Origin of the sequence: Corynebacterium sp. c8Ua_99 (assembly GCF_039907185.1) — a bacterium.
GTDB classification, from domain to species: domain Bacteria; phylum Actinomycetota; class Actinomycetes; order Mycobacteriales; family Mycobacteriaceae; genus Corynebacterium; species Corynebacterium jeikeium_D.
The window spans coordinates 57,082-114,752 of record NZ_JASBOG010000004.1; the positions used below are offsets into that span (position 1 = coordinate 57,082).

Annotated in this window: 50 protein-coding genes and 1 riboswitch (2 of these 51 only partly in view); of the genes, 27 read left to right on the top strand and 23 right to left on the bottom strand. The window is 60.2% G+C overall.

Annotation, left to right across the window (positions count from 1 at the left end; translation table 11 throughout):
- Window positions 1-377: the end of a phosphate acetyltransferase gene (gene pta, locus QKE19_RS03615; RefSeq protein WP_224783755.1), read on the top strand. It extends 949 nt beyond the left edge of the window; only the last 377 of its 1,326 coding nucleotides appear in the window; its start codon lies off the left edge, out of view; the stop codon is at window positions 375-377.
- A gap of 5 nt (window positions 378-382) precedes the next feature.
- The gene (locus tag QKE19_RS03620; protein ID WP_049193781.1) at window positions 383-1,579 is read left to right on the top strand and encodes an acetate kinase; all 1,197 of its coding nucleotides are present in this window, start codon (window positions 383-385) and stop codon (window positions 1,577-1,579) included.
- Between the two features lie 244 nt (window positions 1,580-1,823).
- On the opposite strand, the gene QKE19_RS03625 is transcribed toward QKE19_RS03620, so the two are convergent.
- The 4 genes from QKE19_RS03625 to QKE19_RS03640 form a co-directional block, all read right to left on the bottom strand.
- On the bottom strand, window positions 1,824-2,675 hold the full coding sequence (locus QKE19_RS03625; RefSeq protein ID WP_016421524.1) for a L,D-transpeptidase: 852 nt from the start codon (window positions 2,673-2,675) through the stop codon (window positions 1,824-1,826).
- A gap of 113 nt (window positions 2,676-2,788) precedes the next feature.
- Window positions 2,789-5,254 (bottom strand): tetratricopeptide repeat protein, encoded by a 2,466-nt coding sequence (locus tag QKE19_RS03630; protein ID WP_347890385.1) that lies wholly within the window; start codon window positions 5,252-5,254, stop codon window positions 2,789-2,791.
- Window positions 5,251-6,330, bottom strand: a complete 1,080-nt coding sequence (locus QKE19_RS03635; protein WP_347890386.1) for a glutamate ABC transporter substrate-binding protein — start codon at window positions 6,328-6,330, stop codon at window positions 5,251-5,253. The genes QKE19_RS03630 and QKE19_RS03635 overlap by 4 nt, the downstream gene beginning before the upstream one ends.
- A complete protein-coding gene (locus tag QKE19_RS03640; protein WP_070858960.1) occupies window positions 6,327-7,943 on the bottom strand; it encodes a hypothetical protein in 1,617 nt (538 codons plus the stop codon). The genes QKE19_RS03635 and QKE19_RS03640 overlap by 4 nt, the downstream gene beginning before the upstream one ends.
- A gap of 135 nt (window positions 7,944-8,078) precedes the next feature.
- Between QKE19_RS03640 and QKE19_RS03645 the strand changes: the two genes are divergently transcribed.
- Window positions 8,079-8,582 carry an NUDIX hydrolase gene (locus QKE19_RS03645; protein ID WP_070858961.1) on the top strand — a complete coding sequence of 168 codons (504 nt, stop codon included), beginning with the start codon at window positions 8,079-8,081 and terminating at the stop codon, window positions 8,580-8,582.
- A gap of 115 nt (window positions 8,583-8,697) precedes the next feature.
- On the opposite strand, the gene QKE19_RS03650 is transcribed toward QKE19_RS03645, so the two are convergent.
- The 3 genes from QKE19_RS03650 to QKE19_RS03660 all read right to left on the bottom strand — a co-directional run bounded on the left by QKE19_RS03650 (window position 8,698) and on the right by QKE19_RS03660 (window position 10,662).
- Window positions 8,698-9,015, bottom strand: a complete 318-nt coding sequence (locus tag QKE19_RS03650; protein ID WP_172620224.1) for a hypothetical protein — start codon at window positions 9,013-9,015, stop codon at window positions 8,698-8,700.
- 42 nt (window positions 9,016-9,057) lie between these two features.
- A complete protein-coding gene (locus tag QKE19_RS03655) occupies window positions 9,058-9,621 on the bottom strand; it encodes a MarR family winged helix-turn-helix transcriptional regulator (protein WP_016421518.1) in 564 nt (187 codons plus the stop codon).
- A 243-nt stretch (window positions 9,622-9,864) separates the two neighbouring features.
- Window positions 9,865-10,662, bottom strand: coding sequence for an exodeoxyribonuclease III (locus QKE19_RS03660; protein WP_347890388.1), 798 nt, complete (start codon window positions 10,660-10,662; stop codon window positions 9,865-9,867).
- 121 nt (window positions 10,663-10,783) lie between these two features.
- Here QKE19_RS03660 and QKE19_RS03665 point away from each other — a divergent pair, with 121 nt between their 5' ends.
- Window positions 10,784-11,611, top strand: coding sequence for an RDD family protein (locus tag QKE19_RS03665; RefSeq protein WP_347890389.1), 828 nt, complete (start codon window positions 10,784-10,786; stop codon window positions 11,609-11,611).
- Window positions 11,612-11,658: 47 nt separating this feature from the next.
- On the opposite strand, the gene QKE19_RS03670 is transcribed toward QKE19_RS03665, so the two are convergent.
- Window positions 11,659-12,777: a GNAT family N-acetyltransferase gene (locus QKE19_RS03670; protein ID WP_347890390.1), complete on the bottom strand. Its 1,119-nt coding sequence runs from the start codon at window positions 12,775-12,777 to the stop codon at window positions 11,659-11,661.
- A gap of 3 nt (window positions 12,778-12,780) precedes the next feature.
- Window positions 12,781-13,362 (bottom strand): peptide deformylase, encoded by a 582-nt coding sequence (locus tag QKE19_RS03675; protein ID WP_069358948.1) that lies wholly within the window; start codon window positions 13,360-13,362, stop codon window positions 12,781-12,783.
- A 198-nt stretch (window positions 13,363-13,560) separates the two neighbouring features.
- Between QKE19_RS03675 and QKE19_RS03680 the strand changes: the two genes are divergently transcribed.
- From QKE19_RS03680 to QKE19_RS03695, 4 genes are all read left to right on the top strand, one after another.
- Window positions 13,561-13,905 (top strand): DUF3263 domain-containing protein, encoded by a 345-nt coding sequence (locus tag QKE19_RS03680; RefSeq protein ID WP_239392993.1) that lies wholly within the window; start codon window positions 13,561-13,563, stop codon window positions 13,903-13,905.
- 42 nt (window positions 13,906-13,947) lie between these two features.
- A complete protein-coding gene (locus QKE19_RS03685; RefSeq protein ID WP_239392994.1) occupies window positions 13,948-14,874 on the top strand; it encodes a LytR C-terminal domain-containing protein in 927 nt (308 codons plus the stop codon).
- 224 nt (window positions 14,875-15,098) lie between these two features.
- Window positions 15,099-15,656, top strand: a complete 558-nt coding sequence (locus QKE19_RS03690; protein ID WP_070549995.1) for a hypothetical protein — start codon at window positions 15,099-15,101, stop codon at window positions 15,654-15,656.
- Window positions 15,657-15,673: 17 nt separating this feature from the next.
- Entirely contained in the window at window positions 15,674-16,897 is a 1,224-nt protein-coding gene (locus QKE19_RS03695; RefSeq protein WP_149420812.1) for a glutamate--cysteine ligase, read from the top strand.
- A gap of 122 nt (window positions 16,898-17,019) precedes the next feature.
- Here the strand turns inward: QKE19_RS03695 and QKE19_RS03700 are convergent, their stop codons facing one another.
- From QKE19_RS03700 to QKE19_RS03725, 6 genes are read right to left on the bottom strand one after another with little or no spacing between them, the layout of a single operon-like run.
- A complete protein-coding gene (locus tag QKE19_RS03700) occupies window positions 17,020-17,370 on the bottom strand; it encodes a monovalent cation/H(+) antiporter subunit G (RefSeq protein ID WP_016421509.1) in 351 nt (116 codons plus the stop codon).
- Window positions 17,367-17,777, bottom strand: coding sequence for a monovalent cation/H+ antiporter complex subunit F (locus QKE19_RS03705; protein WP_347890392.1), 411 nt, complete (start codon window positions 17,775-17,777; stop codon window positions 17,367-17,369). Before QKE19_RS03705 ends, QKE19_RS03700 begins: the two co-directional genes overlap by 4 nt.
- Window positions 17,774-18,391 carry a Na+/H+ antiporter subunit E gene (locus QKE19_RS03710; RefSeq protein ID WP_347890393.1) on the bottom strand — a complete coding sequence of 206 codons (618 nt, stop codon included), beginning with the start codon at window positions 18,389-18,391 and terminating at the stop codon, window positions 17,774-17,776. The genes QKE19_RS03705 and QKE19_RS03710 overlap by 4 nt, the downstream gene beginning before the upstream one ends.
- Window positions 18,388-20,094 carry a Na+/H+ antiporter subunit D gene (locus QKE19_RS03715; protein ID WP_347890394.1) on the bottom strand — a complete coding sequence of 569 codons (1,707 nt, stop codon included), beginning with the start codon at window positions 20,092-20,094 and terminating at the stop codon, window positions 18,388-18,390. The genes QKE19_RS03710 and QKE19_RS03715 overlap by 4 nt, the downstream gene beginning before the upstream one ends.
- Window positions 20,084-20,599, bottom strand: a complete 516-nt coding sequence (locus QKE19_RS03720; protein WP_126108204.1) for a Na(+)/H(+) antiporter subunit C — start codon at window positions 20,597-20,599, stop codon at window positions 20,084-20,086. Before QKE19_RS03720 ends, QKE19_RS03715 begins: the two co-directional genes overlap by 11 nt.
- Window positions 20,596-23,772 (bottom strand): Na+/H+ antiporter subunit A, encoded by a 3,177-nt coding sequence (locus tag QKE19_RS03725; protein WP_347890396.1) that lies wholly within the window; start codon window positions 23,770-23,772, stop codon window positions 20,596-20,598. Before QKE19_RS03725 ends, QKE19_RS03720 begins: the two co-directional genes overlap by 4 nt.
- Before the next feature lie 288 nt (window positions 23,773-24,060).
- Between QKE19_RS03725 and QKE19_RS03730 the strand changes: the two genes are divergently transcribed.
- Together QKE19_RS03730 and QKE19_RS03735 are read left to right on the top strand one after the other, a co-directional pair.
- Window positions 24,061-24,870, top strand: a complete 810-nt coding sequence (locus QKE19_RS03730; protein ID WP_035006260.1) for a metal ABC transporter ATP-binding protein — start codon at window positions 24,061-24,063, stop codon at window positions 24,868-24,870.
- On the top strand, window positions 24,867-26,633 hold the full coding sequence (locus tag QKE19_RS03735; RefSeq protein ID WP_222865187.1) for an iron chelate uptake ABC transporter family permease subunit: 1,767 nt from the start codon (window positions 24,867-24,869) through the stop codon (window positions 26,631-26,633). The genes QKE19_RS03730 and QKE19_RS03735 overlap by 4 nt, the downstream gene beginning before the upstream one ends.
- Window positions 26,634-26,716: 83 nt before the next feature.
- On the opposite strand, the gene QKE19_RS03740 is transcribed toward QKE19_RS03735, so the two are convergent.
- A complete protein-coding gene (locus QKE19_RS03740) occupies window positions 26,717-27,271 on the bottom strand; it encodes a hypothetical protein (RefSeq protein WP_048731724.1) in 555 nt (184 codons plus the stop codon).
- Window positions 27,272-27,510: 239 nt separating this feature from the next.
- Window positions 27,511-28,896: a dipeptidase gene (locus tag QKE19_RS03745; RefSeq protein WP_070601052.1), complete on the bottom strand. Its 1,386-nt coding sequence runs from the start codon at window positions 28,894-28,896 to the stop codon at window positions 27,511-27,513.
- A gap of 378 nt (window positions 28,897-29,274) precedes the next feature.
- On the opposite strand from QKE19_RS03745, the gene groL reads away from it, so the two are divergent.
- A complete protein-coding gene (gene groL, locus QKE19_RS03750; RefSeq protein ID WP_347890399.1) occupies window positions 29,275-30,900 on the top strand; it encodes a chaperonin GroEL in 1,626 nt (541 codons plus the stop codon).
- Between the two features lie 344 nt (window positions 30,901-31,244).
- Here the strand turns inward: groL and QKE19_RS03755 are convergent, their stop codons facing one another.
- The gene (locus QKE19_RS03755) at window positions 31,245-31,721 is read right to left on the bottom strand and encodes a DIP1984 family protein (RefSeq protein WP_049190643.1); all 477 of its coding nucleotides are present in this window, start codon (window positions 31,719-31,721) and stop codon (window positions 31,245-31,247) included.
- Window positions 31,722-31,876: 155 nt separating this feature from the next.
- Here QKE19_RS03755 and ppk2 point away from each other — a divergent pair, with 155 nt between their 5' ends.
- The gene (ppk2, locus tag QKE19_RS03760; protein WP_005510168.1) at window positions 31,877-32,776 is read left to right on the top strand and encodes a polyphosphate kinase 2; all 900 of its coding nucleotides are present in this window, start codon (window positions 31,877-31,879) and stop codon (window positions 32,774-32,776) included.
- Between the two features lie 264 nt (window positions 32,777-33,040).
- On the opposite strand, the gene QKE19_RS03765 is transcribed toward ppk2, so the two are convergent.
- Window positions 33,041-34,162: a Dyp-type peroxidase gene (locus tag QKE19_RS03765; RefSeq protein ID WP_070595433.1), complete on the bottom strand. Its 1,122-nt coding sequence runs from the start codon at window positions 34,160-34,162 to the stop codon at window positions 33,041-33,043.
- Window positions 34,163-34,369: 207 nt separating this feature from the next.
- Window positions 34,370-34,552, top strand: a riboswitch (cobalamin riboswitch).
- Window positions 34,553-34,590: 38 nt separating this feature from the next.
- Here QKE19_RS03765 and metE point away from each other — a divergent pair.
- Window positions 34,591-36,900, top strand: coding sequence for a 5-methyltetrahydropteroyltriglutamate--homocysteine S-methyltransferase (gene metE, locus QKE19_RS03770; protein WP_347890402.1), 2,310 nt, complete (start codon window positions 34,591-34,593; stop codon window positions 36,898-36,900).
- A gap of 276 nt (window positions 36,901-37,176) precedes the next feature.
- Here metE and QKE19_RS03775 read toward each other — a convergent pair whose 3' ends face one another.
- The 4 genes from QKE19_RS03775 to QKE19_RS03790 all read right to left on the bottom strand — a co-directional run bounded on the left by QKE19_RS03775 (window position 37,177) and on the right by QKE19_RS03790 (window position 43,119).
- Window positions 37,177-41,223 carry a Pls/PosA family non-ribosomal peptide synthetase gene (locus tag QKE19_RS03775; RefSeq protein WP_347890404.1) on the bottom strand — a complete coding sequence of 1,349 codons (4,047 nt, stop codon included), beginning with the start codon at window positions 41,221-41,223 and terminating at the stop codon, window positions 37,177-37,179.
- Window positions 41,220-42,038 carry a MarR family winged helix-turn-helix transcriptional regulator gene (locus QKE19_RS03780; protein ID WP_347890406.1) on the bottom strand — a complete coding sequence of 273 codons (819 nt, stop codon included), beginning with the start codon at window positions 42,036-42,038 and terminating at the stop codon, window positions 41,220-41,222. Before QKE19_RS03780 ends, QKE19_RS03775 begins: the two co-directional genes overlap by 4 nt.
- 157 nt (window positions 42,039-42,195) lie before the next feature.
- Window positions 42,196-42,492 (bottom strand): rhodanese-like domain-containing protein, encoded by a 297-nt coding sequence (locus QKE19_RS03785; protein ID WP_016421494.1) that lies wholly within the window; start codon window positions 42,490-42,492, stop codon window positions 42,196-42,198.
- Between the two features lie 153 nt (window positions 42,493-42,645).
- Entirely contained in the window at window positions 42,646-43,119 is a 474-nt protein-coding gene (locus QKE19_RS03790) for an inorganic diphosphatase (RefSeq protein WP_005510088.1), read from the bottom strand.
- Between the two features lie 124 nt (window positions 43,120-43,243).
- On the opposite strand from QKE19_RS03790, the gene dacB reads away from it, so the two are divergent.
- The 14 genes from dacB to panD form a co-directional block, all read left to right on the top strand.
- Window positions 43,244-44,728 (top strand): D-alanyl-D-alanine carboxypeptidase/D-alanyl-D-alanine-endopeptidase, encoded by a 1,485-nt coding sequence (gene dacB / locus QKE19_RS03795; RefSeq protein ID WP_241482445.1) that lies wholly within the window; start codon window positions 43,244-43,246, stop codon window positions 44,726-44,728.
- 48 nt (window positions 44,729-44,776) lie between these two features.
- On the top strand, window positions 44,777-46,057 hold the full coding sequence (locus QKE19_RS03800) for an amidase family protein (protein WP_347890409.1): 1,281 nt from the start codon (window positions 44,777-44,779) through the stop codon (window positions 46,055-46,057).
- Window positions 46,041-47,123: a tRNA lysidine(34) synthetase TilS gene (tilS, locus tag QKE19_RS03805; protein ID WP_347890442.1), complete on the top strand. Its 1,083-nt coding sequence runs from the start codon at window positions 46,041-46,043 to the stop codon at window positions 47,121-47,123. The genes QKE19_RS03800 and tilS overlap by 17 nt, the downstream gene beginning before the upstream one ends.
- Before the next feature lie 121 nt (window positions 47,124-47,244).
- Complete coding sequence (hpt, locus tag QKE19_RS03810; protein ID WP_005510094.1) at window positions 47,245-47,829, top strand: hypoxanthine phosphoribosyltransferase; 585 nt, start codon at window positions 47,245-47,247, stop codon at window positions 47,827-47,829.
- Between the two features lie 269 nt (window positions 47,830-48,098).
- Window positions 48,099-50,777 carry an ATP-dependent zinc metalloprotease FtsH gene (gene ftsH / locus QKE19_RS03815; RefSeq protein WP_347890412.1) on the top strand — a complete coding sequence of 893 codons (2,679 nt, stop codon included), beginning with the start codon at window positions 48,099-48,101 and terminating at the stop codon, window positions 50,775-50,777.
- 9 nt (window positions 50,778-50,786) lie between these two features.
- Entirely contained in the window at window positions 50,787-51,362 is a 576-nt protein-coding gene (folE, locus tag QKE19_RS03820; RefSeq protein WP_049181131.1) for a GTP cyclohydrolase I FolE, read from the top strand.
- Between the two features lie 86 nt (window positions 51,363-51,448).
- Window positions 51,449-52,402 (top strand): dihydropteroate synthase, encoded by a 954-nt coding sequence (gene folP, locus QKE19_RS03825; RefSeq protein ID WP_347890444.1) that lies wholly within the window; start codon window positions 51,449-51,451, stop codon window positions 52,400-52,402.
- A 5-nt stretch (window positions 52,403-52,407) separates the two neighbouring features.
- Window positions 52,408-52,812 carry a dihydroneopterin aldolase gene (gene folB, locus QKE19_RS03830; protein WP_016421486.1) on the top strand — a complete coding sequence of 135 codons (405 nt, stop codon included), beginning with the start codon at window positions 52,408-52,410 and terminating at the stop codon, window positions 52,810-52,812.
- Complete coding sequence (gene folK, locus QKE19_RS03835) at window positions 52,809-53,321, top strand: 2-amino-4-hydroxy-6-hydroxymethyldihydropteridine diphosphokinase (RefSeq protein ID WP_347890414.1); 513 nt, start codon at window positions 52,809-52,811, stop codon at window positions 53,319-53,321. The genes folB and folK overlap by 4 nt, the downstream gene beginning before the upstream one ends.
- Window positions 53,322-53,323: 2 nt before the next feature.
- Window positions 53,324-53,830 carry a DUF3180 domain-containing protein gene (locus QKE19_RS03840; RefSeq protein WP_101739115.1) on the top strand — a complete coding sequence of 169 codons (507 nt, stop codon included), beginning with the start codon at window positions 53,324-53,326 and terminating at the stop codon, window positions 53,828-53,830.
- Window positions 53,827-55,086, top strand: coding sequence for a DUF6779 domain-containing protein (locus tag QKE19_RS03845; RefSeq protein ID WP_347890416.1), 1,260 nt, complete (start codon window positions 53,827-53,829; stop codon window positions 55,084-55,086). The genes QKE19_RS03840 and QKE19_RS03845 overlap by 4 nt, the downstream gene beginning before the upstream one ends.
- A 64-nt stretch (window positions 55,087-55,150) precedes the next feature.
- On the top strand, window positions 55,151-56,071 hold the full coding sequence (locus QKE19_RS03850; RefSeq protein WP_347890418.1) for a prephenate dehydrogenase/arogenate dehydrogenase family protein: 921 nt from the start codon (window positions 55,151-55,153) through the stop codon (window positions 56,069-56,071).
- A 97-nt stretch (window positions 56,072-56,168) separates the two neighbouring features.
- The gene (gene panC / locus QKE19_RS03855) at window positions 56,169-57,287 is read left to right on the top strand and encodes a pantoate--beta-alanine ligase (RefSeq protein ID WP_070601075.1); all 1,119 of its coding nucleotides are present in this window, start codon (window positions 56,169-56,171) and stop codon (window positions 57,285-57,287) included.
- 137 nt (window positions 57,288-57,424) lie between these two features.
- Window positions 57,425-57,671: the 5' portion of an aspartate 1-decarboxylase gene (gene panD, locus QKE19_RS03860; RefSeq protein ID WP_016421480.1), read on the top strand. The gene runs 176 nt beyond the window's last position; the window shows 247 of its 423 coding nt (coding positions 1-247); its start codon is at window positions 57,425-57,427; the stop codon falls past the right edge of the window.

The window sequence follows — 57,671 nt, forward strand, 5'->3', positions numbered from 1 at the left end:
TGAGCTACTCCACTGGGGCATCCGGCACAGGTGAGGATGTTGATCGTGTGAAGGCGGGTCTGGCCAAGGCCAAGGAGCTGGCTCCGGACCTCGCTGTCGATGGTCCGCTGCAGTTCGATGCCGCTATTGACCCGTCTGTGGCTGCGAAGAAGATGCCGGATTCCTCCGTTGCGGGTAAGGCAACTGTTTTCGTGTTCCCGGATTTGGACGCCGGTAACATCGGGTACAAGATTGCCCAGCGCTGTGGTGGTGCGTTGGCAATCGGCCCGATTCTGCAGGGCTTGAACAAGCCGGTCAACGACCTCTCCCGTGGCGCCACGGTGCCGGACATCATCAACACGGTTGCAATTACCGCTATTCAGGCTGGAGGAAACTAATTATTATGTCCCGTCACGTACTTGTTTTGAACTCCGGTTCCTCCTCTATCAAGTTTCAGCTGGTAGATCCGGAGAAGGACTCAACGCAGCCGCCGTATGTCTCCGGTCTGGTGGAGCGCATTGGTGAAGAAGACGGCATTATTAATCTGAAGTTCTCCGGACAGAAGATTGAAATCACCGAGCCTATCGCTGACCACGCCAGTGGCCTTGACCGCGCGTTCGAACTGATGGATGAGCACGGTGTTGGTCCGGAGTCGGTGGATATTGCCGCCGTCGGTCACCGCGTCGTTCACGGTGGTCGCCTGTTCTCTGGACCGGAGCTGATTACCGACGAGATCGTCGGCATGATCCGCGACCTTATTCCGCTGGCGCCGCTGCACAACCCGGCCAATATCGTAGGTATCGAAGAGTCTCGCAAGCTGCTTCCCGACGTGCCGCACGTCGCCGTCTTCGACACTGGTTTCTTCCACACCATGCCGCCAGCTGCTGCTCTGTACCCGCTCAATGCAGAGGTCGCATCGAAGTTTGATATCCGTCGTTACGGCTTCCACGGCACCTCGCATGAGTTTGTTTCCAAGCAGGTGCCGGACCTTCTGAATAAGCCGGCAGAGGAAATCAACCAGATTACGCTGCACCTGGGTAACGGTGCGTCGTGTGCGGCTATCCGAGGTGGCCAGGCGGTGGATACCTCGATGGGGCTGACTCCGCTGGCTGGTCTGATGATGGGCACTCGTACCGGTGACATTGACCCGGGCGTCATCTTCCACCTCTACCGCAACGGCATGAGCATCGATGAGATCGACAATCTGTGCAACCGCCAGTCCGGTTTGAAGGGCGTCTCTGGTGTCAATGACTTCCGAGTCCTGCAGGAGCGCATGGATGACCACGACCCGGATGCTTGGGCTGCATACCAGATGTATGTTCACCAGCTGCGCCGCTACATCGGCTCGTACATGCTGATTCTCGGTCGCCTCGATGCCATCACCTTCACCGCCGGTGTCGGTGAGAACCACGTCGGTATCCGCCGTGATTCGATGGCTGAGCTTGAGAACTTCGGTATCAAAATTGATGACGAGCTCAACTCCCAGCCGAATGACGGCCCACGTCTGATTTCGGCGGATGACTCGAAGGTCAAGGTCTTCGTGGTACCGACCAATGAGGAACTGGCCATTGCCCGCTACGCAATGAGCTTCGTGGACTAGTTCTTTGGACCGGAACCCTGACGAGTAGGCAGGGGCTCCTGTAACCCTCCGTAATCGACGGCTGCTAGATGCCCCATCTGTTGAATCGGCAGCTGTAACTCAACAAAAATGAGCTCGCTCCCACTGCCTTCCAAACTGGAAGAACCTAGTGGGGCGAGCTCATTTTTCACCGCCGGGGCGACTGCGCCTATGCCTCAACAGGCTCAGTCACCCGGTCATCGTTTCAACGCATCAGCGCAGCTAACTACCAGATGTAGACGCCGTCGCCGACCTGCAGGGTATCGAAGTACTTCACAGCATCATCGTGGTTCAGGTGGATGCAGCCGTGGGACATCTGATTAACAGAGCCCTCGTGGAAAGCTTCGCCGTCGTTGGTGAAGTACACCGAGAACGGCATCGGACCGTTGTAAGGACGGGACCACTCATCGCGGACCTTGCGGGTAACGCTCAGGTGGCCGCGGGTGGTTTCGTAACCCGGCATACCGGAGGACATTGGCACCGGACCGTAGGTGATGTTGCCATTTTCCTGCAGCCAGGTCTTCTGGTTAGCCAGGTCAACGCATGCGCGGGCGCTCGGCGGGCACGGGTTGTTTGGCTCTGGGCGTGGTTCAGGGCGTGGCTTCTGCTCTGGCTGTGGAGCAGGGGCAGGCGCCGGCTCAGGCTGCGACGGCTCGTCCTGGCCCCCCAGCAAACCGAAAATCTCGTTGACGACGCGGGTGGCTTCGGCCTTCTGTGCAGCTGGCAACGGCAGGCTGTCGATGGCGTTCAGCAGCTGAGTTTTGACCTTGTCCGCCACCTGCTTGTTGTTTTCAGCGAACTTGAAGTTTTCATTAATCAGAGCGACGACCGAATCCGGCAGCTTCACCGAAGAGGAATCCAGTACCTCAGAGAGCTCAGGGGCAAGGTCGCCCGAATTCAGAGTCGAGATCTCCGGCAGCTTGAGGTCCCGAACACTCTGGCTAAGCGACTGCAGGTCTGGAGAAACCGGCAGGGCAACGGCAGTGCCGGCCCCAATACCAAAGGCGGTGGTGAGGGCTGCAGCGCTGATGATGACGCGCTTAGCGCTGCGGAGAGAGGATTTCGAAGAGGCAAACATAGAGGATATCTTAAACCACGAAAGGCAATTCTCTCTTTATTCACCAATTCTGGGGTGGCGCTCAGGCCCACAACAGCATGTTTGACCAGGTTCGGTAAGGAGCTGTTAGAGAGCTAACGCCAAGTCCGTGGCCGAATGAGATTTGCGATATCCACCAAGTTGTAGCGGTGTCGCGGAAACTGCGAAGAGCGTGCCAGCATCCGTAAGTCTTTTTCCAATCCTTCACGCAGGCCGGCCACGGTAAAGGGCGCATCGAAAAGACCATTGGAGCTAGCTGCATGGTCGAGGTTCGAGCTGCGCAACCAGTTCAGCGCGGACGCCATCACGGCGATGCGCAGCTGTGGCATGCGCGGTTCATTCGTCGGCAGCTCCACCAGACGACGCGCAGCACGGCGAATTCTCGATTCAGTTAACTCGGAGGGCATCCCTGAGGTGAGCATCAGAATCGTCGTCAAACGTGCCATGCGATGGTGACGGGAGTTACCGGGTACGCGGTCAAGCTGGGAGATAGCCATTTCGTGTTGGCGCTCAGAGGCCAGCTGACGAGCTAGCCCGAAGGCGGAGGATACCGTCGTCGGGTTGGCCGCCCACACGACGGCGTAGAGACGCAGGGTGTTGAAACGAATCGTCTGAGGCGACAGGGACTCGCTGGCCCAGGCGGGGGAGAAGATCTCGGGCGTATCGGCAGCGACATTATCCAGCGCGCTGCTCAAGTTCGCGGCGGCGCGGGCGACAGCGGGCTCGAGGAGAGATGCGTTGGCGATGCCCAAGCGCTGTTGAATCAACTCGAGAGTCGCTGCCAGCGCCAACTTCGGGGCGGGCTCGCCGGGCAGCATCGTCAGCACGTGGTGGAACGAGGCGAGGGCATCGTTGAATTGGTCGAGAAGCAAATAAGTCACGCCCTCGTACCAGTGGTAACGCCAATCGCGCTGCAAACGTTCAGAGACATCGCGGAGGCTGTCGCGGGCCTCATCAATTAATCCGAGGTCCAGTTTCGCACGCACGATGCCCAGTGGAATTTCCACGGAAGAGCCATACTCGGGTTCGGACAGCGCATTGGTCAGTGTTTCGATAAGTTCGTTGGGCTCTGTAAACGACGAGGCACTCAAGATGCGCGCACCCGGATCTGTCGGGTTAATCAGTGGTACAGGCAGCGCGAAGGTCACTTCTTGCGGAGTGATTTCCACGCCGCGGGTGATGCCGTCGACAAGCTGATCGGTGCGGAACACCAGGTGCTTGGTGCCGTACGTGGAACGCTGCGGCGAGAAATTCGACACCGCCTGCGGGAATTGCACGCCGTCGCGCACCGCCAGAATCTCGCGCAATACGCCGATGAGCTGCACACTCATCTCTTCGGCAGAACCGAAGCGAGCCTCCGGGTTCTCGTGGCAAGCGCGTAGTAGGAAGCGGTAGAGCGAGTAAAAACGGCGGAATAGAGGCTCTTCGACAGGTGAGGGTAGCCCCGGGTCGTAGACGCCGTTGGTCGCCGGCAACTTCAGAATCAGCGAGGCCAGCGTGCGGCCGACTGTGTAGATATCGCTGGCAATCGTCGGTCCCGTCGTGGCAATCTCCGGCGCCTGGAAACCGGGCGTGCCGTAGATATGGCCGTAGGCGCCGATGCCGGTGACCGCGCCAACGTCGATAAGCGTGACGTGGTCTTCGCTGAGCAGCACGTTGTCCGGCTTCAAATCGTTGTAGACAACGCCGCGCGAGTGCAGGTAATCCAGCGCGGGGAGCAGCTCCAGGATGTAGCCAATCGCTAGGTCACAGGGCATGACGCCGTCTGGGTAGCTCCGTCGCTGCTTGCGTAACGACGGGCCGCCGACGTACTCCATCACAATGAAGCCGGTGGCGCTGTTGGCGTCCGTCTCATCGATGAAGTTGATAATCTTCACAATTCCCGGATGCGAGATTTCCGCGAGGAACTCGCGTTCCGCCTGGACTACGGCGAAATCCTTCTCGTTTTTCGCTGCCATCATGCCCTTGAGCACGACCCAACGATCCGAGACATTGTGGTCAATCGCCAGGTAAATCCAGCCGAGCCCGCCGTGGGCAATTGGGCCTACGATCTCGTACTGATCCGCCACGATATCGCCGGCTTTCAGGCTCGGCGCCGGCTTATTCGTCGCTCGAATCTTCTCATCACTCATTACTGCATCGCGCGGATCCTGCGTTGTGATGTACGGCAGGTGCACCATGCCGTCGGCGACAGTGCGTCCGCGGTGTGCATTCGATCGCCTCCGGCGGAAGTCCTCCAACGCTTTCCGGTGCGAGGCCATCGACGGATCTGGCGTCTGGGCGCCGGGTTGGGTCGTCGCGCTTGACGACGAGCCCCCGCGCCCCAACAATTCGGCGATATCGAACTCTTCGTCATCGTCATCATCGTCCGCAAAAGGGTCGAAGGCGACAGCGGCAGTGCCGGGCTCTTGTTCGTTGTCTTCATCGGCGAATGGGTCGAAGGCGACGGCCTGAGTGGCAGCTGCCTCTGCCTCTGCGTGAGCATCCTCCTGGGGCTCCGGCGTGTACTGGGGATGCTGGGCTTGCTGGGCATGCTCGGAGTACTGGTTTTCGTCGCTCATCGGTTATCCACCTCGCCTTCTGGAGCAGCTTCCGGTGTGGGGGAGATTCCAAGTATGTCTTCGTCGTCGCTGTACTGTGGCGATGGCTGTGTACCGTTTGGCAGGAAGGGGCCGAACCAAGTGTCGTAGAGGGACTGCCAGGTGCCGTCGCTCGCCATACGCTCCAGGGTCGCGTTGATTTGGCGAACTAGGCCTGGGTTCCCCTTGGATACACCGGCCGCGTAGCTTTCCTCGTTCAAGCCCCGCTGGACAATGGCGGTGGCCGGATCTTGGTCGTTGATACCAGCGAGAATGGTGTCATCGGCAACGACAATCTCTGCCTGGCTGTTTTGAAGTGAAATGAGGCAGTCCGACCAGTTACCGACCAACAGCAGCGTATTGTTCGGCGAGAGCCGTCGAATCAAATCCTCGGTAGTGGATCCCCGGGAAACGCAGATGCGACCGTCCTCGACGTCCTCGGGGGAAGCATCGCCACCCGGCGAAGAGACTAGAACTCCAGCTCGTGCTGTCAAATACGGTGTGGAGAACAGCACCCTTTCGCGCCGGGCATCGGTGACCGTCATAGTGCGCAAAACGACATCGACAGTGCCGTCTTCGAGTGCGGCAGTGCGTTCGTTGCTGTCGACGAACCGAAACTCGACAGCATCGGGATTGTCAAAGATGTCCCGGGCAATCTCTTGTGCCAGGGATACTTCAAACCCCGAGAGCTCTCCAGTGCTGAAGTCGCGGAAGCTGAGCAGGTTCAATGATTGGTCAACACCAACGATGATGCGGCCGCGCTGGTAAATCTCCGGGATTCGCTCTTCCGGTGTTTGGTCATCGGGGGCGAGTGTGGACAGATCTGGGGTGTTGGGTTCTGCCGCAGGCTTCCTCGAGGAGGCTTTGTCGTAGAACGCGCCCGGTGGCAGGGGGAAGTCACCGGTGGCCTCCAGGATTGTGCGCGAGTAGGGATCGTCGGCAAGCGAATCGGTCGCGCAGGCACTGACGGTGAGCCCGGCGATGGCGAGTGCACCAAGGACGGCCCTGCGCCGCCAACCGGCGAGACTGTGGAGCGACGGGGAGAACGAAACAATCATAGGTACTCCAGAAGCCGGTGTCGGAAGCCGAAAACAACCAGAACTGCCGCGATGACGGTCAGCGTAACCGTGGCGAGGGACAGTGCCGCGATAGCGCGACGGGATTGGTCGAGGTTCTCACGGGCGGTCAGGCGGGACTCGGCGATGGAATTCTGTAGCGACTCATCGACCTGGTTGAACGCAGTCGCCGACGAGCTGGCATTATCCACATCGGTCGCGATGCGAACCGCACCGGCGTAGTCGCCTGAACTCAAGTGCTCCATCATCAGGTTGTGGCCGGACTCCCAGCTGTAGATACCGTGGATGGCGGCTCTGACATCGTCGTCCGGCGCGTTGGCGTCCACTCTTTCCAGCTCGCCGACCAGGGTGCGCACCGACTGCGAGAAGGACTCCGCATCCGCGGGCTGACGGCGCACTAAGCCGAGGGTTTCGCTGGCGCGTAGCTGCTGGGCATCAATGCGTACTTGGGTTAGGGCATGAACGTCCGGACGCTGCTCTCCGAAGAGGGAGTTAGACTGCCACGGCTGAGTGGTGGCGATTCCCACACCGACAAGTGCGATGGCCATCAGCATGGTTGCACCAAACAGGCCGACGTTGAATAGTCGACCGGTGCGGCGAGTCAGCCACCACTGTGTGATTAGCAGCATCAAAATTGCCGCTGCCAGGCCTGACATCGGGAAAAGAGGTGGTTTCGATAGTTCGCGCTGCTCCTCATTGGTGGTGGTACTGGTGCGTTCGTAGAGCGATTTTGCAGCTGGCAGAATCTGGACCTGCATCAAGTTTGAGGCAGAGGCGAGGTACGCGACACTGACGGGGTTGCCCTGGCGCGCATTCGCGCGAGCTGTCTCGACCATGCCGGTGTAGACCGGCAACAGTCGCTGTACAGTCGCGACATCCTTCATCTCTGGATCATCGACGTTTTCAATGCCCGTAGCTGCGCGGGTAGCGGACATGGATGCTTGTGCGATGACATCGTCGAAGTTGCTGACCAAGTCCTGGCTGCTGTTGAGCGTGCCGCGGGAAAAAGCGGTGTTGGCCGACGCATCGGCAATCGTCAGCGAGGCATAGAGATTCTGCGAGGCATTGGCCATCGGCTCGCTCAGCTGCGAAATGCGGGTGAGCTGCTGCTGGCGTTGCGAGGTTGTTTGCCACATGGATAGGCCGGCGGCCAGGATTGCGACGATGAGGATGAGGGCGACTATGGTCAATCGGCCCGGCGACGTTATCAAAAATGACGCTGACCGGCGCACATACGTGGCCGACGGGCCGAGCTTGTCGTAGAGGCGCTCACCGAGAAAACGTGTCAATCTCCGGTTGCGCGGGCCAATCTCCAGGGCATCCACGCGCAAGTCTGTATCGCGCGGAGAGTCTGCCAGGGCTGTTGGGGTTGCGGCCGTTGATGGTGCCGCGCTCTCGGGAGCCGGGGTGGAGACGGGAGTATCTTTCGATTCCTTTGCCGCCTGAGCCGCAGTGTGTGTGTCTAAGCTTTCGCCACCGGGAGTGGTGCGACCGCTGAAACGAGTTCGGCGTGGAGCGCGATTCTTGCGGTGGAATGGGTTTCGGCTTTTGTCGTGGGCGCGGGAATGAGGCGCACTTGAAGTGGTTTCACCCATGTGCACGTGTCCTTCCGACGTGACCGAAGTCGCCTGCGGCAATCTCTCCGCTCAGAGCAACGTTAGTTCCTTGCAAATCTTAGTCGCTCGGGCTTGTGACGGAAAACACAAGGGTATCTGGCGTAGGGTGGAGACATGCTTCAGGATGGAAATGGTTGGGCGGCCGGCCCCAACGGTACGCGCTGCTGGGGACGCTTCGGAGCTGCAGGGCTGCTGATTGTGAGCCCTCAGCGCACGGTGCTTATGCAGTATCGAGCTGACTGGACATCGTTCCCCCTAACGTGGGGTGTTCCTGGTGGGGCTTGTGATTCTCATGAGACTCCTGAGGCGACCGCGCTGCGTGAAACGGCTGAGGAAACTGGGCTGCTGGAGCATCAGCTTCGCATCCTCGACACGCAGGTCACCACCGGCCCCTTCCCGGCCGATCCGGGCCGCCCCGAGCTCGCCGGCGGCTGGAAGTACCACACGGTTTACGCACTAGCTGCCGAAGAGCTGGAGACGAATCCGAACGAAGAGTCCCTGGAGCTGCGCTGGATTCCGCTTGACGACGTCGATAGCCTCGATCTGCTGCCGCCTTTCGTGGAATCGTGGCCCCGGGTGCGCGCGCACCTCGAGAAATTGCTGGAGGCCCTTGACTAGGTAGCTAAGGCCTGAGGTTTACACCGCCCATTGAGGCTGCACGCTGAGATTGGCACACCAAAGCCGCTCCCCGGCGCGACTTTTAAGTCGGGAGAGCGGCTTGTCTACTTGTTGCTTACTTGGAGTCGGCAACTGCTGCTGCGCCAGCAGCCAGCGCGGTGACGGTCAGGACGGACGGCCATGCGCCAATCTTCTTAGCCAGCGGGTGTGAGAGGCCGAAAGCGCCGAGGTAGGCGGCCACCAGACCAGTGGCTCCCAGGGCGCCGGTCTTTGCGTTCCAGGTGCGTGCTGCATATGCGCCGGCGGCGCCCAAGATGACGCCACCGAGCGGGCGAATGCCTGTTTCGCGAGCGGTGAGCCAGCCGCCGATGAGGCCGGTGGCCACCAATGGAGCGGTCTTTACGTCTTTTGCCTTCTTCAAAGTAATAGCCATGAGCATCATCGTACCTAGTAAGAAGGGTTTAGCGGCGCGCTTTTAGAACGGCTCCTGGCGGCGCTGGTGCTCCTCAACATAGCTTTCCGAGTGCTCCGCCAGCTTCAGCAGCGAAGGCAGTGCCTTAATTAGCGCACGCACGTCCTTTTGCGACATCGTCCGCACAATTTCGTACACCAGCGCACCCCAGTGGTCGATAAGCTGCTCCAGCAGGGTCTCGCCATCGCTGGAGACATAGAGGTTCTGCGCACGGCGATCCTTTGCATTGTTCTCGCGTTCAATTAGCCCGTTGTCGAGTAGACGGCGGACTGTTGCCGAAACGTTGGACGGGCGCAGGAAACGCAGGCGTGCAATGTCGGATACGCCGCAGCCCGGGTGGGTCGAAATAAAGTGCAGTACTTCCATTTCCGACTGGGAAATGTCCATCCTGGCATTCGGGCGCTCACCGAGGCGGCGAGTCGACGCAAGGAAGTCATACAGGCCGATGGAAATCTTCTGCACGCTTTCGCGCAGGGATTCATCGGACTCAGTTGAGTCATCCGCGGTGGGGAAGCCGCTCGCTGGCTCCGGGGTAGTGGTGCGCTGAGGGGAGCGTGCAGAAGTCATGATCTTCCTTCCCGACGTAATGAATTGATGTTCTGAATAAACACCTTATATCGTCGAAATAACTTTCTGTGGTGAAAATTTGTAGATTGAACAAAAAGTTAGGCTCATAAGTGTTGTGCGGGTGCTTTATCGCCCATTTCTGCCCCTGATTTTAGGGGCTGGCAGCAAGAACTCCGCTTTACGACGGCCCCAGCGACACCCCCTAGAAGGAACTAGGCCTACGCGGTTTTCCGCCGCGTTTATCTACACTTCGTAATCCACAATCACCGGAGCATGGTCGGATGCGCCTTTGCCCTGACGCTCTTCGATGTCGATGAATCCGGCGGACGCCTTTGCCGCGAGGGTGGGGGAGGCGAGCTGGAAGTCGATGCGCATGCCCTCATCCTTGAAAAAGCGGCCGGCCTTGTAATCCCAGTAGGTCCACTGGTTTGGAGTGAAATGGCGAGTTACTTCCTTCATACCCGCCTGCTCCAGCGCATAGAAAGCTGCGCGTTCAGGTGGTGTGACATGTGTTTTCCCCGCGAAGGCTGCCATTGACCAGACATCGCCGTCGGTCGGGGCGATGTTGAAGTCGCCGCCCATCATGAAGGTGGCCTCCGGGTCGTCGTCAAGCGTGGCGATGATGTGCTGACGGAGCCGCTCCAAAAATTCGAGCTTGTACTCGAAGTGCGGGTCGGTGATGTCGCGGCCGTTCGGGATGTAGAGGCTGTGGATGCGCACGCCAGCGCAGGTAGCAGCGATATGGCGGGCCTCCAATGTGGGAGTTGCGTCGGGGTCCTTGTTGAAACCGGGCTGACCGGGGAACCCTGCCTGGATGTCCTCAAGGCCGACGCGGGAGATGATGGCAACGCCATTCCACTGATTCAGGCCGTGGTGGGCGACTTGGTATCCCAGCTCTTCAAAAGCAGCGGTGGGGAATTGGTCGTCCCTGCACTTGGTTTCCTGGACGGCCAGGACATCAATGTCATTCCGGCGCAGCATTTCCACCATTCGGTCGAGGCGGGTTCGAGCCGAATTGACGTTCCAGACACAGATTCGCATATCAACGATTGTAAAAGGGGAACGAAACGGCGGCCTCATGCGTTGAATAAAGCAGTGACAAAATAGGCGGACAAAAGCGGACTAGGTGGGCGGAAGCCCGGTAGGAAAGGGAGTTTCGAGGTTGGCTAACTGGGACGATCGCCGTTACGGCGGCGAGTACAGTCCGGCGGATTACCTGAGTAGTAGTGGCAGGAATGCTTATCGGGAGCACGACACATATGCGGCGTACGGTGCGGCAATGCCGTATCAGGATGTGCCATATCCGGTAGCAAACATTCCGGTCGGCTACGAGAGCGGGTACCCCGCTAGCTACGGGGTGTCTTCCTTCGGTGAGCTCAGCACTAACCCCAAAGTTGCACCGCTGACCGCTCAAATGGCAGTACACCTGGGCTTCGACCCCAATCTGGCCAATGCCCCTGTGGTGCGTCGTGGTGGTGCGCTGCTGGTGGATTCTGTCATCTACACTGCGTTGATTGCCTTTATTGCAGTTCTCGCTAGCATCGCGGGGACATCCGACAGCGGCGTAATGGTGATGCTGATCAGCCTCTTCCTCGGTCCCGGTGGTTTTTACCTCTACCGCGTGGCGGGAGACTCCATCTTCGACGGTTCTCCGGGTAAGCACGCCATGGGCATGAAAATTGAAGGTGCACACGGGATGCCAGTTTCAGCCCGCGATGGTTTTGTGCGCAATGCCTGGATTCTGCCGTCGATGATTCCGGTCGCCGGTTGGTTTGTCTCTGCGGGCCTGGCTGGCTGGATTGCGATGGCTGCCTCACGCGATCCGCTGGGGCGAGGGCGCCATGAACTCTCGGTTCGCACCCGAGTGGTGGAAAAGCCGGAGACGCGCGAGCTGCAGCGCGGACAGCGCCGCATGGACAATCGCATGGACAACAAGGAGCAGCAGGGCAAGCAGCTGAAGCGGACTAAACGGGTTAAGCGCGGGAAGTAGGGCGATCAGGGCGAGCAGGGCAGGGCCGAAACGTAAGCCCCCGGCCCCTAAGCCCCTGTCAGCTCCGCGTAGCGGTGCCGGTGGTGCTCGGTAAAACCGAGCGTCCGGTACAGCGCAATGCCAGCCTCATTCGAGCCCAATACCTGCAGATATGCCGAATCTGCCCCGTGCTGCGCACCCCAGTGCATCATCTGAATTCCCAGTAGGGTGCCAAGTCCTCGGCGGCGCATATCGGCTGCGACTTCCACGGCGGAGAATCCAAGCCACACGCGGCCGTCCTCCGATTCGGTCAGCGTGCCGCGCGTAATAGCTACTGTGCGCATGCCCTCAGGTGCACTGTCGTCAGGGACTTGGAGCCGACCGAAACACATACGGCCGTCAATTTCATTGCGCAGGAACTGCAGCGCATGCTCGGGCAGTGTAGTGCCGCGGAAGTGGTAGAGCTCCAGCCAGTCGTCGTCAGGCTGATCAGCGATGTCCACCTGCACGTCTGCCAACTCGGCGCTGTTCGGTTCAGTTGCCAACTCAGCGGGCGGCAAGTCCCCATCGAGGGAGCGCGTCATAACCACAATGTCCGGCCCGACCGTCCACTCCGGCCCTGCGACCAGTGCCTGTGCAGGCTTGGCGATCCGATCCGGAACCGCAATCCGCACCGGCAAATCATGGGAATCGTAAAACGACTTAATTTTCTCCAGCGGCACCGGCTGAGTGCTGGCTCCGGGCTCGAGCGGCAGTGCGGAGTTGGAACGCTCCGTGATGCCGTCGCCCGCACGCAGCAGCCAGCCCGACTCCACCACGTGCGCGATACCCGGGAAGGCCTTCGCTGTCGCAGTTTCCACGGCGCGAATATCCGAATTGCGCACCGGATGATCGGGGAGGGCCTTCACAATCAAAATGTGCTTATCGCTAAAGTCCACTGCTGCCACGGACTCGTCGGCACGCACGCCGGCGCGAAGCTGCGGACGCACGACGAACGGATCCATACTGAGCACGTGCCCAATGACGTCCGTAGTCTTCTTGCCGCTGGCCATTGCCTCTTCATCGGTCAGCGCGCGCCGCACAATGACACGACGTCCCACCGCCACTTCACCGACACCCCAACGGGAAATCGGTAGCTTCTGTGCTGCATTTTCGCTTGCCGACGACTCCAATTGCCTATCCGCCACGATCTAATCCTCGTGGCCGAACGGATCCGGATCCACGCCCGGCATCCAGGTCAGGCCGCCCTCGGTCCAACCGGCGCGCTTGATTTCCTTCTTGGCCATGCGCTTCCAACGACCGGTGAGGCAATCGGTGTAGAGGAACCCGTCCAGGTGGCCGACCTCGTGCTGCATGCAGCGGGCGAAGAAACCGGTGGCCTCGATGCGAACCTCTTCGCCGTTTTCATCCAGACCGGTGACGACAGCCTTCTCCGCGCGGTTGGTGGGGAAGGACAGGCCGGGTACAGAGAGGCAGCCTTCGTCATCGGAGCCGTCGTCGTTAGGCATGGTCTTCGGGATTTCACTGGTGGTCAGCACCGGATTGATGACGCAGCCGCGGTGCCAGACATCGTCGTCATCGGGGCAGTTGTAGACGAACAGGCGCTTGCCGACACCCACCTGGTTGGCAGCCAGCCCCACACCGTGGGCGCGGTCCATGGTTTCGTACATGTCCTCGATGAGCTCGCGCAGCTCGGAGACATCCTCGGTCACCGGCTGGGTAGGAGTGTGGAGAACGGGGTCTCCGGCAATCACAATGGGACGGATAGTCATGCCGCTGATTCTACTCGGCGTCCATGTTTTCTAAATCGCCTGGTGATGTCCGAGTTGTGTCAGGGAGTTGTAGGTGGGGCGTAGGTGAGGCTGGGTGGCTAGATCTGACGATGTATCTTCACTAAGTATCTGCATAGACAGTGTCGTGCAGAATAGAGGATCAGGGCGAGCGAGAAGGAAAGCGGGGTGCGGAAAGTGGTGAGCAAGGAGCCCATAGGTGGCAGCCACGAACCTGAGGCCGAGCGGCGGCTTGACTCATCCGAGCATCTCGGACTCGTGGGTGATACCAGCGGCATTGAACCCGTTTTGGCTCAGAAAATGCTGGATTTTGAGAAAGAATGGCTGAAAGTTGCCCGCCGTGGACCGCGTATGGCCGGTGCGCGACAGGAGGCAATTCGACGTCGCTTTGCCGAGGACTTCGGCAACAACACAATCCGCTACCACCAGGTACTTTCGCGACTTCTCGACTCTCCAGCAGCCGAAGCAGCCGAACCCGTGTTGGTTCATCGGCTGCGCGCCGTGCGGGACAACCACGACGCATAAGGTTCAAGTTTCACTTCACGGTTCGGCGGCAGAACATATAGGATGTGGGATGTGTCTGACCAACTAAACCCTCAGAATTCGCCGCGTCCGGGCCGTCATCGACTCGATGACGACTACGACGACTTCGATGAGTACAGCGATTACGCGGAGGCTCCCGCCGCTGGCGGCGCTCACGCGTACTCCGAGCCGTCGGATGCTCAACACGCAGCTCCCAGATCTGCGGCCCCGGCCGCTGGCGCAGCCGCTGCTGGTGCTACCGCTGCCGCCACTACCGGTGCTGGCTCTCGGGCTGCTGCTAGTAATTCCGCAGCTGCTGATGGTGCTGATGACGGCGACATCGGCGACGGTGCCGGTGATGGCCGCTACATGCGCGTTCTCGCTATCGTGCTGCTCGCTATCGGCGTGTGCCTGGTCGCCTACGGTGCCTACGCACTCAGCACGCGTGGCGACGATGCTGAGAACACCGGCCCGAATGACACCTCGGCATCCGCTCCGGCTGACTCTGGTGCGCCTGCTGAATCGGCCAACGGCAGGGATCCGGCAAAGGATGGTGCTGCTGGAGATGCTGACGGCGAGGTCCTGCCGCCACCGGCAAATGAGCCAGGCAAACCGGTTCCTCCCGCGGAGAATCCGCCGGCACAGGATGAGGCCAACGAAGCGCCACAGATTGACCGCAAGACTGTCAAGGTCAGTGTCCTGAACAACTCTGAGGTCGTGGGCCTTGCCGATGACCTGTCCAAGCAGATGGGCGAGCAGGGATGGGGTGCCGGCGAGACCGGCAACGCTCCTGAAGAGAAGATGGGTGTGTGGGAGAAGACCACCGTCTACTTCGACCCGAGGAACGAAGAGGAAAAGGCCGCTGCTGAGCAGATTGCGCACGACAACGGTTGGGAAGCCGCACCTCGCGATGACCGTCTCCGGGACGCTCCGGCGGGAATCGTCGTGGTCGCCACTGACCCGGCTCACTAGACTCCCGGCCCACCGGACTTCGGTCTCTCACTTAGGTCTGCGGCCTAAGCGTCAAGACCTGCCGCCGTGGTACGAAGCCCCCCCATAGCTTCCCAAGCCCCGCGTAAGCCACACATTTCATGGCCTACGCGGGGCTTTTGCATATTTTGCAGTCTCAAACAGATCACGGCTGAAAAAGGGGTACTAGTATTCTGCTAGTAGCCAGTGAGGTCTGTGAGGTTTTTATGTTCGCCGTAATGCGTCGTCGCGTTGCTGTCGCCACCGCGTTGGGTTGTGCTGCAACACTGTTGGTTTCCTGCTCAGGGGTTGAATCCAGCAGTGACAAAGACGGGAACGCGGACGCGTCGTCAAGCACTGCGCCCGTGAGCGTAGATCCGGCTGCACCGAAGCTGACCGAGCGAGTCAGCGCCTATAACTTCATCCGCACAAACGACGACGGATCAATGAAAATGCTGGCAACTGTCCAGGTTATGAGCGCCAAGGGGTGGATGGGCCTTTCCGACGAAAAAGGTCAGTTCACTACCTTGGATAAGGGTAAGTACACAGTGCAGGCGCGCGGTGCATCTGGCTGCAGTGGCATAGGCAGTCCCGCAGCTGAGGGGTTAGGTGTCATCGGCGAAGTGCACGTCGATGACAAACGGAATGCAGATGTCTGGAACGTTCCGTCCAAGGTGGATGAAGACAGTTTCACCACAGTTGCGCTTGTCGATTCCAACGGTGACCTTGCTTCCTGCGCAAAAACCGTCACCTGGACGGAGCCAACTGAGGAAAACGACTCCTAGTGTGAAAAAATAGCGGTATGACTGAGCAATTTTCCGGATCGGCGCAGCCATCTCTGGGAGTGGAATGGGAAGTGGCGTTCGTTGACCGACGAACGCGCGACACCGCCCCCGCTGCCGCCGAGGTGCTCGACATCATCGATGCGGAGCATCCCGGACATGGGCTCCAGCGCGAGTTCCTCGCCAACACTGTAGAGCTCGTCACCGGTGTGCACATGAACGTGCCCGATGCCGTAGCGGAGCTCCAAAGCCAGCTGGATATGGTTCTCGACGCCGCTGACCGCGTTGGGGTGGATGTGTGGTCATCGGGCTCGCATCCGTTCGCCCGCGGTACTGCTCAGCAGGTCAGTGCCAAGGGGCACTACTCCGAAATCATCAACCGCACTCAGTGGTGGGGGAACCAGATGATTATCTGGGGAGTCCACGTCCACGTAGGCATTAAAGACTCCGAACGCGTTTGGCCGATTATTCAGGCTCTGGCAACGAAGCTGCCGCACATGTTGGCGCTGTCTGCCTCCTCACCGGCCTGGAACGGCGAGGACATGGGTTACGCTTCCAACCGAAGCCTGCTCTACCAGCAGCTTCCCACCGCGGGTCAGCCGCCGGCGATTTACACCTGGCCCGAGTGGGAGTCCTACATGCACGACCAGTCCCGCTCCGGCGTCATCAACCACACCGGCTCGATGCACTTGGACATCCGCCCGGCATCAAAGTACGGCACCGTTGAGATTCGTGTCGCCGACGCCACCTCTAACCTGCAGGAACTCGCCGCTATCGTGGCATTGACGCACTGCCTGACGGTTTACTACGACCGCATGTGGGAGGCTGGCGAGGAACTACCGTCACTGCAGTCCTGGCACATCGCCGAAAACAAGTGGCGCGCCGCTCGCTATGGGATGGACGCGCTGGTCATCGTCAATCGCGATACCGACGAGCGGTGGGTTCGCGATGAACTCTGTGAGCTTGTGGTTCAGCTCGCCCCGCTTGCCGACGAACTGGGCTGCCGAGCCGAACTGGAATTCATCAACAACATCGTGGAAATGGGCGCGGCATACGAGCGTCAGCGCACTGTGGCGGATGCGGCCGGGGCGCTGCCTTCGATGGCTACCGAGGACGACGTACGGGCGAACGAAGAGCGCATTGGCCACACCCCGTGGCGGGCCGCTGTGGATCTTGCAGTGCAGGAACTGCGCGCCGGGCATCCGATAGCGCCTGCAGATTTCCACGAGCAGGTGAGCGACTAGCCGTCGTTAAGCGGTGTGTGCCTAGACAAAAATAGTGACTAGGCTTATAGCACTTTTGAGGTGCATAAACCTAGTCACTTTGTCATAAACTCAGCCAGTAACTTAAGGCCATTGTCCTCTCGTTATTCCCGGCTGTCATCGCGGGCCAGACTGTCCTCGTCGACGAGCCTCTCCTTGAACGCCTCGTGGCCAACGCGGTTACTAACAATCGGCGATGTACCCAGAGCAAACAGGATAATCAGGGTCAACAGAGCCAAGTCACTGCTAGTAGTTGTGTGAGCTGACGCGTGCGTGGCGACGTGCACAAGCGAGCCCGACAGCGTCAAAATTAGCCCCAGTGTTTGTGGCTTGGAGGATGCGTGCATCCGACTGATGGTGTCGCGGAAGCGTATCAATCCCACGGACGCTGCAACGCACAGTAGCATTCCGGTGAGAATGAGTGTGATGGCGATAATGTCTGCCACGAGAATCATCTGGACTCTCCCTTCACTGTTTTCGGAGCCGTTGTCGGTGTTGCCTTAGGCGCCGCTTTCTGTGCGGTTTTCTTTGTGGCGACCTTTCCGGCTGCTTTCGCCGCACCCTTCCGGGAGCTCTTTGCGGGCTGCTTTCCGTCATCCGGAACACGGAACTTGGCAACCGCCAGCGAAGACAGGAAACCGAGCAGCGCAATGATGAGCATTGGGTAGACCACCGAAGTGTCCAGGCTCCAGGCCATGAACGCAGCGAGCATGCCCTGCAGCATTGCAGTCGTCGACTCCAGCGCCACCAGGCGGTCCAGTGAGTTTGGACCGGCAATCATGTGCCCGAGGGTAATCATCACCGCAATGAAATAGCCTGCGGCAGCCACTCCGAGCAGAGTGTTAAAAACTTCCGGGTTCATCGGCTACTCCTTTTGCTGCTCTTCTCGCCGCTCTTGTCGCCGCTCACTTGGTTGTCGCTTGGCACCGACTTGGTCGGTTGCTCGTTGACATCGCGGTTTTCGAACGCTCGAATAACCCGACGCTCGATTCGAGTCAGCTGGTTGATTTGCTCGGCCACCTTGCTCGTCGACGACGCGTCGAGAATGTGCATGGTCAGCGTCTTTTCCCGCTTGTCGATGTCCACGATGATTCCGCCCGGCTGCAAGTTAATCAGTGCCATTGCAGTCGTGAGCGAAATATCGTCATTGGTGCGCATAGGGACCTTAATGATGGCCGTCGGTGGTGGATCAGCTCGTCGGATGGCCAGCCAGGAGACACTGATTGAGGCCTTCACAAAGTCGATTGTCCAGGAACCGAACAGTCGCACCATGCCACCGAAGTTGATATCCAGCGCGCTGTTTGGCGGGATAGGCATGGCGAGGTTGAGCAACGTGGCTACCAGAATCCCCGAAAGCACATTGGCAAATGTCACTTCGCCCCACAGCATGACCCAAATAATCAGTGTGAACAGGAACAGCAGGATTGAAATACGAGGTGGTCGTTTTGCGGCCACCTTAGCGCGCGCTTTACTCATGAGCTTTCACCTGCTCCTTCCAGCGTGCTGGTGGCATGTTCGGTCACCGGATCCGACTTCCACGGGCTCTTGGTGCGGCCAGGGTTTTCCAACTGCTCCAGGCCCTTGTCATCGGCCGAGTCGATACCGAGAACTGCCGCGCGGTACTCATCGACATTCGCGACATTGCTTGCCGCTGAGGTCGCCACATTGGACAGTGGACCGGCCAAAACAGTGACGCCCACGGAGGCAATCACCAGCAGGGCCGTCGGCATCACCATGCCGAGTGGCATCCTGCCGACGTCGTCACGCTCTGAGATAGCAACCATCTGAGTTTTTTCCCGAAGTGTGGCTGGGTGTGCCAGCACGGTGTCGCCCTCGGGGGCATCGGAACGGTCGCGCCAGAATGCCTTCGACCAGACGAGAATCATGGTGTAGAGAGTCAGCAGGCTGGTGATGATAGATCCCGCAACCAGGATCCACGCGGTGGCGGATCCGTTGTGCGCACCGGCCTCAATCAGCATGACCTTGCCCAGGAAGCCCGAGAACGGCGGGATACCACCGAGGTTGAGCGCGGGGACCAGGTATAGCAGCGCCAGCAGCGGCGACGACTTGGCCAGACCGCCCAGACTGCGCAGGGAGGACGAGCCCGCCTGGCGTTCGATAAGCCCGACCACCAGGAACAGCGCCGTCTGCACCAGAATGTGGTGGACGATGTAGAAGATGGCGCCGCCGAGGCCCAGCGTATTGCCGACGGCAATACCGAAGATCATGTAACCGATATGGGACACCAGCGTAAATGACAAGAGACGTTTGATGTCATTTTGGGCCATGGCACCGAGAATGCCCATGAGCATTGTCGCCAGGCCGGCCCACATCAGGACGTCGTCAAGCCTGCCGTCGGGGAAAACGACACTGCGCGTGCGGATGATTGCGTAGACACCCACCTTCGTCAGCAGACCCGCGAAGACCGCGGTGACCATCGACGGTGCGGTGGGGTAGGAGTCCGGCAGCCATGCCGACAGCGGGAACACCGCCGCTTTCACTGCGAAGGCGACGAGCAGCACTGCGAAGATTGCGGTGCGGGTGCCGTCGGGGATGGCTTCCATGCGCAGGGAAATGTGCGCGAAGTTCACCGTGCCGACCGCCTGATAAACCAGGCCAATCGCCAGCAGGAACACCATCGAGGACAGCATGTTGACCATCACATACGACACGCCTGCGCGAATGCGTGACGACGATGCCCCCAAGGTGAGCAGCACGTAGGAGGCTACGAGCAGAACCTCGAAACCGACATACATGTTGAACAGGTCGCCAGCCAGGAAGGCCATTGAGACACCCATGTTGAGCAGCATGTACGTCGGAACGAAGACGGAGATGGGCTCGTCTTCATCGCCATCGCTAATGCCCTGGCCGATGCCGAACCACATCACGGCGAAGAGGACGAGCTGCGAGACAGTAATCATCAACACTGCGAGGTTGTCGGCCACGAGTGTGATGCCGATTGGTGCGTCCCAGCCGCCAACCTGGACCGTGTGGATGCCGTGGGCATAAATCAGGTACACCAAGGCGCTGGCGACTCCCAGCAGGCTGCCGAGTGAAAACAGCGCGATCGCCTGCTGTGCTTTGGGAAAACGTGCCAGCAGCAGAGCAATTGCGGCGGTGGCGGCGGGGACGATGATAGGCAGCGGAATGAGTGCCAGAATTAGTTGCTCAGTCATCATCGTCGTCACCTCCTGGGGTGTTTGATGGTGGGGTCACGGGCTTTTCGAAACTGACCGGACCGAAGTTATCTCCGGCCTCCGTGGGACGACCGGTGGTGGGGTCGTCGGACTTGTCGTGATCCGGAGCAGCCGACGGGTCGCTGGCGCGACGCAGTGCCAGGTTGCGGTCCTCGTGGTCATCCTGCACGTGATCGCCGATGTGGTAGCGGTGCTGGCGATAGAGCAGAGCCAACAGGAAGGCGGTCATGCCCATAGAGATAACAATCGCGGTGAGGATAAAGGCCTGGGGCAGCGAGTCCGCCTGAGCATCGCTGACTAGCGATTCCCTATCCCAAATCGGTGGGCGCCCCGGCGAACCAGAGCCAAGCAGGATGAGCAGGTTGATACCGTTGCCCATCAGCAACAGTCCCATGAGCATCCTGGTCAACGAACGATCGAGGAACAGGTACACCCCGGCGGCGATCAGCGTGCCGACAGTAGCCAGCAGAACAAAATTGAGAATCACTGGTGAGTGTCCTTTCCTTCGGTCCTAGCTGGGGCGGTCGGTTGTGATGCCTCTGACTCGGTGGTGTTGGTCGCAGTCCGTGCATCTGCCGCTGTTTTGGCGCCTGCAGTCTTGGCACTTGCAGGCTTGGCACCGGTTGGCTTCGCACTTGCAGTCTTGGCGCCTGCGGACTTAACACCTGCGGGCTTAGCCGCCGCCAACTTGCTGCGCAGCTGGCGGGACTGGCCGAGTGCGGCTCGATTCACACGACGTGAACGATCACGCTCAGCGCGAAGGTTTATCTGAGCGTCGATGCCACCGCCCAAACTGCGCAGGATGTAGACAATCGTGCTAACCACGATCATGTATACGCCCAGGTCAAAGAGCATCGGGGAGACAACAGTGACATCTCCGAGCAGCGGAATTTCCCGCGAGCCATACGTAGAAGTTAGCGGTGCCCACCCCACAAACAGTGGCCACAACGCGCTGAGTGCCGACACCAGCAAACCGCCGCCGAGAAGCATCTCGTTAGGAATCGGCAGAGTTGCCGCCAACTCACGACGACCACCGATGAGATAACGCATGGTCAGTGCCAGCGCAGCCACGAGACCACCGGCGAAGCCACCGCCGACATCGTTATGGCCGGCAAAAAAGAGATAGAAGGAAACCACCATCATGGCGGGGAAGAGCACGCGCGATGCCACCAGCACCATGATCGGGTAGCGCAACCGCTCGGCTTCACCGGACTCATCGAGAGTGTTCAACCAACGGTTGGTGCGGCGAGCTCGATTCCGCTGCGGCTTAATCTTTGAACGCATATGCATGGTATGCGTGCGGAAGACCAGTGAGGTAATCCCCAGAGCCACCATCACCAGCACGGTGATTTCACCGAAGGTGTCCCAGGCGCGGATGTCGACAAGCAGTACGTTGACTGCATTCTGGCCGTGTCCAATATCGTGCGCCAGCGGCGGAATGTCGCCCGAGATTGGCTCAGTACGACGGGAGCCCATGGCGTAGGCGGCCAACACGGGAACCGTGACACCGACTGCAATGGCCAACCAAGCACGGTGTCGTGTCCACCTCGGGTTCGATGCCGGTGCCCGCGGGGAGAGCGTACGCAACACCAACACGAAAATAATCATTGAGACCGTCTCGACCAGCAGCTGCGTCAGGGCCAAGTCAGGAGCGCCGTACATGGCGAAAATAATGGCCAAGCCGTAGCCTGTCACGCCTACCAGGATGACCCCGGAAAGCCTGTTCTTCTGCCGGGTAGCGGCCAGCGCCGCGATAATCATGATGAGCGCAACTGCACCCTGCGGAGCAGAGCCCCACAGTTCCATTCGCAGCTCATCGCGCTCGCCGAGCAACAACGCACCGATGGACAGCACGATGAGGGTCAGCAAAATGACCGCTTCATTCAACGGGAGGGAACCACGCTGGGTCGCAGCAGTGACACGGAGAGAAAGACGGCGGGCCAAGTCCAGGATTCCGTCGTAAAGCGCATCGGCACTACCGAGAGCCGGCTGATCAAACTGCAGCTGACGCACCAGATTACGCTGCCAATGCATGATGGCACCCACGAGTAGAATTGTGGCCGTCAGTGCCAGCGGAAGGGTGAATCCGTGCCAGAGCGCCAGGTGCGTTTCTGCTTCCGTATTCGGGAATGCGCTGGTGAGGTAGGGCGAGATAATCGAGTCGAGGACGCGGGGAACCAGGCCGAAAACCAAACCTGCCAGCGCCAACAGCCAAGCCGGGCCAATCTGATCCCACGTCGGGGAATCCATCTCTGCCACGGCAGGGGAAGTGCCACCGCCGCTGGCGGGGGTGCTGGACTTGGTCGCAAACGCGGCGCGCAGCAGGTACAGCGAGTACGCTACGGTCAGAATCGAACCCACGACGAGGCCAATGGTGGTAAACACCGACGGCATCCCATGCAGCGGATCAGCATTGAGCGTGGCCTCCAGCGCAGCTTCCTTGGCGACGAAGCCGAAGAACGGCGGCACACCCATCATCGATGCAGCGGCGAGAATCGAAATCACCAGCAACTGCGGCGACTTTCTACCGAGCCCAGAGAGCTCACGGATATCGCGCGTACCAGTCAGCCTGTCAATTGTGCCCGCGACCATAAACAGCGCGGCCTTGAACATGGCATGGCCGAGCGTCAGTGCCAGGGCTGCCAGCATCGTCGCACGCGTGCCTATCGACGCGACTGTGATGATGAATCCCAACTGGCTGACAGTGCCATACGCCATAATCAGCTTGAGATCCTTCTGGCGCAGGGCCATCCAGCCGGCCATGATCATGGTCAAGAGGCCGAGCGGGATGATGATTGGCTGCCACGCGTTGGTGTCATTGAAGGTCGGCGCGAGCCGGGCAACCAGGAACACACCGGCTTTGACCATCGCTGCCGAATGCAGGAAGGAAGAAACCGGGGTAGGGGCGGCCATTGCACCGGGTAGCCAGAAGTGGAAGGGCGCGATAGCGGACTTCGACAGCGCACCAACGACCAGCAGGATTGCGGCCGTGGATACTGCCGTGGAGTCCAGCTGTGCCGCTGTCAGAGCGCCAGGCGCGGTGAGTTCGGAGAAGTTCCAGAAACCGGTGGTCACTCCCATCAGAACGATACCGACCAGCATGATGAGGCCACCCAGCGTCGTGACCAGGAGCGCCTGGCCTGCTGCGCGACGGGAGGAGGCGCGCTCGGCGTAGTAGCCCACCAGGAGGAAGGACAGAACCGAGGTAATTTCCCAGAAGACGAACATCAGCATGATGCTGTCGCTGATGACCAGGCCGTACATCGCCGCAGCGAAGGCGATCATTTGGGCTGCGAAGGAACCTACGCGGCGACGTTTGCCGAGTGGCGGGTTGATGAAGTAACCGGAGCAGTACACCAGTACGAGAAAGCCGATGGTCAAAACCAGCGTGCCGAAGAGCGATTCAATAGGACCTAATCGCAGGTTTACATCCAAGTGGATAATGGGCATCCACGAAAAATGCGTGACGGCGGGGTGCGTGAGTGCGGAAGTTTCCCCGTTGCCATTGTCTAGAGCTAAGCGAACGAGATGGGTGCCGGTGTAGATGGCACCGCCTGCCAGCGGGAGGCTGAGTACGAGGAACCCGCGGGTTCCGAGCCACTTAATCGTCCATGGTGCAAGCGCTGCCGTAACGAACAGGATGCACAGGAGAGAAGTCACTATTCCATAATGATTGGAACACGCCAGTTCATGCAACCCCGTTTTAGGGACTTAAGCATTTGAAGCGGTGTTAACCGAGTGTGTGAAAACGGTCAATTGTTTCTGGGAAAGTGAAAATTTGGGGGTGAGTTGTGGGGGGGCGGAAGTTGGGCATTTTTTGGGGCTTGAGCGGCTGACTGCTCAAGCCCCAAATCAGTGCCATTACTGCCCCCCCCAACACCACCCCACCCCAAAGGTCAATACATTGAACTTGGTGATTCATTGAACTGACCACTATTCTTGGCTGCCATGAGTATTAGCGTCCAGAACTTGAGCGTGAGCTACGGCGCGAACACCGCGATTCGGAACATCAGCTTCACCCTCGACTCCCCCGGCATGCACGGCATCATCGGCCCCAACGGCTCAGGCAAATCCACCCTCATGAAGGCGATGCTCCAGATCCTGGACAAACACAACGTCCACGGCACAGGCCCCACCGGCGCCCCTGCCGGCTACCCCGTCACCCTCGACGGCAAGGCCCCCGCCGAGCAGCGCCGCGCAATCGCTTATATCGAGCAGCGCTCTGACCTCGACCGCAACTTCCCCACCAGCGTCTTCGACACCGTCCTGATGGGCACTTACCCGCGCCTGGGTCTTTTCCACCGCCCCGGCAAGGCCGAACGCGAAGCAGCCACCCAGGCTCTCAAGGACGTCGACATGTGGGACTTTCGCCACCGCCACATCAGCGAACTCTCGGGCGGACAGTTCCAGCGCGTCCTCTTTGCCCGCGCCATCGTCCAGGACGCGGAGTACATCTTCCTGGACGAGCCCTTCGTCGGCATCGACGTCCCCAGCGAGAAGACGATCGTGACCCTGCTGCGGCAGATGGCGGACGCGGGCAAGCACGTCGTCGTCGTGCACCACGACATGAACACGGTGCGCGGCTACTACAACGACCTCATCGTCCTCAACGGCGAGCTCGTCGCGGCGGGTCCCACCGAGGAGGTCTTCGTCCCCGACGTGCTGCAGAAGGCCTTCGGCGCGCTCGTCATCCGCGAGCCGTCAGCACCAGCCCACCCCACGCCACGGCAGGCAGCCCTCCAGGAGGAGACAGCATGATCGCGGAGTTCCTCGACTCACTACTCAGCCACGGCTACCTGCAAAAAGCGCTGATCACCTCGGTGATCGTGGGCGTGGCCTGCGGCATCGTCGGCAGCTTCATCGTGCTGCGCGGCATGGCCCTGATCGGCGACGCCATATCGCACGCCGTACTACCGGGGGTCGCGGCCTCCTACCTGCTCGGCACGAACCTCTTCCTCGGGGCGGTGGTCGCGGGTCTACTCGCCACACTGGCGATCGGGCTGATCAGCGAACGCTCCACTGTGAAGAACGATTCGGCGATCGGCATCGTCTTTTCCACCTTCTTCGCGATCGGCGTGCTGCTCATGGCGAAAGCGCAGACGGCGACGGATCTGACGGAGATCCTCTTCGGCAACGTCCTGACCGTTCAGGACGCCGACCGCAACCTCTCGATCGGTATTGCCGCTGCCGTGCTGATTCTCACGCTGGTCTTTTACAAGGAGCTCAAGCTCAGCACCTTCGACCCCGTCATGGCGCAGTCGGCTGGCGTGCCCGTGCGGGCAATCCACTACGGGCTGATGGTGGTGCTCACGCTGGTGACGGTCATTTCCCTGCAGACGGTGGGCGTGATCCTGGTGGTCTCCCTGCTGATCACTCCGGCGTCGGCGGCGTACCTGCTGACGAACCGGCTGGGAGTGATGATCGGGCTTTCAGTGGCGATCTCGGCGCTCAGCTCCGTAGTGGGGCTGTTCCTGAGCTATAGCTACAACGTGTCCTCCGGCGTGACGATCGTGCTGACCGCCAGCGCGCTGTTCCTGCTGGCTTTCCTCTTCGCGCCAGGCAAGGGACTGATTGCTCGCTCGCTGGGCAATAAGCCACTGGCCGCGCTGTTGGCCCTCCTGGTGGGCGGTGCCCTCGTGTTCGGGGCCGTGACCTTCTCGACGGAGGAGAAGGCAGACGGTGAGCAGCTGAACGTCGTCACCACCTTCACGCTGCTGGCGGACCTGGTGGAGGAGATCGGCGGCGAGGCGGTGGACGTCCATAACCTCGTGCCGACCGGCACGGACCCGCACGACTACGACCCCCTGCCCGCGGACCTGGATGCGACGAGCGACGCCGACCTGCTGTTCTACAACGGGCTGAACCTCGAGGGCGGTGAACACGGCTGGCTCGCGAAACTGAAAAACACCGCGGGCCTGGACGATTCCCAGATGGTCGAGGCCACCAAGGGCGTGGAACCGAAGTACCTCAAGGACGAAAAGGGCAATCAGGAGATCAACCCGCACGCCTTCCTGGACCCGACCGTCGGCATCGCGATGGCCGAGAACGTGACCGCGGCGCTGGCCGAGGCCCTGCCCGAGCGTGCCGAGCACATCGAGGAGAAGGGGGCGGAGTACAAGGCCATGCTGGAGAGCATCGACGCCGACTACCGCGAGCAGATCGGTGCGCTGCCGAAGGAGGATCGTGTGCTCGTGGCCAGTGAACATGCCTTCCAATACATGGTCGACACCTACGGCATGGAGCAGCTGTATATCTGGCAGATCGACACGGATGAAAACGGCTCCCCCGCGCAGATCGGACACCTCGTGCGCCAGCTGAAGGACAAGCGCCCGAAGCACCTGTTCGTGGAGTCGAACGTGGATACGCGCCCCATGAAGACCGTCTCGAAGGAGGCCGGGATTCCGATCTTCGACGAGCCACTGCACTCCGATGAGCTCGGCAAGCCGGGCACGGTCGCGGGAACCTACGAGGATTTCCTGCGCAGCAACTTGAAGACCATGATCGCGGGGCTGAAGCGCTAAAACGCGAATGCTCGAGGCCCACATGCGTTGGGCTTCCCCGGTCGCATTCCCCCCCCGTTTACTAAACGAGCAGCATCCGCGTCCTACCCATGCAGGCGGTTAGCAGCGCAGACCAAAGCGGAGAGCACGGAAGCCTCCGGAGTCTGGCCGAAGCCCATGGTCCACACATGGTCATTGTTGTGACCTGCATAGACAAAGGTAGCGGTAGCTTCGAAGATTTCGAACTGGTGGAATTCCACGATTTCCACGCGGTAACCTGCATCAGCCAGCAGATTAGTGCAAGCCGACACCGGCCCCATAGCGGTAATCTCCTGGGTGAAGGTGTGGGTGTGGTCGTCCTTGTCGGTCAGTGTTAAGTCAGCGTTGAAATTCCAGCGCCCCAGGGTGCCGCGGGTTGCCTCGAAATTCTTGATCTGAACCGGGCCGCTCGTGGGGGAGTAGGTGTCCTTGAACTTCTGCCAGTTCATGCCACGAGCTTCTTGCCTTAAGCCTCGAGGCAGGCGATGTCCGAATCGAGCCCTAAATGGATCGTCGGAATAAGTTCGCACATTGCCGTCGTCCTGGTGCTCCAACGAAGGGCGCTTGCCCGTGAACGTCGTCGAAGTGGACATGTTCTTCTGGGTGCGAGTGGGAAACATTCTTTTCTGGTCCTTTGCTTAGTTGCTTTTGCTGTGAGTGGCGGACCAACCAAGTGCTTTGAGAAGTTGCGGCCAGAGACCCCGTGTGGAGGGGTCAGTCCTGTCGGCCTCCACCGGGGTTCGTAGCCTTCGCTACTCGAATAAGAATGTTCTGCTGCATGGGTGGAACCTTACTACAGGTAAAAGATGTGACACAAGTCATTCAATCAATATCTTTGGTGGATTCTTTGCTGTCCCCGTTAAATTCCGTTGACAGAGGCCAGGAAAACCGCCTCGCCAATAGCGATGTCGCGAATCTCGTTCGGGTCGACCGATTCATCAGCCGAGTGGATGCGAGCCTGTGGCTCCTCCACGCCGTAAAGCGCGATGTCAGCACCTGGTACGGCGTCCAGCAGGGTGGCGCACAGCGGAATTGAGGCGCCCTCGCCCATGCTTGCGGTCTCCTTGCCATAGGCGGCCGACAGGCTGTCAGCGACCAGTTGCACAACCTTGCCCTCAACGTTGGCCCGGAACGGGTTAGCCAGCTCGTCGCGTTCGACCGTCACCTTCACGCCCCACGGAGCATGTGCGCGCAGGTGATTTTCCAGCGCGTCCTGCGCCTCAGCCGGATCAACGCCGCCTGGGATGCGGAAGTTAATGTGCGCCATGGCGGTCGACGAAATCGCGTTGACAGCATTGGTTGCCGGTGGGCAGTCGATGCCGGTCACAATCACCGACGGGCGCGCCCAGGTCAGATCGGAGACGGAAGTGTCCTCGTTGCTAATCAGGCCCACTCCATTGAGCACGCCGGCGTCAGCGCGGAAAGTCTCTGGCGAGTAGTCCAGGCCCTCCCACCGCTGCGAGCAGTCCAGTCCATCAATAGAAGTAAAGCCATTTTCATCGCGCAGGCTGTCGAGCATGCGAATCAGTGCCGCCAGCGCATCCGGGGCTGCGCCGCCGAACATGCCCGAGTGAACCGGCTGCTCCAGCGCATCGACGCGTACTTCCACATCGGCGGTGCCGCGCAGAGTGGTCACGAGCGTCGGCTGGCCAACCTCGGCATTGCCGACATCCGCAATGAGGATGACGTCGGCGTCGAAAAGCTCTGGCTGTGTGGCGATGAGGTTGTTCAGGCCCGCCGACCCGCGCTCCTCGGAGCCCTCCACGATGAGTTTGATGTTTGGCATGTCGACGTGGCCCGCAAGAGCGTCGTCGCGCAGCGCGCGCAGCGCAGCCAGGTGCATGACCACGTTGCCCTTGCAGTCGGCAGTACCGCGTCCGTACCAGCGACCGTCGCGCTCATCGAGCGTCCACGGATCCGCGGTCCAAGCGGATTCGTCGCCCGCCGGCTGGACGTCGTAATGGGAGTAGAGCAGTACGGTCTTCGCGCTTTCCGACGACCCGGGGATGAAACCCGACAGTGCAATCGAACCGTCGATGGTGTGATGCGCCTCTAGCTCGATACCCAGCTCTGCGTACATGTCAGTAACCGCCTGGGCTGCGTCGATGCAGGCCTGCTTGGTTTCTTCGGTGCCGTGTACGGATGGGAAAGCGACCAGCTCGGTCAGCTGAGTGCGGATGGTCTCTCGTTGGCTGGAGATGTGGTCTCGCAGGGTGCCCGTGAGTTCCTTATCAATAATGCTCATGTGCGACAGTGTAGGCGCACAGGCATGATGGCGTTGGGAGTGACGTCGGGAGTGGTATTGGCGTTGGGAGTTGCGGCGCTTAACCTTGCACTCGATGGGGTTGAGTGCTAAAAAAGTGAATTAGCACTTGCTCTAATTGAGTGCTAATAAAAACAACTTCACACCTTGTGTATGTGTGCGTTGTATGCGAGTTGCAGCAAACTGCAGCACATACTGCAGCGCAGGCTGAAACAAGTGTTGCAAAGTCGTTAAAAAGTACAGTGTTGACTCCGGTGATGGAGAGGGCGGCGCTTCCCTCGAATCACATGCCGTCGCGGGCGCCTGGGTCAACTTCCAATGTAAGTGCCACATAAATAGACGGAGGATTCTTCAAACCTCATGGCTAAGATGATTGCATTTGACGAGGAGGCCCGCCGCGGTCTCGAAACGGGTCTGAACACCCTGGCAGACGCTGTCAAGGTTACGCTGGGCCCGAAGGGTCGCAACGTAGTCCTCGAGCGCAAGTGGGGCGCACCGCTGATCACCAATGACGGTGTCTCCATTGCACGTGAAATCGAACTTGAGGATCCTTACGAGAAGATCGGCGCTGAGCTGGTCAAGGAAGTTGCCAAGAAGACCGACGATGTCGCTGGTGACGGTACTACTACCGCTACCGTTCTGGCTCAGGCTCTGGTTTCCGAGGGTCTGCGCAACGTTGCTGCTGGCTCCAACCCGATGGGCATCAAGCGCGGCATCGAGAAGGCTGTCACGGCTGTTACCGAGAAGCTCCTGGAGTCCGCTAAGGACATTGAGACCAAGGAGCAGATTGCTGCTACCGCTGGTATCTCCGCTGCTGACCCGGCTATCGGTGAGCTGATTGCCACCGCTATGGACAAGGTCGGCAAGGAAGGCGTCATTACCGTGGAAGAGGCCAACACCTTTGGTCTCGACCTGGAGCTGACCGAGGGTATGCGCTTCGACAAGGGCTACATCTCCGGTTACTTCGCCACTGACATGGAGCGCCAGGAGGCCGTTCTGGAGGATCCGTACATCCTCCTGGTTTCCGGCAAGATTTCCAACATCAAGGACCTGCTGCCGCTGCTGGAGAAGGTCATGCAGTCCGGCAAGCCGCTGCTGATCATTGCTGAGGACGTCGAGGGCGAGGCTCTGTCCACCCTGGTCGTCAACAAGATCCGCGGTACCTTCAAGTCTGTCGCTGTCAAGGCTCCGGGCTTCGGCGACCGTCGTAAGGCAATGCTGCAGGACATGGCTATCCTGACCGATGGCCAGGTCATCTCTGAGGAGGTCGGCCTGTCGCTCGAGACCGCTGACCTGCCGCTGCTGGGTCGCGCTCGCAAGGTGGTCGTCACCAAGGACGAGACCACTATCGTCGAGGGCGCTGGCGAGCAGTCCGCTATCGAGGGCCGCGTCAACCAGATCCGCGCTGAGATCGAGAACTCCGACTCCGACTACGACAAGGAGAAGCTGCAGGAGCGCCTGGCTAAGCTCGCCGGCGGTGTTGCAGTTATCAAGGCTGGCGCCGCAACTGAGGTCGAGCTCAACGAGCGCAAGCACCGCATTGAGGATGCCGTCCGTAACGCAAAGGCTGCTGTGGAAGAGGGCATCGTCGCTGGTGGCGGTTCCGCACTGCTGCAGGTCTCGCACGTGCTTGACGACGAGCTGGGTCTGACCGGCGACGAGGCAACCGGTGTCCGCATCGTGCGTGCGGCTCTCGCAGCTCCGCTGCGCCAGATTGCTCTGAACGCTGGTTTCGAGGCCGGCGTCGTTACCGAGAAGGTTGCTTCCCTGCCGCAGGGTGAAGGCCTGAACGCTGCTACCGGCGAGTACATCGACCTGATGGAAGCTGGCATCAACGACCCGGTGAAGGTTACCCGCTCCGCACTGCAGAATGCCGCTTCCATTGCGGCTCTGTTCCTGACCACCGAGGCTGTTGTCGCTGACAAGCCGGAACCGGCTATGCCGGCAATGCCGGGTGGCGACGAGATGGGCGGCATGGGCTTCTAAAAGAGGTCCCGACTGCTTGAGTTAGCCTAAAAAGCGCCGCTGAGGGAAATCCTCAGCGGCGCTTTTTGCTGTGTAACTTGAGAAAGTTTTAAGTCCCCGAACCCACCCTCGTTGCATCAGACGCCTCAGCGCTTGGTAGTGAAAAATAACCGATGATCTGTACCCATGTACGCAATGCCGAGGACTGTCTGTTATTAATCCTGCTGCCTCAGTACAGGTGAGATCTTTAGGTGTCCCTTTAAGGCCAGAGACGGGCCGTCGCGCTCGCCGACAATCTGGATGCAACTACCGACTTATCAAAATGTGAAATTCTTCTGGTTTCGCTACCGAACCCTGCCACTTTGCTATTCGGCCGGCTTATTCGCGGCCTCGATAAGCTCGGTTGACCAGTTCGCCTGCTGAATACGGGTATCCAAGTCCCGGTATTCCTTCGCCGCCTTGTCGGCTTTCTGGCGCAGCGACCGGATATCCACAGTGGCGACATAGCGAATCTCCGAAGCTGAGTATCGATCCCGCCGACCCGAGCCCTGATCGGCTGCGGAGGTGTAGAACCGCCGCCGTGTTAGCAGGTGGTCGCGCTTCGCGAGTGCGTCGCTAAGCGTTCCGTCCTCGAAGGCAGTAGCGGAATTCGTGGCATTAATCGAGCGCACCAGCCATTCGAAGCGCGCCATCAGACGCTCGGCTTCGGCAATAAGCGCTTGCGGATCTTCATCAGGCGTATCGCCTTCCTGCACCTGCGCCACCAGCGCGAGACGGCGATTAATCTCAGCCAGCCGGTCGGAAACTTCGGATCGTGCGGCAAGAGCCTCGGATAACAACATGGCATTTATTGTACGCGCAGTGCTTATCGACGGTCGCTGCGTGCAGTCCCACCCCCCTCAATTTCGGTAAGACGGAACGTTAACTGCTGGGAAATTGCAGGTAAGGGCACCCGCATGGGGGACGCGTGGCAGAGAAATTCAGTAGGATAAGGGGTATGGCTGACAAGAATGAAGAGGAATTCCACATCGTCGATTTGGCGAAGACCGAAGGTTACGTCGTCGATGATTCTGATGAGGACGATCCGGTACTGGTCACTCCAGACGGTGAGCGGGTTGATACCTGGCGCGATGGCTACCCGTACGAGGAGCGCATGACTCGTAAGGAATATGAGTCTATTAAGAGGAAGCTGCAGATTGAGCTTCTGAAGTGGCAGAACTGGACCAAGGAAACTGGTCAGAAGCACATCATCCTCTTCGAAGGCCGTGACGCCGCTGGTAAGGGCGGTACCATTAAGCGTTTTAACGAGCACCTGAATCCGCGTGGTGCTCGTACTGTGGCTCTGGAAAAGCCGTCTCCGCGTGAGTCCACATCGTGGTACTTCCAGCGCTACATTGAGCACTTCCCGTGCGCTGGTGAAATCGTCTTCTTCGACCGTTCTTGGTACAACCGTTCGGGCGTTGAGCGCGTGATGGGTTTCTGTACTGAGTCGCAGCACGCAGAGTTCCTGCGTGAGGTCCCGATGCTGGAGAACATGATTCTGGGCTCCGGTATTTCGCTGACCAAGCTGTGGTTCTCTGTGACCCAGAAGGAGCAGCGCACTCGCTTCGCTATTCGCCAGGTTGACCCGGTACGTCAGTGGAAGCTCTCTCCGATGGACCTCGCATCGCTGGACCGTTGGGGTGACTATACCCGCGCAAAGGAAGAGCAGTTCCGCTACACGGATACGGATGAGTCCCCGTGGATTACCATTAAGTCCAACGACAAGAAGCGTGCCCGCATCAACGCAATGCGTTATGTGCTGAGCAAGTTCGAGTACACGGAGAAGGACCACGAGCTGGTTGGTACTCCGGACCCGAAGATTGTTAAGCGTGGCCGTGACCAGATTGGTGACTAGTTCGGTGGTCCGTGACTGACAAAGTTCTTGTCTAGAAGAAACGCCCGCAGGAGTGCTCAGGCACTCGGCGGGCGTTTTCTTATGGCTGGCGGCGGTGTGTGACGACGCCGGGGCGATGCCCTTATGGCTGGCAGCGCCGGGGCGATGCGAGTTAGTGACTGAGTTTATGACAAAAACGGCCAGAAATTTTGCCCGAAAGTGTCATAAACTAGGACAGTTTCACATTTGCAGCCCGCCAGGTTTTAGTCCGCCAGCTTGCAGCCGCTACCCCTCAATCAACTCCTGTCCCCAGTAAGAATCAGGGGTAGTGCCAGGGGCGATCCAATACACAGCGGAGCCGATGTGACGGTTCCACTCATTGAGCAAATCGCCGCGATCCAAACGGGCCTGGATTGCGCTGAACTGGTTGTCCGGGTTCTTCTGGAATGCAACCCAGACCAGGCCAACGTTCGGTCCTTCGAACGGGAAGGCCGGCTCACCGGGCTGGTCTTCGTAGGCATAGGCGCGGCGACGCAGGGCGTCGTCAGGCTGACCATCCTGCTCACGGGAAAGCGCCAAGTGAGACTGGCGGTGGATGAGATACTCGCCCTGGTCATCGACGGCGTCCATGTCCTCTTCATCGAACTCGTCATTGCCGCCGGAAAGAGGAGCGCCGGTGTGGAAGTCACGACCGATAACGATGGAGCGTTCGTCGGTGCTGAGCTCATCCCAATTGTTCAAGTCGAGGGCAATACGGCGAACAACCATCACGCAGGAGTTGTTAATCGCCTTGTCCTTGGAGTCAATCCACACCTGTTCGGACCATTCCTCCGGAGTGGACGGGTTGACGGTGCCGTCGAGCTGACCCAGCGGGTTGCGTGGGGTAGCGCCGTGAGGCTGCGAACCCCAGGCGTAGGAAAAGCCCTTCTGGAACCACTTCACGCGAGCCCACGGAGCCGCCTTCTTTTCCAGTAGACGGGACGCGGCCGAAACGGTGACGAGATCATCACCGCACAACTGCAGAGCGAAGTCAGACTGGCCCCACTCAGGGCGGAGCATGTCATGCTGGAATGACGGGATATCGTGCAGACCAGCCGGCTTGCGCTCTGGCTTGCCGAGCACATCGAAGATGCGCTCACCGAAACCTGCGGTAATGGTCAGGTTTGCAGTGGCTGCAACCATTTCCGGTTCCAGATACCCCTCGATGTCCTGGCCTTGGGTGAGGCGGCGGGCAACGTCGGTAAGCGAGGAGAACAGTGCCTTCAGATCTGCTGCGTCGACGCCGTCCTTCAAATCGAATGCGACGAGGCGGAGATGTGCTTGGCCGGGCTGTTCAACGCCTGACTGGACCGGGCCATCGAACGGAATCTTGGCGCCCCTCAGGGAAGTTTCGGAAGCCTGTGTCAATCGAGGTCACTCCTTGAAAGCGGTGGAATGAATAGCTTTTATGACTACGAGCTTAATCGCATTGGCCCCAGCAGGAGAGCACTAAAGCGAAGGCTCGGGGAGGGGCTAAGTGAATGACATATTTGTATATTGCGATATACTTCACATCCACAGCCGCCTCGAAGGTGTTCATAAAGGAAAGTGCTGCATATCGCACGTTTTCCGCGCAAGGTGTGTTTTGAGCCTAGCGCGCATGAGGCCCTCGAGTTATGCAGGGGAATCCCGGTGCAAGTCCGGAACTGTCCCGCAACGGTAAGCATCACTGCCAGAGCTTTGGTTTATCCGACGAGTTGATAACCAATCTTGCAGTGATGACAAGTCCGAATGCCTGCCGGTTGTGCAATTTCATATCCGATGCTGATCACGACTGACGAGGAAATCACGAGATCATGGCAATTCACGCAACCCTCGCGGGCATTCCGCGGATAGGGCGTAATCGTGAGCTCAAAAAAGCTCTGGAAAACTACTGGCGCGACCCGGCGACCGGCGGCCTGTTGGCCGCGACGGCGCGCAACACTGTCAATAGCTACATTGGCGCAGCGTTGAAGGTAGGAATCGACTCGGTTCCGACAATTGGGCGCTCGTTCTACGACTCTATGCTGGATACATCGGCGCTGCTCGGAGTGCTTCCAGCCCGCTTCCAGAATGTCCCGAAAACGGACGGTTCCAACCTACCGGAATGGATCAACCACTACTTCGCCGCCGCTCGCGGTACGAAGACGCAACCGGCATCCGCAATGACCAAGTGGTTCGACACCAATTACCACTACATTGTTCCGGAGCTGTCAGCCGATACTGAATTTACCTCTGACCTCACTGACTGGTTGGATGATTCCTGCAGCTTAAACAATGGCGCCACCACCATGCTGCGCCCTCATTTGATTGGTCCTGTGACCTACTTGAGCCTGTCGCGTACCGACGATGATTCGAACCCACTTGGCCTTTTGGAAAAGTTGACCGATGCGTACGCGGAAATCATCGCTCAACTGGGGGATAAGGGCTTTGAGTGGATTCAGCTCGATGAGCCAGTATTGGTCACTGACCTCGATGAAGTGACTCTTGCTAGGACTCGCCAGGCCTACGAGAAGTTGGCCGGCGTGGCGGAGTCTGCGAATACCAAGTTGTGGGTGCAGACCTACTTTGGTGATGGTGATCAGGCGCTGGAAACCCTTTCTGGCACAGGCGTGCAGGCCATTGGTTGCGACCTGGTAGCAGGTAGCTCCGAGCTGCCGCATTGGACCGGCAAGGAACTGCTGGTTGCGGGCATTGTCGATGGTCGTAATGTGTGGCGCACCGATTTGGATGCAGCCCTGGCGACGCTGGAGAAGCTGGCAGCCCGAGGCCCCATCGCGGTGTCGACTAGCTGTTCGCTGCTACATGTCCCGTACTCCCTGGCCTCGGAAAACCCGAGCGAAGAAGATGCCGAGGTGCTGCAGTGGCTGGCCTTCGGCGATGAGAAAATTGCCGAGGTGACCCTTTTGGCGAGGGCGCTTGATGCCAAGTTGAATGACCGCCAACTCGATGCCGCGGATTTAAAGGTGTTGAGGGAGTCCCGGGCAGCACTGGCATCGAGGGCAGAGTCGAAGCGGATTGTTAAGCCTGAAGTTCGTGAAGCTTTGGCGGCAATCGAGGATAGCGACCGTAACCGTTCCCCGTTTGCGGCTCGCCAGGCGGCTCAGGCTGAGACCCTCAATCTGCCTCCGCTGCCGACCACCACAATCGGTTCCTTCCCGCAGACCAATAGCATTCGTCGTGCACGTGCGCAGCTGCGCACGGGAGAGCTCACCCCAGCTGACTACGAGTCGGCAATGCTCGCTGAAATTCGATCTGCCATTGAACAGCAGGAAGAACTGGGGCTCGATGTGCTGGTTCACGGTGAACCTGAGCGCAACGACATGGTGCAATACTTCTCGGAGCAGCTGGACGGCTACCTTGCCACCACCAATGGCTGGGTCCAAAGCTATGGTTCCCGCTGTGTGCGCCCGCCAATTCTCTACGGTGATATCACCAGGCCAGAGCCGATGACGGTGCAGTGGTACAAGGCAGCGGCAGACATGACTGACCTTCCCGTCAAGGGAATGCTCACCGGGCCGGTGACCATGTTGGCATGGTCGTTTGTCCGTGATGACCAGCCCATCGGTGACACTGCGGATAACGTTGCGCTGGTTTTGCGCGATGAGATTGCAGATCTCGTGGCCGCTGGAGCGCAAATCGTGCAGGTCGATGAGCCAGCCATTCGCGAGTTGCTGCCCCTGAATGAAGCGGACCAGCCCGCCTACCTGAAGTGGGCCGTAGGTTCCTTCCGTCTGGCTACCTCTGGTGTGGCTGACGACATTCAGATTCATACGCATATGTGCTACTCGGACTTCAATGAGCTCATTGACACCGTCGATGAACTCAACGCCGATGTCACGTCCATCGAAGCAGCTCGCAACGGCATGCAGGTGCTCGCAGCGCTGAAGGATGAGGGATACGTTCGGGGGATTGGTCCAGGTGTCTGGGACATCCACTCGCCTCGCGTGCCGACGGACGGAGAAGTCAACCAGCTCGTGGAAGATGCGCTTGAAAGCGTTGACCCCAACCTGCTGTGGATTAATCCGGACTGTGGTCTAAAGACCCGAGGTTGGGAAGAGGTTACGGCTTCACTGAAAGTATTGGTAGCCGCAGCTCAGCAGGTTCGGTTGCAGCTAGCAGAGTAAGTCGCGAACTGCATAGCCGAAAAATAAATAGCGGGTTAAGTAGCAAAAAGTGTGTCTGGTCGGCGTGACGCTGGGTGGGTACCTTTTGCTACTTAGCCCCACTTAGCCCCAATGTGAGTAGCTGACTGCGTTTATGGCTGGCGGCAGCGGGCCAATGTGAGTTACTGACTGCGTTTATAGCAAAAACTGCCCGAAAAATGGCTTGAAAGTGCTATAAACTTACACAGTTTCACATTTGCAGCCCGTTGTGCCAACAAAGCCCCTACACAAGCCGGGCTACTTCTTGGCCACTACTGGCTCAATTGGGTTACCTCGCCAGGAGGTGTGCGCAGGAACATGGTCACCGCGCATGACGAGAGAACCGGGCTCGACGCGGCAGCCGTCGTCAAGCACAGATGCCGGCAGTGCGACTGAGTGCGGTCCCAGCACGGAGCCGTGTCCGATGTGGACGGTGTCGAGCGTCATCACACGGTCGGTGAACAGGTGCGTCTGAACGACACAACCGCGGCCGACAGAGGCACCCCGCGCGATGGTGACCAGGTCGGTCTCGGGCAGCCAGTACGTCTCCAGCCACACGCCGTGGCCGACGTTTGCGCCGAGCAGACGCATCGCGCGTGCGATACCGCCGGTGGCCATCGCCGGGTTCAGGTACCACGGCGCGGCGACCATTTCGACGAATGCATCCTGCAGCTCGTTGAGCCAGACGAACTTGCTCCACAATGGGTGATCACCGGGCTTGTGCTTGCCGACGCACACCCACTTGGCCACGACCGTGACCAACAGCCCCAGCACACCAACAATCAGCAGCACGGCAGGGGAGAGTAGCCACGCGACCACCAGGCCGAGCAGGGCAGCGTTGACGCCATCTGCAGTGACCAACTCCGCGGTGAACATGCCAATTCCCTGCAGACTCAACAACGTGATTGTTGCCAGCATGAGAGAGACCATCGGCGCCAGGATGCGCAGCGTTTCGACAATGCCGCGGGCGACCTTCAATCCCGTAGTCGGACGGTAGGTCTGCGCTGACTCATCGCTGGAGACGGTGCCCACGCGGCGCATGCGCTCTGGCGGCGAACCCCACCAGTTGGAGCCGGACTTGGTCTTCTTCGGGGTAGAGGACAGCACGGCCACCAGCGAGTTCTTCGCCAGCTTGCGTTCCGGAAGCGTGATGCCGGAGTTGCCCAGGAAGGCGCGCTTGCCGATGCGGGAGTCGCCCACCAGCAGCCAACCACCGCCGAGCTCGTAGCTGCCGACCATGGTGTCGTCAGCCAAGAAGGACTCGTCCTTGACGTGCAAGAACTTCGGAATACCGATCGCGGTGGAGACTTCGCTGTCGTGACCAATTTGGGCGCCCAGTGCACGCAGCCACAGCGGCGTCAGCATGGAGGCGTAGATGAAAAATAGGTCGTGACGGGCAGCGTCCATCAGGCGAATTGTCGCCCAGGACTGCCAACCCACGCGCGAACGCACCGGGAACACTCCCGGCTTCAGACCGATGCTGAACAGGCGCACGAGAATCAGCGTCAGCAGGGCATACACCGCAACACCGACGAAGGTGGCGGGAATAGTCCACAGCACGGCACTGCCCAGCGTTGACCAGAGATTCGAGGTGGATAGCTCGGTGGTGCCGTCGATAAGCCCCGTGCCCCAACCGATGACAGCAGCCATCGCGACCGCAGCGGACAGCGGCACCAATGTCAGCAAGACAGCGGTGAGACCGTAGATAGCCACCCAGTGGCGGCGAGCCGGCGGAACTTCCTCCGGGAAGCGGTGCTTGGACCGACCGACCTTGCGAGCCGGGGAACCCGACCAGCGCGCGCCAGCCTTGACCTTCTTCTCACCGGTGACGGTGGAACCCGCCTCGATGTGAGCGTCATTGCCAATACGCGCGCCGGGCAGCAGCGTTGAACGGGCACCGATGCGGGCGTGCTTGCCAATAGTGACCTCGCCGACGTGGACGACATCGCCATCGACCCAGTATCCGGACAGGTCTACCTCCGGCTCGATCGAGCAGTAATCATCCAGTTTGACCAGACCCGTCACCGGCGGCAGCGCGTGCAGATTCACACCCTTACCAATGCGGGCGCCCAGCATGCGGGCGTACCACAGCACGAACGGAGCGCCCGCCACTGAGTGGGCGCCAGAGCTCTCTGCCAGACGTTCGGCCGCCCATAGCCGCAGATGTACCGAACCGCCACGCGGGTAATCACCCGGGGTGATGTTGCGCGTGAGCAGGCGTGTCGTCGCCGCGTTGATGGGCATGACCCCCAGCGGGGTCAGGAACAGCACGGCCAGTACGGCCACCAACCAGCCTGGTAGCGCCAGCGGTCCGCCGATAACCCAGTTGATAATCGCAAGCCACGTTACCCAGCGCATGCCACGTGCCCACTGCAATGGCACCATGAGGCTTACCTGGGCCCAACGGGTCTTACGGGAGACAGGCGTCGGCTCGGGCACCTTTTCCAGGTGAGCGGTGGGGTCGCTGGCGTCGTCGGCAAGCATGTCGTCGCTGATGAAACCGCGCGCGACCAGCTCCTCGGCGAGATTGCCCAGGCGCGGGTGGTCGTAGAGATCGCGCACGGCGACCTGTGGGGCGCGCTGGCGAATGCGCGCAATGACGCTCGCCGCCGCCAAGGACGTGCCGCCCAGGGCGAAGAAGTCCGAGGCCGCGCCGGGCGCAGGTACGGACAGCACGTCCGCCCAGATGTCGGACAGCCACTTCTCTACAGGGCTCAGCTTGTCGACGTCGCCCTCACCCGCACGCGCAGGCAGTGGCCACGGCAACGCCGCCTTGTCGACCTTGCCGGAGGTACGAACCGGCAGCTCATCCATGATGTGCAGGCGTGGCACCATCGCGGCTGGCATGGCATCGCGGAGAGTATCCATGCACTTGTCGTAGTCCATGGCTGCGGCGTCGCCACCGGCGCCGACGTAGCCGACCAGGATGGAGTCGCCAGCACCGGTCTTCTGCACCACGACAGTCGCCTGAGTAGCGCCGGGGAGGGCAGCCAGGTGCGCCTCGACCTCGCCGAGCTCAATACGGCGCCCGCCGATTTTCACCTGATCGTCGACGCGGCCGGTGAAGTACAGTCCGCCCTCATCCATGATGACGTGGTCGCCGGTGCGGTACGCGCGCTCCCAGCCCAGGGCTGGCAGCGGCGCGTACTTCTCGGCGTCCTTCTCCGGATCCAAGTAGCGCGCGAGTCCCACACCGCCAATGACCAGCTCGCCCTTGGTGCCCGGTGGGACGGGGTTGCCCTCCTCGTCGATAACGGTGAGGTCCCAGCCGTCCAGAGGAAAACCAATGGTCACGGGCTTGCCAGGCTTCAGCTCGATGCCGGAGGCCACGACGGTGGCCTCGGTGGGGCCGTAGGTGTTCCACATTTCGCGTTCTGGGGTGGACAGTCGCTCGACCAGCTCTTGCGGGCAGGCCTCGCCGCCGACGATGAGCAGGCGCACGCTGTCGAGTGCCTCGGCGGGCCACAGGCCGGCCAGTGTCGGCACCGTGGAAACAGCGGTGATGTGGCGGGAAATCAGCCATGGGCCCAGGTCCACACCGGAGCGCACCAGCGAACGCGGGGCCGGCACCAGGCAGGCGCCATTTCGCCAGGCCAGCCACATTTCCTCACAGGAGGCGTCGAAGGCGACGGACAGGCCGGCGAGAACGCGGTCGTCCGGGCCGAGCGGCCCTTCCGGGTGGTTGGCCAAGAACCAGCGGGCCTCCGCATCGACAAAAGCGGCGGCGCTGCGGTGGGTGACCGCCACGCCCTTGGGCTTGCCGGTGGAGCCAGAGGTGAAAATAATCCAGCAGTCATCGTCAGGAGTGGGCTCCTGCGAGATGATCTCGCGTGCGCTCGGCGGCGTCGGTTCCGTCTCTTCCTCGTCGGAGTCGGCGTCGGAGTCCAGCGGGCGGGGGCGATTACGCGCCGTAGAGCCAGCCAAATGTAGGCCTTCAGCATCGAAGTAACCGGCGATACCGGCCTCGCCGAAGACCATTTCGGCACGCTCGTCGGGGTCGTCCGCATCCACCGGAACGTAGGCGGCACCGGCAGCCATGATGGACAAAATTGCCAGGTAGAGCTCGCGGCTTCCCGACGGCATCCGCACACCAATGCGGTCGCCGCGACGGATGCCCTGTTCGTAGAGCCACGTAGCTGTGGAATCAATCTCGTTGATCAATTCCGCATACGTGACGACAACCTCGCCGTCATCGATGGCCTCAGCCTCAGGGAACCTTCGCGCGGTCGCCCGGACAATGTCAATGAGTGTGCGCTCAAGCGGCTGTTCCGTAGTGCGTAGGAACTTCGCTTCAGTGGTTGTCACTTGAGAGCCCCCTTCTTATTCTTCTTGCGCTTTTTCTTCTTCTTCGACTTCTTCCGTTTAGGACGCTGGGCATCGCTTGACGACGTCGCCTGCGTCTTATTCTCCGCCATGCCCTTGGTGTCTGTCTCAGTGGCCGTGACCTCTGGGGTAGCGGCCTCGGGGTTCTTCGCGCCGGAGTCAGTTTCGGGGCTTGCAGCGGAGTCGTCGGCAAGCGATGCAAGCAGCGCGCGTACCTCGGGTGCGCATTCGGCGACGGCGGCGCGCTCGGCTCTGCGGAGTGAGCGTCGCAGAGATGCGCGGGTAGTGTTGCCCGTTTCTGTCAGTGCGATGAGCTGGCGGCGACGATCCTTGGAGTCTCGGGTGCGCTCGACTAGATTTGCCGACTCCAGAGAGTCAATCAGGCGAACCATGTCCGAGCGGTCCATGCCGAGCAGCGCGCTCAGCTCGGTTTGAGCCATGTCGCCGCCATCGGCGATGGCCTCCAGAACCCAATAACCGCGGATGGAAATCGACTCAATCTGAGTGCGGCCAAGAGCCGCGTTGACGCTGGCACGGACAGCCGCATCGAGCTGTGCCAGGCACCAGGACGCGGATTTGCGCAGGGCGGCCGGTGCGACGGCGGGTTCGCTTGCGGAGCCGGGCTTGCACTTGGACTTAGCGCTGGCCTTGTTTTTGGCTTTCGCTCCCTTGCGAGCCTTCTTCGCCTTGGTGCCGCTCTGTGCGTCGACAGCAGACACCTTCGCGTCTACGTCGGCTGCCACACCACCGCTGGTGTCGGCTGAGTCCGCCGAGGAAAGTACGGATGAATCAGACATACTTCCCATACTAGACAATCTGGGGAACCGTCAATAATGGGACATGGCCAACTAATAATGTCCCTGTTTGCCTGCGGATTGTTAGAAGGTCTGTGCTTTGGGGTGGGTAGATAAAAGAAAAACTGCCCTGCGGGTAGGCAGGGCAGTTGTAGTTGGTTTAGTTGGCCTTCTCCATTGGGCGGCCGAAGTGCTCCCAGTCGATCATGCCGCCGGTGATGACGATGGTGTCGATACCGTTCTTCTCCAACCAGGAAGAAACCTGAGCGGCACGTCCACCGGAGCGGCACATCAGGTAAATGTCGGAATCCAAATCCAGCTCGCCGTAGCGGGACGGAATCTCTTCCATGGGGATGTGAACGGCGCCGGTGGCGTGGCCGTCATCCCACTCCATCTGTGAGCGGACATCAATGATCTGTGCGTCTTCGGGTACTTCAGATACGTTTACGGTTTCCATAGTGCGCACTATACGCAATCTGGCCTTATCGCCGGAAGCACAAAGGCCGCCGGAGGAAAACTCCGACGGCCGTAGCGCTGAATCACAGGAACTGCGTCAAAGGTGCGAGCCCCAGAAAGGGAGATTGGCTAGCGCAATTCTTACTTGTGGCTCTTACTTGTGGCGCTCGATAGCCTCAGCCAGGATGCGCTCAGCCTCAGCCTTGTCGCCCCAGCCCGAACCGGAAACTTCCTTGCCCGGCTCCAGGTCCTTGTAGTGGACGAAGAAGTGCTCAATCTCGTCCTTGGTGAACTGGGAAACATCGTCGATGTCCTGGTAGTGGTCGAAGCGGACATCATCCAGGACGCACAGCAGCTTGTCGTCGCCGCCGGCCTCGTCGGTCATCTTGAAAACGCCGAGCGGACGAGCCTTGACAATAACGCCCGGGAAAACCGGCTCCGGCAGGATCACGAGAGCGTCCAACGGGTCGCCATCCTCGCCGAGGGTTTCATCGATGAAGCCGTAGTCGGCCGGGTAGGCCATTGGGGTGAACAGGTAGCGGTCGAGGTAGACCTTGCCGGTCTCGTGGTCGACTTCGTACTTGTTGCGCTGACCCTTCGGGATCTCAATAGTGACCTCAACGCTCACGGCGATGACTCCTTATAATCGGTGTACACTTCTCTGACGGCTATCTTATGCGAAACCCGCTCAAAACCGTTTATTTGTGCACCTTAAGTGAGGTTTTGTTTTCAGGAAGAAGGTGTTTGTGACCGTGGGTAGTACCGACTCTGACAGCTCCAAAACCGCCGCTAAGGGCACGCAAAAATCGCCCAGTTCCGTAAAATCCGGCAAATCCAAGAAGTCGCGCGGACTGAAAATCGGCGGTGCCATCGCCGGTGTTCTCGTTATCGCAGCGGGCAGCGGCGTAGCGGTTGTCGTCAATAACAATCGTCAGATTGTTGTCGATGCACCGCCCGCGGTCAGTCATGTCTCTGCTCCTGTGACGGCGGCGCAGTCTTCGCTTGACGACGGCGCTCTGGCTCAAAAAGTCAGCGCCATCATGGACGCTGCTGCGGCCGATCCAGCCTTCGGTGAGCTGCATGGAATTGTCAGCGATGCTTCGACCGGCCAGAAGCTGTGGGGGGTCAATGACACCGCGGTGGCCATGCCGGCGTCCAGCATGAAGATTCTCACTGCGTCTGCCGCACTGTTGGACTTAGGTGAAGATCATCGGGTTTCCACCCGTGTCTCCCGGGTTACGGGGACTAACGACATCGTTTTGCACGGCGGGGGCGACCCCACCTTAAGCAAGGACGGGGAAGGGTTCTTCCAGGACTCGGCTTCACTCGCTGAGTTGGCGAAAAAGATTTCCGTGGTCATTCCGGAGGGGGTCGGCAAGGTTTATCTCGACAACTCTCTATTCACCGAGAGTTTCCACGAGACCTGGGAGCGTGCGGGGCTGGAGGACGGCTACATCGCACCGGTGGAGTCGGTGATGATGGACGCCGGTCGTATCGATCCGACGAATGAAGAATCGCAGCGCAGCGCCACGCCCGCCGCGGATGCCGCTGATGCACTGGCCAAGGCGCTTGGTGCGGAAAACGGAGGCAGCTTGAGGGATGCGGCCAAGGATGGTCAGTCACTGCCTCTGGATCCAGACCCCGTCGCGCTCGTGCAGTCGGCCCCGCTGGTTACCCGTGTGCACGAGATGATGAACTACAGCGACAACGTGCTTGCCGAGTCCATTGCCCGTGAGGTGGCTATCTCTCGCGGTCTGCCGCCGACCTTTGAGGGGGCCGCACGTGCCGTGCGCGACACTCTCGCGGAGCACGGTTTTCCTCTCGATGGCGCCGTGCTGTCGGACTCCAGCGGCCTGAGCACGGATAACCGTATTTCTCCGCAGCATCTCTCCGAGGTGCTCAATTCGGCCGCGGGTCCGGTGGAATCGGCCGAGCAGGGGGGACTGGCGGAGTCGCAGGAGTCGTCGGAAAGCGCTGCGTTGCGGTTGCGCCCACTGCTGGATAGCCTGCCGGTGGCGGCGGTGTCCGGCACTCTGGCGACGCGCTTTGCTGGTCAGTCCGGGGCGGGCATCGTCCGTGCGAAGACAGGCACGCTGAATAAAGCCTCGGCGTTGGCGGGATATGTGGTGACGAAGTCGGGACAGGTGCTGACGTTCGCACTGATTTCCAACGAGGCGAGCCTGTTGCCGGCAAGAGCTGCGTCCGATAAGGCAGCGAGCGCCCTTGCGGATATCTAAACTGAGATTTATTTTCCACTGAAAATAATTTGAGGAGATGAATCTGCAATGGCCTCTCACACTTCCGCGATTAGGAACTTGCCAACCGTTCGCGAGATTGCCGCACAGGTCCGCGAGGGAAAGCTAAGCCCGGTGGACAGCGTGCAGCGCAGTCTCGACGCTATCGCCAGACTGGATGGAGGGATTCATGCCTTCCGCGAAGTGTGGACGGATAGGGCTCTGCAGGCTGCGCGGGAACTCGAGCAAAGCGAGAAACTCTCGGAGTTGCCGCTCGCAGGTGTGCCATTTGCGCTGAAGGAAAACACCGCTCTAGAAAACCCGTTTGTCCAGCAGTTGACTAGCGCCGGTGCAATCGCGGTGGGAACTACGGTGAATCCGCAGTTCTGTACGTGGGGGACGACGACGCTGCCGGGACTGGCCGTCGACAATCCGATTCTGCCGGGGCACACTCCGGGTGGGTCCTCCGGTGGATCCGCAGCGGCTGTCGCTGCTGGGATGGTTCCGTTTGCGCAGGGCAACGACGGCATGGGGTCACTTCGTATCCCTGCAGCGTGCTGCGGGCTTTCGACTCTGAAGGCGACCCCGGGAACAATGCCGGGGCGCGTGGGCGGCAATGACTGGTACGGAATGTCTGTCCAGGGGGTGCTCACAGTCGACAACGATGACTTGCGCCTGATCACCAAGATCCTCACAAATGGCATAGTGGATGCGGAGGATCCGGCGAAGACCCTGCCTGAAAACTTCGCCGTCAGCGTGGACACCACTGCGCCCGTATTCGGTTTGAAGGCTGCACCGGAGTACGTCGATGCGGCACAACAGGCGGCGAGAGTATTCGCGGACAAGGGATTTGCCGTCACGGAAAAGAACATGCCGTACCCGCTGAACCCACTGCCGATGCTCGCGCGCTGGACTGCGGGGGTGGCGGATCAGCTTCGCGACGAGCCGCGCCCTGATCACCTGGAGTGGCGCAATCGAGTCCACGCCGGCATTGGACGCTTGCTGCGTTTCACAATCAATGGCCGCCAAGTGGCACGCGATGGCGCCCGCATCGAGCGTGAGCTGCCGGGTGACACCATTTTGATTACCCCAGCTTTGGCCAAGAATCCACCGCGGATCCGCGCGTGGCATCGTATGCCCTGGATTGTGAATCTGCTGTCCAATCTGCGCTTCACTCCCTACGTCTCGACGTGGAATTACCTGGGATTTCCGGCCGGTATCGTTGTGGAACCGATCTCTGGGTTGCCGGTGCAACTGATTGCGCGCCCGACCCAGGAGCGAATTCTGCTTACCGCGATGGAAGCCATCGCAAGTGGTGGGCGCGTTGGCTAGACCTTTTTGGCCGGACCGCAGCCCTCATTTCCTTATCATTCGGCAAGCTGTCCGCGCGATAGTGCAGCAGGTGGGGCAGGAATTGGGCAGCGGTATTGTCATTGGGCTTTCCGGCGGTGCGGATTCGCTGGCCCTGACCGCCGGGGCCTGTGCGGAAGCTCTCGGGCCGAAGGGTGCGCTGGCCGGGCGTAAAGTCCACGCCGTCGTCGTGGATCATCAGCTTCAGCAGGGCTCTGCTGAAGTCGCCGAGCGCGCCGCCCACATAGCTCGGGGGATGGGGGCTACGGCCGAGGTTATCGCGGTCGATATCAACAACAATTCCGACCGTGGTCCCGAATACGAGGCGCGTTTGGCACGACACACAGTGCTACGGGAAGTCGCCCAATCTCGAGGTGCGGCGCTGATGCTCGCCCACACCTTGGACGACCAGGCGGAAACAGTTTTGCTGCGGCTGGCCAGGGGCGGCGGTCCGCAGGCGCTGTCCGCCATCCGCGACAACCTCACGTGGTCTGACGGGACTCGGATTCTGCGCCCGCTGCTCGGTGTACGACGCAGCGACACGCAGCTCTGCTGCGAAGAGCTGGGCTTGAAGGTGTGGCATGACCCGCACAACCATGACGACCATTACGCCCGCGTCCGGGTTCGAAAGACGATTTTGCCGCTGCTGGAGCAGGAGCTGGGTCCGGGAGTTGCGGAAAATCTCGCTAAGACTGCGGCGATTGCAGCAGCCGACAATGACTTTTTGGACGCTCACGCCGAGTCAGCTCTGCATGCGCTGCTGGGGGAGGAAGAGGCGTCGGCAAGCGGGAGCCTGTCTGTGCGAGGGGTGGCTGAGCTTGACGACGCCATCGCGGTGCGCGTCCTCGCGCGTTGGTTGAGGCAGGCGGGTGCGGAGCCCAGTAGTAAACAGATCGACATGGTGATGGCGCTCGTGCACCGCTATCACGGCCAGGGCGAAGTGCCGGTGACCCGCGGTCGCGATGGTGCTGACAGAAATGCCAGGTTGGTCGTTGAGCGAAAAGATGGCACTCTACAATTGGTAATGAATCGTCCCGCGGTGCCTTAAGAAGGGTGCCGCAATCCAACTTCCGGCGGCTGAGAACAATCGGTTGCCATAGCTCTGAACTTGCACTGGGGCAGTTACGCTCCATCGACACGCCGCCATAGAAGTGCGGAAAGGAAATGCGATGCATGATGTGAAGGATTTCAACGTCCCCGCAAACCCCTACGGCGATGAGGTAGAGGCAGTTCTCATTGGCGAAGAGGAGCTGCATGCTCGCATTGCCGAGATGGCGCATCGTGTGAATGAGAAGTACAAGGATGCCGACAGCGATCTGATTCTGGTCGCAGTGCTCAAGGGTGCGGTGTTCTTCCTGACTGACTTTGCTCGTCAGCTCAGCATTCCCAGCCAGATGGAGTTCATGGCGGTTTCCAGTTACGGAAACTCCACCTCGTCGTCAGGCGTGGTGCGTATTTTGAAGGACCTGGATCGCGATATTGAGGGACGCGATGTTGTGATCGTCGAGGACATCATTGACTCCGGCCTGACCCTGTCCTGGTTGATGAAGAACCTGCGCAACCGTAATCCGCGCTCCCTGGAGGTCATTACGCTGTTGCGTAAGCCGGAGGCTGTGCGCACCAGCCTGGATGTTGCGGATGTTGGCTTCGACATTCCGAACGAGTTCGTCATCGGTTACGGCCTGGATTACGCCGAGCGCTACCGCGACCTGCCGTACGTCGGCACGCTTCACCCGCGCGTTTACCAGGGCTAGGTCTGTCTTCGGCGCTTATTGCACAGTGCCGATGCTTTACGACGGGCATTGCGCGCGTACCCTCCCGCAGTTCTAGCTGTCTTCTAGCTATGAAAAGTGGGAGTTGGAAACTTTTTTCGGTTGCGATGCGTTATGCCTACTGTGGGGTCAGGTGCCATGAGCCCTGGCCCCACGTTGTGTCATTGATGTGTCTTCGAGAAGAACTCGTTGATGCGTACAATTAATAAAAGCAACTAATAGATGTAGAGAGCGAAAAGCGAACCCACTGTATGGACAAGAAAAAGGTGTTCCGGTTTGCCACCGTTGCCGGCATCATCCTGATTATCCTCTTTGCTATTACTCAGCTGGCGGATGATTCCCGGGAATACCGCGAGGTGGATACGTCCGTTGCCCTGACCCAGTTGGATAAGGGCAATGTCACGGAAGCTCAGATTGACGATCGTGAACAGCGAATTCGCCTCACCCTGAAGAAGGGCGTGGAGGTCGAGGGTACTGAGGACGTCACGAAGGTGATGACCAAGTACCCAGCGCGTGCGACCGACCAAGTCTTTGACAAGGTCACCGCCGCCAAGGGTATGGAGAAGTTCGATACCAAGGTCACGCAGGATTCCTTCCTGATGTCCACCTTGGGCTTCCTGCTGCCGATGGTGATCTTCTTCTTCGTCATCATGTACTTCTTCAGCCGCATGCAAGGCGGCAAGAACGGCATGTTCGGCTTTGGTGGCAACCGTGCCAAGCTGCTGAACAAGGAGACTCCGACCAATACGTTCGAGGATGTTGCTGGTGCCGATGAGGCCGTCCAGGAGCTCGACGAGATTAGGGATTTCCTGCAGCACCCAGCTCGCTACGAGGAGCTCGGCGCGAAGATTCCGCGTGGTGTTCTGCTCTACGGTCCTCCAGGTACCGGTAAGACCTTGCTGGCCCGCGCCGTCGCTGGTGAGGCAGGAGTGCCTTTCTACACCATCTCGGGTTCGGACTTCGTTGAAATGTTCGTCGGTGTCGGTGCCTCTCGTGTCCGTGACCTGTTTAATCAGGCCAAGGAAAACAGCCCGTGCATTATCTTCATCGACGAGATCGACGCCGTCGGCCGCCAGCGTGGTGCCGGCATGGGCGGTGGCCATGATGAGCGTGAGCAAACCCTGAACCAGCTGCTGGTGGAGATGGATGGTTTTGGTGATCGTCAGGGCGTGATCATCATGGCTGCGACCAACCGTCCGGATATTCTCGACCCGGCGCTGCTGCGTCCGGGCCGTTTTGACCGACAGATTCCGGTGGGCGCACCAGACCTGAAGGGCCGCGAGGCAATTCTGAAGGTCCACGCCCGGAACAAGCCGCTTGGACCGGATGCGGATCTGACATCGCTGGCCAAGCGTACCGCCGGTATGAGCGGTGCTGATCTGCAGAACGTGCTGAATGAAGCTGCGCTGCTGACCGCTCGCGTCAACGGCAACATCATTACTGCGGATGCGCTGGAAGAGGCAGTCGACCGAGTTATCGGCGGTCCGCGCCGTACCTCCAAGGTGATCTCCGAGCAGGAGAAGAAGGTCACCGCCTACCACGAGGGTGGCCACACCCTGGCTGCGTGGGCGCTGAAGGACATCGAGCGTGTTTACAAGGTCACCATCTTGGCTCGCGGTCGCACTGGTGGACATGCGCTGACCGTCCCCGAGGACGACAAGGGCATGTATAACCTGCCAGAGCTCTTTGCCCGTCTGGTCTTCGCCATGGGTGGTCGCGCTGCCGAGGAGCTGGTTTTCGGACTGCCGACTACCGGTGCTTCTGCCGATATTGAGCAGGCCACCAAGATTGCTCGCGCCATGGTGACCGAGTACGGCATGTCGCCGGAGCTCGGCCCGGTGAAGTACGGGGAGGAGCAGGGCGACCCGTTCGTCGGCCGCGGTGGCAGCGGCTCTCTGGACTACTCTCCGGAGGTGGCAGCAACCATTGATCAGCAGGTTCGTTTGCTGATCAATAAGGCTCACGACGAGGCCTACGCCATCCTGAAGGAAAACCGCGACACTCTCGATGTTCTGGCTGAGAAACTGCTGGAGAAGGAGACCCTGCGTCGTCCGGATCTGGAAGTTATCTTCACCGATGTCGTTCCGCGTGAGCGCCTGAACTTCTTCGATAGCGACACCAAGCACCCGGCCGATGGCCGCGAGCCGGTGAAGACACCGGTGGAGTTGGCAATCGAGCGCGGCGAGGAACCGCCGAAGCGTGTCAACATCTTCGCGCCGGTGCGCCGCCGCGAACCAGAGAACCAGGACGCGGGCAACAACGGCAATGGTCAGGGGCCGGCAGGCTCCGCTGGTGCCGGTAATGCTAGTGTCCCGGGTCTGCCGGGCGCCCAGCAGGACCGACCGAATGTTCCGGTTTACGGTGGCACCCCACCGCCGGCTGGTTGGACCGCTCCAGGTTGGCCGCCGAAGGATACCGGCAGCACGCACGGTTCGGCTCCCGCACCGGCACCGGCGCCTGCGCCGACTCCTCGCCCTGAGGGGCAGAATCAGCCGGGTTCACAGGAAGGCCAGGGCAACGCGCGTGGCCAGCACCCGGGCACTGCTAACTACCCGGCAGGTGCGCCGGACTTCGGCTCGAAGGCAACCGGTATTGGTAGCAACGGTGGCAACGGCCCCGCGAATATCCCTGCCCCTCCGAAGATGCCGTGGGACAGGCAGGGTGGACGTCACCGCCAGGACAACTCTGGCAGCGATGCCACCCCGACTACGGTGATGCCGTCGGCGGGACAGCAGCAGGAGCTGCGCGGATTCCGTCTCCCGGATAACGAGCAGCCGGAATACACAGAGCGTTCGGAAAACGCGAAGAACGCCGACAACTCCGATGACAAGGGGGCACAGATGCACGATTCGGATAAGGACGGCGTCGTCAAGCGAAACGAAGACAACAGCGCCTGGCAGGACAAGCCGGACACCAACGAGGAGCGATAAGTACACATCATGGAGCGCGAATTCGATCAGGAGCGAGCCGAGGCTGCGGTTCGTGAACTGTTGATTGCCGTCGGTGAGGATCCCGACAGGGAAGGTCTGAAGGAGACACCGGCGCGAGTGGCGCGAGCCTACCGTGAGGTTTTCGCGGGCCTGTTTGAAGATCCGTCTGAGGTGCTGGCTAAGACCTTCAACGAGGATCACCAGGAACTCGTTTTGGTCAAGGACATCCCGATTTACTCCACCTGTGAGCATCACTTGGTGCCGTTCTTCGGCGTTGCCCACATTGGTTACATTCCGGGCAAGGACGGTCGTGTGACGGGCCTGTCCAAGCTCGCTCGTCTGGTCGATGGCTATGCGAAGCGCCCGCAGGTGCAGGAGCGGCTGACCAGTCAGGTTGCGGATGCCTTGGTGGAGCGGCTGGATCCGGCCTCGGCGATTGTCGTTATTGAAGCGGAGCATCTCTGCATGGCCATGCGCGGTATCCGCAAGCCGGGTGCGCGCACGGTGACATCAGCCGTCCGCGGTGGCTTCAAGACGGATGCCCGTTCGCGCGCAGAGGCAATGGCGCTGATCCGCAAGAGCTAACGCAACAGTTAAATGGTCGATTGGAAAGGCTGGACAACAAGGTGACTGAATCCCCCTTGCAAGCGCAGGCAGGACAGCAGGCGGAGATGGGTGTCGAGAATCAGCTCTGCAAGGTGATGGGCATTGTCAACGTCACCGAGGACAGCTTTTCCGATGGCGGCCTGTACAATACCTTCGACGCGGCGATTGCCCATGCGCACGAGCTGCTCGCTGAAGGCGCACATATTCTCGACATCGGTGGCGAGTCCACTCGCCCTGGCGCACACCGCGTTTCCGAGGATGAGGAAGAGGATGAGGAAATTGCCCGGGTCGTGCCGGTGGTCCGCGAGCTCGCGGCAGACGGGCACCTGATCAGCGTCGATACAAAGCGCGCAAGTGTCGCAGAGGCAGCAATCGCCGAGGGTGCGGTATTCATCAACGATGTCTCCGGCGGTCTCGCAGACCCCAACATGTACGCAGTCTGCGCCGATGCCGATGTGCCCATCTGTCTGATGCACTGGAAGACCGATCGCTTCGGCTCCGCTTCTGGACGCGCCGAAACTCACCCGGACGGCATTGTCGCCGATGTCCGTGAGCACCTGCTTCAGCTTGTCGACGGTGCCATGGGCGCCGGCATCGTCGAGGAAAATATTGTCCTGGACCCAGGCCTGGGCTTTGCCAAGAACGCCGATGACAATTGGGCGCTGCTCCACGGCCTGCCGGAGCTTATTGACCTCGGTTTCCCCGTGTTGGTCGGTGCTTCCCGCAAGCGTTTCGCCGCCGCCGTCGGTAGTGAGGCACGCGCACCAAAGCAGGCTGATGCTGCGACTACCGCAATTTCCGCACTGTCCGCAGCGGCGGGCGCATGGGCGGTTCGAGTTCACAATGTGGCCGACAACCTCGACGCAGTGCGGGTGGCGCAGGCATGGAACCTTGGCCGCTCACTGACCGGTTACACCGCGGCCGGCGACTATCCGGAAGGTGGCTCTAACCGCGCTGCACAGCACGATGAGTCTCCTGCTGAATCGCCAGCCGAAGCGGCTCTGGAAGGAGACGAGTAGAAACAGTGGCTGATCGAATTGAACTCAAAGGTCTGAAAGCCCGCGGCTACCACGGCTGTCTCGACTTCGAGCGCCGCGATGGCCAGGACTTCATCTGTGATGTCACCCTGTGGCTGGATTTCTCCGGTGCCGCTGCCAGCGACGAGCTGGATGACACCGTCAACTACGCCGACATCGCAGCCACAGCGCACGGAATTTTGACCGGCACTCCGCGCAACCTCATCGAAACCGTCGCGACCGAGATTGCCGAAGCAGTGCTTGCCGACGACGATGGCCGCGCCGAACGCGGATTGTCCCCGCTGTTACATGCGGTGGAAGTGACCATTCACAAACCGCATGCGCCCATTCCGCTCGACTTTGATGACGCTGCGGTGACAGCCCGCCGTTCGCGGAAGAAGCGGTTGGCATGATTCGCGCAGTTCTTTCTATCGGCGCGAACATGGACCGCGCGCGAGAAAACCTAACTGGTGTGCAGGCCTTCTTCGCCGATGAATTGGTCGCAGCCTCAAAGATTTATGCCACCCCACCTTGGGGTGGGGTAGAGCAGGGTGACTTCCTCAATGCCGTGCTCATTGTCGATACGTCCCGGACACCAATGGAGCTGCTGGAAGCTGGTTGGAAACTGGAAAATGACGCTGGTCGAGTGCGCGAAATTCACTGGGGGCCACGGGCGCTCGACGTGGACATTGTGCAGGTCATCGACAAGGACACCGGCGAGGAGATCATCTCTGACGATTCGACTCTGACCCTGCCGCATCCGTGGGCAACCGAGCGTGCCTTTGTACTGGTGCCGTGGCTCGATGTCGACCCGGATGCCGAATTGGAGGGAGTTCGGGTCGCGGAACTCGTCGATAAGCTGGCACCTGAAGACGTAAACGCGGTGCGCCTAGCAGACAGCGCGGATGGAGAAGGGGCCTAGAGATGAAACCGACCTCACCGATTACGTTGGCAGCATCTGCGCTGGTTCTCGCGCTGGCATCATGGATGATCTTGGCACAGTTTTTCGGTGCGCTCGGGCCGCGAAGTTGGTGGGACCTGGGGTTTCCCTGGCTGCTCACAGCCGTCTGTGTGGCGGCAGCGCGGTGGATTAAGTCGGTACTGAAAGAGGCGAAGGTCGGGCAGGATCGCAGCCAGGTGCAGCCGTTAACGTTGTCGCGATGGTTGGTGGTCGGTACGGCATCCGCGTGGTTGGGTGCGATTCTCGGAGGACTGTACGCCGGTGGCGTGCTGTGGGCCGTGCCGAAGTGGACGGAGCTTGCGGCTGCACAGGCCGACGGACCGATCATGATTGTCGGCACAGTATCCGGCATTTTGCTCGCTGCGGCGGGGCTGTGGCTGGAAAAAGTTTGCCAATTGCCAACTGATGGCGAAAATTCTTCGCCTCCTAGCGGGGAAATGGGAACTAACTCGGTAGGGTGGGAGTTATGACTGACCTCTCCAACGCCGGTAATGACCCGAAGCGCTCGGGTGATGCCGCATATTTTCAGGGCGACGCGGCAGCTACTTCGTCGGATATGGCCGAGTCTCCGTCTCCGTCGCCTTCTTCAGCCTTCGAAAGCTACTCCGCTGGGGCTAACTCCGGGGCTGATGCGGCATATGCAGATGAGCAGAGCAATGATGTGACGAAATTCAGTTCTACCGATGGTATGACGGAGAAAACCGCCGTCATTCTCATGGTTGTGCTGCTGGTGCTCGCGGTGATTGCCAGTATCGTCATGCTCTTTGCCACCTCTGCCGGGTGGATGAAGGTTGCCGTGCTGCTGGCGTTGTGGTCGGCAGTTATCGGGGCTGTGCTGGTGACTCGATACCGCAAGACCATTGCGCTGGAGCGCAAGCGGTTGGAGACAATCGAGGAGCTGCACAAGGTGGAGCTTGACCGCGAGCTGGCTACTCACCGTGAGCAGGAACTGATTCTCGAGCAGAACTACCTGGACTCGCTTGAGGGCAACAACGATGACAACATTGCGGCGCTGCGCGCTGAGGTCTTTGCACTGCGCGCCCAGCTTGCTGAGTTCATGGGGGAGGATTTCGACGACGAGCAGGTTGCTCTTCGCGCCCAGGCCGAGCGTCTGCGTGAGCTCGACTCGCCACAGCAAGCCTCGCCGATGAAGGATCCGACCGGTCACGACCGGCCGACACCACGCGCGACTTCCCACCGTGCTGAGATGACCGCTAACGGCACTGTCGGCGCTCATACCCAGCACGGCGGCACGGGCTCCGCATCCTCCGCTTCGCCGGTTGAAGATGCCGAGGCCACCGACATGCGCCGTACATTCTCGCCGTCTGGCCAGCCGGTTGACGTCCACGAAGTCGCCGATTCCAAGGGTGACGAAACCGTTTCCAAGGAGAAGTTCTCCACTAACTCTTTCCGCGCCATCAACTGGCAGGAAACCCCGGCCGAGGACGCTGCAGAGGATGATTCTCAGGGCGGTGCTCACGAGGCACACGGTGCACGGCACCCATTCGCTGCGCCGGAATCGGACGACGCCTCGGACTCTCCGACTCGCCAGCTGCAGACCATTCGCGATGAGGACCTCGCAGAAGAGCCAGCTCAGGCTACGGCGCAGGAGCCTGCAAGCCACGGTCGGCGCCGTGCTGAGGACAACAAGGGCAGCCTGACGGTTGCCGAGCTGATGGCGCAGATGCGCAAGAAGAGGGAGCAGCGCGAGGACGAAGAGGCCTAGTCGCTTACCGAGTATGCGCGGCCTACTCACCGCACATAGCTGGTTTGGTCTAACCTAGTCAGTCATGACGCAAAGCCAGCATGATTCCCATCCCCATCGGACAACCGCTCCGCGGTTGGCGGTGGGGATTATTTCTGCCGGAAAAGTCGGGGTCGCGCTCGGCCAGGCGTTAGAGCGCTGTGGGCATCGTGTCACTCACGTGGTCGCGCGCTCACCAGAATCTGTCACACGAGCGCATCTACGTCTCCCGAACGCACAGGTTAGTAGCATTGCCGACACAGCTTCCACCTGCGAGCTCATCGTCATCGCCGTGCCGGATCGCGCCATCGCAGAGGTCGCGGAGGAAGTCGCCCGCCATGTCGGCCCCGGACGCATCGTCATGCATACTTCTGGTTCCCTCGGGCGTGCCGTGCTCGATCCGGTCGCACTCACCGGCGCGCTGACCATCGCCGCCCATCCCGCAATGACATTCGCAGGGCTTGACGACGACTCCGAGCTCCTGACCGGCTGTCCATGGGGCATCACTGTTGGGGATGAGCTCGCGAAAACAGTCAGTGAACTGCTCATTGGTGAACTCGGCGGTCGTCCGGTGTTCATCAACGAACGTCACCGCGGCCTCTATCACGCGGCTATGGCCCACGGCTCAAACGGTCTCGGCGCCGTCGTGGTCGATGCGGTAGAAATGCTGGCAACCACTATCGGCGGAGATGCGGTAGCCCAAGACACCGACCTAGCTGAGCTGCGTCGAGGTCAGGCCGCCGAGCTGCTCCGCCCACTACTGGAAGCTTCATTGGACAATGCCTTGAGGTGGGGTTCCCGGGGGCTGACTGGCCCGGTGACGCGGGACGACCTTGGGACCGTCGTCAAGCACGAACGTGAAATTGAAGCGGTGGCGCCGGAAATGGGAGCCGCCTACCTGGCCCTTGCCGAGCGTATCGCCGAGCTGCGCGGTGCCAACGAGGTTTTGCGGTACCTACGCCGATGAGCTGAGCGGACTGGTTGTTCTGGTCATCCGGGATGTGGCGTAAGGTATTGCCGTCGGACGAAAAGTTTGGTCCGGTAGATCTGAACGCGGAGGAAACATGACGGGGTATACCGCCGGAGAGACAACTGTTCACAGGACTATTGCGGGAATCGCGCAGGTCACCCGTGCGTTGCGGAAGACCGGACGGCCGGTGGTGCTCGTACCTACGATGGGTGCGCTACACCAGGGGCACCTTGAACTAGTACAGGCCGCGAAGACACTGCCGCGCGCTGTTGTGGTGGTGTCGATTTTCGTCAATCCGCTGCAGTTCGGTGAGGGGGAGGACTTTGACGCCTACCCGCGGACTCTGGATGAAGACGTGGAGAAGCTCCGCGCTGTCGGTGCTGAGCTGGTCTTTGCGCCGAACGCGAAGGAGATGTACCCCAACGGTTTCCGCACGACGGTGCAGCCGGGGCCGCTGGCTTCGGAGCTCGAAGGTGCTACTCGCCCGGGGCACTTTGCCGGTGCGTTGACAGTGGTTAACAAGCTTTTCAACATTACCAACTGCACTGACGCCGTTTTTGGTGAGAAGGACTACCAGCAGCTGTGTCTGATGCAGCAGATGGTCACTGATCTGAATATGCCGGTGCAGCTGCACGGTGTGCCAGTGATCCGCGAGGCCGATGGGCTGGCTATGAGCTCCCGCAACCGCTACCTGTCCGAGGAGCAGCGCAATCTCGCAGTAACCCTGTCCGCTGCGCTGACTGCCGGTGCTTTTGTCGCGGACCGTGGTGCGGATGCTGTGCTGGAAACCGCGCGTGGTGTGCTCGCCAGCCAGCCTGAGGTCGAGTTGGATTACTTGGAGCTGCGTGACGCTGCGCTCGCCCCGCTTTCCGACGAGGCGTTGCGCGGCGACGGCCAGGAGACCGAAGCTCGCCTACTGGTTGCTGCGAAGGTCGGCACTACTCGTCTCATTGATAATGTTGGCTTGATTCTGGGTGCGCCGCGCCCGGATTCGGCAAACGGTTTCGGTCAGCTCGGGCAGAAGGACGCCGAAATTGCGTCAGCGGCCCTGTCGGCTGCGGGGCTGGACGGCGAGCTGACTGAGCAAGAGGCCGCTGAGTTGGCTGAGCTGCAGGAAAAGGTCCGCGCTGCTCGAGATGCCCGCCTGAAAGATGAGTCCAGCAAAGAAAACCTGAAGAACGCCGGCTTTGGCGTTGAGCAGGACAGCGAGTAGGACGGCTTTTCGAAGTAGTTTTTCGTGGCTGGGAAGTTGTCGTATTATAGTGTGCCGACTGACAACCTGCCACGCTAAGGGGTGCCGCGGTAGGCAAGCATCCAGGGGACGAATCCAGGAAGGGACCTACCTTTTTCATGTTTCGCACTATGTTGAAGTCCAAGATTCACCGTGCCACGGTGACTCAGGCTGATCTTCACTACGTTGGATCGTGCACGATTGACGCTGATTTGATGGAAGCGGCCGACCTGCTTGAAGGCGAGGCCGTCGACATTGTCGATATCAATAATGGCAACCGTCTTACCACTTACTGCATTACCGGAGAGCGCGGCTCGGGCATCATTTCTATCAATGGTGCCGCCGCTCGTCTGATTTCTCCGGGTG

What these genes read in the sequence shown, in the direction of transcription:
- QKE19_RS03620 (WP_049193781.1), top strand. Translation starts at nt 383, where the DNA reads ATGTCCCGTCACGTACTTGTTTTGAACTCCGGTTCCTCCTCTATCAAG.
- QKE19_RS03625 (WP_016421524.1), bottom strand. Translation starts at nt 2,675, where the DNA reads ATGTTTGCCTCTTCGAAATCCTCTCTCCGCAGCGCTAAGCGCGTCATC.
- QKE19_RS03630 (WP_347890385.1), bottom strand. Translation starts at nt 5,254, where the DNA reads ATGAGCGACGAAAACCAGTACTCCGAGCATGCCCAGCAAGCCCAGCAT.
- QKE19_RS03635 (WP_347890386.1), bottom strand. Translation starts at nt 6,330, where the DNA reads ATGATTGTTTCGTTCTCCCCGTCGCTCCACAGTCTCGCCGGTTGGCGG.
- QKE19_RS03640 (WP_070858960.1), bottom strand. Translation starts at nt 7,943, where the DNA reads ATGGGTGAAACCACTTCAAGTGCGCCTCATTCCCGCGCCCACGACAAA.
- QKE19_RS03645 (WP_070858961.1), top strand. Translation starts at nt 8,079, where the DNA reads ATGCTTCAGGATGGAAATGGTTGGGCGGCCGGCCCCAACGGTACGCGC.
- QKE19_RS03650 (WP_172620224.1), bottom strand. Translation starts at nt 9,015, where the DNA reads ATGGCTATTACTTTGAAGAAGGCAAAAGACGTAAAGACCGCTCCATTG.
- QKE19_RS03655 (WP_016421518.1), bottom strand. Translation starts at nt 9,621, where the DNA reads ATGACTTCTGCACGCTCCCCTCAGCGCACCACTACCCCGGAGCCAGCG.
- QKE19_RS03660 (WP_347890388.1), bottom strand. Translation starts at nt 10,662, where the DNA reads ATGCGAATCTGTGTCTGGAACGTCAATTCGGCTCGAACCCGCCTCGAC.
- QKE19_RS03675 (WP_069358948.1), bottom strand. Translation starts at nt 13,362, where the DNA reads ATGACTATCCGTCCCATTGTGATTGCCGGAGACCCCGTTCTCCACACT.
- QKE19_RS03685 (WP_239392994.1), top strand. Translation starts at nt 13,948, where the DNA reads ATGTGGGATGTGTCTGACCAACTAAACCCTCAGAATTCGCCGCGTCCG.
- QKE19_RS03690 (WP_070549995.1), top strand. Translation starts at nt 15,099, where the DNA reads ATGTTCGCCGTAATGCGTCGTCGCGTTGCTGTCGCCACCGCGTTGGGT.
- QKE19_RS03695 (WP_149420812.1), top strand. Translation starts at nt 15,674, where the DNA reads ATGACTGAGCAATTTTCCGGATCGGCGCAGCCATCTCTGGGAGTGGAA.
- QKE19_RS03700 (WP_016421509.1), bottom strand. Translation starts at nt 17,370, where the DNA reads ATGATTCTCGTGGCAGACATTATCGCCATCACACTCATTCTCACCGGA.
- QKE19_RS03705 (WP_347890392.1), bottom strand. Translation starts at nt 17,777, where the DNA reads ATGAACCCGGAAGTTTTTAACACTCTGCTCGGAGTGGCTGCCGCAGGC.
- QKE19_RS03710 (WP_347890393.1), bottom strand. Translation starts at nt 18,391, where the DNA reads ATGAGTAAAGCGCGCGCTAAGGTGGCCGCAAAACGACCACCTCGTATT.
- QKE19_RS03715 (WP_347890394.1), bottom strand. Translation starts at nt 20,094, where the DNA reads ATGATGACTGAGCAACTAATTCTGGCACTCATTCCGCTGCCTATCATC.
- QKE19_RS03730 (WP_035006260.1), top strand. Translation starts at nt 24,061, where the DNA reads ATGAGTATTAGCGTCCAGAACTTGAGCGTGAGCTACGGCGCGAACACC.
- QKE19_RS03735 (WP_222865187.1), top strand. Translation starts at nt 24,867, where the DNA reads ATGATCGCGGAGTTCCTCGACTCACTACTCAGCCACGGCTACCTGCAA.
- QKE19_RS03740 (WP_048731724.1), bottom strand. Translation starts at nt 27,271, where the DNA reads ATGTTTCCCACTCGCACCCAGAAGAACATGTCCACTTCGACGACGTTC.
- QKE19_RS03745 (WP_070601052.1), bottom strand. Translation starts at nt 28,896, where the DNA reads ATGAGCATTATTGATAAGGAACTCACGGGCACCCTGCGAGACCACATC.
- groL (WP_347890399.1), top strand. Translation starts at nt 29,275, where the DNA reads ATGGCTAAGATGATTGCATTTGACGAGGAGGCCCGCCGCGGTCTCGAA.
- QKE19_RS03755 (WP_049190643.1), bottom strand. Translation starts at nt 31,721, where the DNA reads ATGTTGTTATCCGAGGCTCTTGCCGCACGATCCGAAGTTTCCGACCGG.
- ppk2 (WP_005510168.1), top strand. Translation starts at nt 31,877, where the DNA reads ATGGCTGACAAGAATGAAGAGGAATTCCACATCGTCGATTTGGCGAAG.
- metE (WP_347890402.1), top strand. Translation starts at nt 34,591, where the DNA reads ATGGCAATTCACGCAACCCTCGCGGGCATTCCGCGGATAGGGCGTAAT.
- QKE19_RS03780 (WP_347890406.1), bottom strand. Translation starts at nt 42,038, where the DNA reads ATGTCTGATTCATCCGTACTTTCCTCGGCGGACTCAGCCGACACCAGC.
- QKE19_RS03785 (WP_016421494.1), bottom strand. Translation starts at nt 42,492, where the DNA reads ATGGAAACCGTAAACGTATCTGAAGTACCCGAAGACGCACAGATCATT.
- QKE19_RS03800 (WP_347890409.1), top strand. Translation starts at nt 44,777, where the DNA reads ATGGCCTCTCACACTTCCGCGATTAGGAACTTGCCAACCGTTCGCGAG.
- hpt (WP_005510094.1), top strand. Translation starts at nt 47,245, where the DNA reads ATGCATGATGTGAAGGATTTCAACGTCCCCGCAAACCCCTACGGCGAT.
- ftsH (WP_347890412.1), top strand. Translation starts at nt 48,099, where the DNA reads ATGGACAAGAAAAAGGTGTTCCGGTTTGCCACCGTTGCCGGCATCATC.
- folE (WP_049181131.1), top strand. Translation starts at nt 50,787, where the DNA reads ATGGAGCGCGAATTCGATCAGGAGCGAGCCGAGGCTGCGGTTCGTGAA.
- folP (WP_347890444.1), top strand. Translation starts at nt 51,449, where the DNA reads ATGGGTGTCGAGAATCAGCTCTGCAAGGTGATGGGCATTGTCAACGTC.
- folK (WP_347890414.1), top strand. Translation starts at nt 52,809, where the DNA reads ATGATTCGCGCAGTTCTTTCTATCGGCGCGAACATGGACCGCGCGCGA.
- QKE19_RS03840 (WP_101739115.1), top strand. Translation starts at nt 53,324, where the DNA reads ATGAAACCGACCTCACCGATTACGTTGGCAGCATCTGCGCTGGTTCTC.
- QKE19_RS03845 (WP_347890416.1), top strand. Translation starts at nt 53,827, where the DNA reads ATGACTGACCTCTCCAACGCCGGTAATGACCCGAAGCGCTCGGGTGAT.
- QKE19_RS03850 (WP_347890418.1), top strand. Translation starts at nt 55,151, where the DNA reads ATGACGCAAAGCCAGCATGATTCCCATCCCCATCGGACAACCGCTCCG.
- panC (WP_070601075.1), top strand. Translation starts at nt 56,169, where the DNA reads ATGACGGGGTATACCGCCGGAGAGACAACTGTTCACAGGACTATTGCG.